This window comes from Pseudomonas sp. HMSC066A08, assembly GCF_001813025.1.
Classification (GTDB): Bacteria; Pseudomonadota; Gammaproteobacteria; order Pseudomonadales; family Pseudomonadaceae; genus Pseudomonas; species Pseudomonas aeruginosa.
The window spans coordinates 253,389-301,053 of the sequence record NZ_KV811281.1 but is presented as its reverse complement, the minus strand read 5'-3'; the positions used below and the strand labels follow the sequence as shown (position 1 = coordinate 301,053).

Here is a 47,665-nt window from a genome sequence, read left to right as displayed (position 1 = left end):
TCTCCGGCTGCATGAACGCCTGCGGCCATCACCATGTCGGCCACATCGGCATCCTCGGGGTCGACAAGAAAGGCGCGGAGTTCTACCAGGTCTCCCTCGGCGGCAGCTCGGCGCGCGACGCCAGCCTCGGGCAGATCCTCGGCCCGTCCTTCGCCCAGGAGCAGATGGCCGACGTGATCGACAAGATCATCCAGGTTTACGTGGAACGCCGGACCGAGGAAGAACCCTTCATCGACACCTTCCGCCGTATCGGTATCGACCCGTTCAAGGAGCGCGTATATGCAGCGAATCATTAAGGACCGCCAGGTGGTCGACGACCGCTGGCACTTGCTGCCCAAGGACGCGACCCTGGAAAGCGTGCCCAACAGCGACGACGTGATCATCCCGCTGGCCCTGTGGCTCGAGCATGGCCCGGCCCTGCGCGGCCGCGATGGCGGCCTGGGGGTCTGGCTGGACGCGGACGAGGAGCCGGAAAGCATCGCCGGCGACCTCGACAGGTTCCAGGTGATCGCGGTGAACTTCCCCGCCTTTACCGATGGCCGCGGCTTCAGCAGCGCGCGCCTGCTGCGCGAGCGCTACGGCTATAAGGGCGAGATCCGCGCGATCGGCGACGTGCTGCGCGACCAGTTGTTCTTCATGCGCCGCTGCGGCTTCGACGCCTATGCCATCCGTGCCGACCGCAGCCCGGAAGACGCCCTGGCCAGCCTGGACGACTTCAGCGAGGTCTACCAGACCTCGGTGGAGCAGCCGCTGCCGCTGTTCCGCCGCCGCGGCTGACCCCCGCCTTGACGAAAAAGCCCCGCAGCCGCGGGGCTTTTTCATTCCCGAGGTCACGGACCCTCAGACCGCCCGCACGCTGTCCCAGGCCACCTGCGCCAGCAGTTCGCGACAGTCGGCCAACGCCACCCGGGTTCGCCCGGCCAGCCACTGGCGGGCAAGGTCGTGGGCCGGGCCGATCACCACCGAAGCAAAGCAGTCGTCCGGCATCTCGCGGAACAGGCCCTCGGCCCGATATCCCGCCAGCGCCGCATGGATCCGCGCGAAGTGCGCCTGGTTGTCGGCCCGCAGGCGCTCGCCCAGCTCCCCCGCCTCCACCCGCCCGCGGCTGTGCAGGATGAAGCGTGCCCAGTCGGGATTCGTCACGACCCAGTCGATGTAGCTGGTGACCAGCAACCTGACCGTTTCCTCGGCGCTGCGCGCCCTGGCGAAGCCGGCCTCGAGCAACGCCGCGTACTGGCCGATGCCGGCCAGGTACAGTTCGCCATGGATGCGTTCCTTGTTGCCGAAATGGTGGTAGAGGCTGCCGATGCTCGCTCCGGAACGGTCGCGGATCATCTCGATGGTGGTGGCGTCTACGCCATGCTCGCTGAAGCAGGCCAGGGCGGCCTGGAGAATCTCGTCTTTGCGGGAAGAACGGCCCATGTCGGTCCTTGTCGTTAATCGTCGAAACGCTGACTAGAATATTTTTCTAGAATAAATTTCCAACCTTCGTATACTGCCCCGGTGCGCACACATCTTCAATCCTGAAACGCCCGGAGTTTTCCATGAGTCAGATGATGCAGATGTACCAGCAGGTCGGCCCGGCCCAGTTCAGCGCCATGATCGGCCAGTTCGCCCCCTATTTCGCCAGCATCGCCCCGCAGTTCGTCGAACTGCGTCCCGGCTATGCCGAAGTCACCTTCCCCAAGCGCCGCGAGGTGCTGAACCATATCGGCACGGTGCATGCCATCGCCCTGTGCAATGCCGCCGAACTGGCCGCCGGGACCATGACCGACGCCTCGATTCCCGCCGGCCATCGCTGGATTCCGCGCGGCATGACCGTCGAGTACCTGGCCAAGGCCACTGGCGACGTGCGCGCGGTGGCCGACGGCAGCCAGATCGACTGGCAAGCCACCGGCAACCTGGTGGTGCCGGTGGTCGCCTATGTCGACGACAAGCCGGTATTCCGCGCCGAGATCACCATGTACGTCAGCCAGGCCTGACCGCCAAGGCGCCCCGGCCGTGCTTTCGGCCGGCTGGAGGCGCCCTGGCGGCCAGCTCTATTCTCGAAGCCGCGAGCAGACCACGGAGACCGGCATGAACCCTCCGCAACCACGCCTCATCGATAACGGCAACGGCCATCCGCTGGCCAGCCATTGGTACCGGCCTGCCGGGGAGCCGCGCGGCTACCTCCTGATCGTCCCGGCGATGGGAGTGGAACAGCGGTTCTACGCGCCCTTCGCCGCCTGGCTGGCAGAGCGCGGCTACCTGGCCATCACCTTCGACTACCTGGGCATGGGGCAATCGCGCAACGGCTCGCTGCGCGGTCTCGAGGTCGATGTGCTGGGCTGGGCCCGTCATGACTGCAGCGCCATGCTCGCTGCCGCGCTCGCCGAGAGCGGGAGCAAGCCCCTGTACTGGATCGGCCATAGCCTGGGTGGCCAGATCCTGCCCTTCGTCGAAGGGCGCGAGCGTATCGAAAGGGTCTTCAGCATCGCCAGCGGCAGTGGCTACTGGAAGGAAAACAGCCCGCGGTTGCGCAACAAGGTCTGGTTGTTCTGGTACCTCGTCGCGCCCCTGCTGACGCCGCTGCTCGGCTATTTTCCCGGGCGCCGCCTGGGCATGGTCGGCGACCTGCCGCGCGGGGTGATCGAACAATGGCGACGCTGGTGCCTGCATCCGCAGTACGCCCTCGCGGATGGCGAGGCTATCCGCCGCGCCTTCTCCGCAGTACGCACGCCCATCGTGTCGCTGTCGTTCACCGACGATGAAATGATGTCCCGACGCAGCATCGAGTCTCTGCTGGGCTTCTACCGCGAAGCGCCGAAAACCGCCTGGCGCATCGCTCCCGAGGAAATCGGCGCCCGCCACATCGGCCATTTCGGCTTCTTCCGGCCGCAGTTCGCCGAATCGCTATGGGCGGGCTACCTGTTGCCGGAGCTGGGCTCCGGCAACGCCCTCAGCCGAGGTTGACCAGCACCCGGCCGACCAGCTTGCCGGCGAGGATCTGGTTGATCGCCCCCGGCAGCTCTTCGAGGGCGATCTCGCGCGCCACCTCTTCGAGGTTGTCGAGCTTCCATTGCAGCGACAGCTTGTCCCACATGGATGCCTTGACCACCAGCGGCAGCTCCACCGAATCCACCCCGAGCAGGTTGACCCCGCGCAGGATGAACGGTAGCACCGAGGCCTTGAAGCCGGCGCCGGCGGTCAGGCCGCAGCAGGCGACGCTGCCACCGTACTGCAACGACTTGACCACGTTGAAGAGGATGTCGCCGCCGACGGTGTCCACCGCGCCGGCCCACTGCTCCTTGAGCAACGGTTTGTCGACGCCATCGGCCACAGTGGCGCGATCGAGGATCTGCTTGGCCCCCAGGCGGTTGAGGAACTCGGCCTGTTCCAGCTTGCCGGTGGCGGCCGCCACGGTGTAGCCGAGCTTGGCCAGCAGCTCCACGGCGATACTGCCGACCCCGCCGCTGGCGCCGGTGACCAGCACCGAGCCATGGTCGGGGCGCAGGCCGCTGCGCTCCAGCTTTTCGACGCAGAGCGCCGCGGTCAGGCCGGCGGTGCCGAGGATCATCGCCTCGCGCAGGCTCAGGCCTTGCGGGCGCTTGATCACCCAGGCCGCGGGCACGCGGATGTACTGGCCGAAACCGCCGGCGGTGTTCATGCCCAGGTCGTAGCCGGTGACGATCACCTCGTCGCCGGCCGCGAACTCGGCCACCGAGGACTCGGCGACCACACCGGCGGCATCGATGCCAGGGGTATGCGGGTACTTGCGGGTCACCCCGCGGTTGCCGCTGGCGGACAGCGCATCCTTGTAGTTCAGCGAGGAATACTGCACGCGGATCAGTACGTCGCCCGCCGGCAGGTCGCCGGTATCGCGCTCGACCACCTGCGTTTCGTAAACGCCGTGGGGCGCTTCCGTCACCCACAACGCCTTGAATACAGCCATTTCGACCTCCTCTCGTGAAAACCCTGAAGACAGCGTGTTCGTCCCTGTCGGCGCCGGCCTATTGCCAGAACTTCTGCTGGTTGAGCCGCCCCCACCAGGTCACCAGCACGCGGTCGATAACCACGCTGGCGGCCAGGCCGACGCGTTCCTGCAGACTCTTGCGCTCGACGAATTGCACCTGGTAGACATCGCGCTCCCCGGCCTGCTCGGCCAGGTACTCGTCGCTGGTCTTGAGTTCGTCCACCAGCAGCTTGCCCAGTGCGGCCTGGCCCAGCCAGACCTCGCCGGTGGCGATCTCGTCCATGTTCAGTTGCGGCCGGTAGTGGGCCACGAAGTTCTTGAACAGTTCGTGGGTCACCTCCAGGTCTTCCTGGAACTTTTCCCGGCCCTTCTCGGTGTTCTCGCCGAATACCGTCAGCGTACGCTTGTATTCGCCGGCGGTAAGCACCTCGAAGTCAATATCGTGCTTCTTCAACAGCCGGTGGACGTTGGGCAACTGCGCCACCACGCCGATCGAGCCGAGGATGGCGAAGGGCGCGGAAAGGATCCGATCGCCGATGCAGGCCATCATGTAGCCGCCGCTGGCCGCCACCTTGTCGACGCACACGGTCAGCGGTACGCCGGCCTGGCGGATGCGCGCCAGCTGCGAGGCCGCCAGGCCGTAGCCATGGACCATGCCACCACCGCTTTCCAGGCGCAGCACCACCTCGTCGTCCTTGCCCGCCATGCTCAGCACCGCAGTCACTTCGTGGCGCAGCTGCTCGGTAGCGGAGGCCTTGATGTCACCGTCGAAATCGAGCACATAGACCCGCGACTTCTGTTCAGGATGTTTCTTCGCCTGCTTCGCCGCCTTGCTCTCCTCCTTGCGCAAGGCCTTGAGGCTGGCCTTGTCGAGGACGCTGTGGCGGACCCGCTCGCGCAGGTCCTTGTAGAAATCGTTGAGCTTCTGCACGTCGAGATGCCCGCCTGCGCCGCGCCGGCCGCGGCCGCGCAGGGCGACGATCACCACCAGCACCACGATGATCGCCGCCAGCACGGTCACGGTCCTGGCCAGAAAGCCCGCATATTCGGCAATGAACTCCACACAACCCCCTCTCTACTGTTGACGCACCCGTCTACGGGCGACACGATTGCGCAAGCATACCCAGGCCACCGACGGGCGGCCAGCGATGCCACTGCCTGGAGAGCCTTTGCAGGGCGCGCCCGGAGCAGCCGATAAAGGCAGCGAATGACATTCAAACAAGCGTATGTTTTTTCGTTGACAGCCCTGGGTGATCCTCATACCCTCGCGGAACTTTCACCCGCCGAGGTCCGCCCGTGGGCAGCATCTACCTGATTCGACATGGCCAGGCGTCGTTCGGTGCCGACGACTACGACGTGCTGTCGCCGACCGGCATCCGCCAGGCGGAAATCCTCGGCGACCACCTGCTGAACCTCGGCGTCCGTTTCGACCGCGTCCTCAGCGGCGGCTTGCGCCGCCAGCAGCACACCGCCCGCGCCGCCCTCGAACGCCTGGAGTCCTCCGGGCTGGCCACGCCGGAGCTGGAAGTCGATCCGGCGTTCAACGAATTCGAAGCCGACGCGGTGATCCGCGCGCACCTGCCGGACCTGCTCGAGGAGCAGCCGGAAGCCCTGCACATCCTTCGCCATGCGGCCGAGCATCGGGCCGAGTTCCAGCGCCTGTTCTCCACCATCATCGCGCGCTGGGTTTCCGGCAACCATGAGAAAGATGGGCTGGAAAGCTGGCAGGAATTCCTCGATAAGGTCCATGACGGTCTTCGTCGTCTACTGGCGCAGGCCAGCGGCAAGGACAGGGTCGCCGTGTTCACCTCCGGCGGCACCATCACCGCCCTGCTCCAGCTGATCGTCGGCGTTCCGCCGCTCAAGGCCTTCGAGCTGAACTGGCAGATCGTCAATACCTCGCTGACTCGCCTGAAATTCCGCGGCGAGGAAGTGTCCCTGGCTTCCTTCAACAGTCACGTGCACCTGGAACTGTTGAAGGCGCCGGAACTCATCACCTATCGATGAGCCGGCCTACCGCGACCGTTCCGGTCGCCGAAAAAACCCTAGAAGAAAGGAATAGAACCCATGACCACCGTTGCTGACATCGTCTCCACCATGAAAAGCAAGTTCAACGCCAGCGCGGCCGCCGGCCTGGATCTGGTGTTCCAGTTCAACATCGAAGACGGCGACAACCACTACCTGGTCGTCAAGGACGGTACCTGCGAAGTGGTACAGGGCGACGCCGAGAATCCCAACGTCACCCTGATCATGGACAGCGAAACCCTGAAGGGCATCACCAGCGGCGAGACCGACGGCATGCAGGCCTTCATGGCCGGCAAGCTGCGCGCCGAAGGCGACATGATGCTGGCGATGAAGCTGGGCGAACTGTTCCCGGTCTGACCGTTTCCGGCGCCATGCCAGAAGGAAAACCGGAGTCCCTCGCGGCTCCGGTTTTTTTTCGTCCGGCATTCCTCCAGGCCGACGATCAGGGACCGTGATGGAGCGGCAACACGCTTGCCCATAACGCCCGGCGGCGGCTTGTGAGGCCCGGGAGAGGGCATTAGATTAGCCAATGATCGCCGGTCACCATCATTGCGCAGCCTGATGCGCGCACCGGCTCCCGCGGCTCCGCCGTGGCACCACGAGAAGGGAACCCCATGTCGCTGACCGACCAATCCACTCGCATTCGCGCCGGCGAAGAACTCGACGCCGACGTCATCGACCCGTACCTGAAAGCCCATATCCCCGGCCTCGAAGGCACTCCGAAGATCAGCCAGTTCCCCGGTGGCGCGTCCAACCTGACCTACCTGATCGAGTATCCGCGCCAGGAGTTCGTCCTGCGTCGCCCGCCATTCGGCCACAAGGCCAAGTCGGCCCACGACATGGGCCGCGAATACCGCATCCTGAACCAGTTGAACGCAGGCTTCCCCTACTGCCCGAAAGCCTACCTCTACTGCACCGACGAGTCGGTGATCGGCGCCGAGTTCTACGTCATGGAACGGGTCAAGGGCATCATCCTGCGCGCCGAACTGCCGCCTGAGCTGAATCTCGACGAACAACAGACCCGCAGCCTGTGCAAGAGCTTCATCGACAAGTTCGTCGAGCTGCACAACGTCGACTACGCCGCCTGCGGACTGGCCGACCTGGGCCGCCCGGACGGCTACGTGCAGCGCCAGATCGCCGGCTGGACCGACCGCTACGAGAAGGCCCTGACCCCCGACGCACCGCTCTGGGAGCCGGTCAAGGCCTGGCTCAAGGACAAGCAGCCGGCCGATCACCACAAGCCGGGCATCGTGCACAACGACTACCGCTTCGACAACGTGATCCTCGACCCGGACAACCCGATGCAGATCATCGGCGTGCTGGACTGGGAACTGGCCACCCTCGGCGATCCGCTGATGGACCTCGGCAACACCCTCGCCTACTGGGTGGAAGCCGGCGACCCGGCTCCGGTGCAACTGACCCGCCGCCAGCCCAGCCACCTGCCGGGCATGCTGACCCGCCGGGAGTTCGCCGACTACTACGCCGAGCGGGCCGGGATCCCGCCGATCGACAACCTGGACTTCTACTACACCTATGGCCTGTTCCGTCTTGCCGGCATCGTCCAGCAGATCTACTACCGCTACTACCACGGGCAGACCCAGGACAAGCGTTTCGCCCAGTTCGTGCAGATGAACAAGCTGCTGGAGCAGATGAGCCTGCAAGCCATCGAGCGCTCCCGCCTGTAACCGACCACTACAAGGGGATAGCCCATGTCCAAGACCCACCTGTTCGACCTCGACGGCAAGATCGCCTTCGTTTCCGGCGCCAGCCGCGGCATCGGCGAGGCGATAGCCAAGCTGCTGGCCCAGCAAGGCGCCCACGTGATCGTCTCGAGCCGCAAGATCGAGGGCTGCCAGGCGGTCGCCGACGCGATCAGCGCGGAGGGCGGCAAGGCCACCGCGATCGCCTGCCACATCGGCGAGATGGAGCAGATCCAGAACGTCTTCGCACAGATCCGCGAGCAATTCGGCCGCCTCGACATCCTGGTCAACAACGCCGCCACCAACCCGCAGTTCTGCAACGTACTGGAAACCGACCTCGGCGCCTTCCAGAAGACCGTCGACGTCAACATCCGCGGCTACTACTTCATGTCCATCGAGGGCGGCAAGCTGATGAAGGAACACGGCGGCGGCAGCATCATCAACGTGGCCTCGATCAACGGCGTATCGCCCGGCGAGTTCCAGGGCATCTACTCGGTGACCAAGGCCGCCGTGATCAGCATGACCAAGGTCTTCGCCAAGGAATGCGCGCAGTTCGGCATCCGCTGCAACGCCCTCCTGCCCGGGTTGACCGACACCAAGTTCGCTTCGGCGCTGGTGAAGAACGACGCGATCCGCAACCTCGCCCTGCAGCGCATCCCGCTCAAGCGCGTGGCCGAGCCGAGCGAAATGGCAGGCGCCGTGCTCTACCTGGCAAGCGAAGCGTCCAGCTACACCACCGGCGTGGCGCTGAACGTCGACGGCGGCTTCCTTTCCTGACGGAACGGCGAACGCCCGAAGAGGGAGCCATGGCTCCCTCTTTTCATTTCAGAGCCAATGCCTCGCACCAGCGCGGGACAGGCGCCCTGCGGCTATTCACCTGTGTTCTCGGGTAGCCGGACGAGTACCCCCTTAGGCGTTACCCGTCGCTTCCGCTTCAATTGCCGACCCGCCAGCCACCGTTCACCGACACCACCGTTCCGGTGACGAACCCCGCCTCGGGCGAGGCCAGCCAGGCCACCGCCGCGGCGATGTCCTCGACCCGGCCGGTCCTGCCCAGCGGGGTCTCGCCGACGATGGCGGCGACCCGTTGCGGATCGAGGCCGCCGGCAAAGAACCGGGTCTCGGCGATATAACCCGGCGCCACGCTGTTCACCGTGATCCCGCGCGAACCGAGTTCCCGCGCCAGGGCCACGCCGAAGCCATGCAGGCCAGCCTTGGCCGCCGCGTAGCCCAGCGCACCGGGACTGCCGCTACCGGTCTGCGCGGCGATCGATCCGATATGGATGATCCGCCCGCCCTCTTCCGCGAAATGCGGCAGCACCGCCAGCGACATGAGGAACGCGCTTTTCAGGTTGCCGTCCAGCAGCGCATCCCATTCCCGCTCGGCCTCTGCCAGCGGAGTGGTGGCGGCGATCTTGCGGGTGAACCCGGCATTGTTCACCAGCACGTCGAGCCCTTGGAAGGTGTCGCCGACCCAGGCGGCCACCGCCTCGACAGCTTCGCGGCGGGAAAGATCGGCGGCCATCCAGGGCACGCCGCCCAACTCGGCGGCAGCGCGTTGCAGGCGCTGGGAATCACGGGCCACCAGGGCGATCCGATAACCCTGTTGCCGAAGGCGCCGGGCGATGGCCAGGCCGATGCCCGACGAGCCACCGGTGACCAGGGCGGTACGGTGGGTTGGAGAATGAGTGTGCATGACGGGCTTCCTCTGTGATGGATGGAACGCCTCGTCTGGCCAGAGCGAGCGTACGGATGGATTCTCGACGGATTCGCCGCGATATATCCAATACTGTCTTTCTTAACTCACCATATCCGGGAGATATCGCAATGGCCGACTTGCGCCAGTTCCGCCAGTTCGTCGCGGTTGCCGAGGAGCTGAGCTTCCGCCGCGCCGCTGAGCGCCTGCACATGGCCCAGCCACCGCTGACCACTGCGATCCGGCGGCTGGAAGAAGAAGTCGGCGCCAGCCTGCTGGAGCGTGACAACCGTATCCATCGCCTGACGCCGGCGGGCCGCGCGTTCCTCGACGAAGCCCGGCGCACCCTGGCCCAGGCCGAACGCACCCTGGCAGCCGCGCGCAGCGCCGCCAGCGGACGAAGAACGTTGCGCCTGGCGTTCGTCGACAGCACCATCAACATTCTGCTACCGCGCATACTCCAGGCGTTCCGCCAACAGCATGGCGCGCTGGACTTCCAGCTCCAGGAAGACACCACCGCGGGGCAACTGGAGGCGTTGCGCGAAGACCGCATCGATGCCGGCCTGATCGTCCTGCCGGTCGACCGCCAGCCCGGCCTGTACACGCATCTACTGGTGGACGGCGACATGCGCGTGGCATTGCCCGAAGGGCATCGGCTGGCACGCCATGCGCGCCTGCGCCTGGAACAACTGGCCGGAGAACCCTGGCTGCTGTTCCCACGGCACTATGGGCCGGGCATGCACGACCTGATCGTCGCCGCCTGCGCGGCAGCCGGCTTCGTCCCGGAGGTGGTGCAGGAGGCGCGGCAGATGCAGACCATCGCCGGGCTGGTGGCCGGCGGCATCGGCGTCGCGCTAGTGCCTTCGCTGCTACAGCCGTTGCGCCCACCGGGAGTCATCTTTCGTCCCCTGCAAGGGCGGCGGGCGCGAATTCCCTATCGGCTGGCGCTGGCCTACCGCACGCCGTCGGAACTCATCGAACGCTTTCGCGAAACCGCCCAGGCGATCGCCGCCGCCCCGGCTTTTCGCGTGGCCTAGCGCCAGTCCCTGAGTGCCTCCTCGGCCGCCAGGTTCATCGGCTCGGCAAGCAGCCCGGCGACACCGTAGTTCACCGCGAACACCGCCTTGTCCGCCATCGGCAGGAAGGTCACCCGTCCCGCCAGCGGCTCGAACAGGAACAGATCGTGCTCGCCGGCCCGCAGCCAGCGCCAGAGATCGACCCCCAGCGGACTCTGCGACAAGCCCAGGCGGCGGCCGCGGGACTGCTGCTCGAGGGCCAGGAAGCGGCCGCTGAGCGCGTCGAGGCGATAACCCGGCGCCAGGCCGATCAACGCGGCCAGCCCCTTCCAGCGGAAAATCCGCGCGTCCAGTTGCCAGAGTTCGCCGTCCAGCACCACGCTGCGCTCGTTGGCGCCCTCCTGGATCAGCACCCGGTAGCGCTGCGGCCCTTCGGCCTGGAAGCTCAGGGTGGCCATCGGCTGCTCGGACTTGAGCAGCGAGTAGCTGCGCAGGTCCCAGGCGAGCACCAGCAGCAGCGCCGCCACGGCGACGAAGGCCAGGCCGCAGGTACCGCGCAGCCAGCCGAGGAACCAGGTGCGTTCGAAGAGGATGCGCACCGCGACCAGGGCGGCCAGCAAGGCCAGTAACGCGAATGCCCAGGCCAGACCGTCGTACTGCATGCAAGCGATTCCTTCTGCGTGAAATTGCGGGCATTATGCGCACCCCTCCTCCCGACGGCCAGCGAGGCCGTTTCCCGATTGGAAGCAGGTCCGGTTTTTCATGCCCTTCGAACTCGCGATAGACCCCAGCACCCTGATCATCCTGGCCGTGGTGGCCTTTCTCGCCGGCTTCATCGACGCCATCGCCGGCGGCGGCGGCCTGTTGACCATCCCTGCGCTGCTCACCGCCGGGGTCCCGCCGCACCTGGCGCTGGGTACCAACAAGCTGAGCTCGACCTTCGGTGCGGCGACCGCCAGCTACACCTTCTACCGGCGCAAGCTGTTCCATCCCGGGAAGTGGCGCAACGGTCTGCTCGCCACCGCGATCGGCGCCGCCATAGGTGCCTGGGCGGCTCACCTGCTGCCCGCCGAGTGGCTGAACCGGATGCTCCCGGTGGTGGTATTCACCTGCGGCCTCTACATGCTCTTCGGCGGCACGCCGAAGGCGCCGCTGGACGCCAATGCGCCGGTCGGACGCAAGCGCCAGTGGCCGCAGGGCCTCGCCCTGGGCTTCTACGACGGTGTGGCGGGACCGGGCACCGGAGCGTTCTGGACCGTCAGCTCGCTACTCATGTACCCGCTGGACCTGGTCCGCGCCAGCGGTGTGGCGCGGAGCATGAACTTCGTCAGCAACATCGTGGCGCTGGCGGTGTTCGTCGCCTCCGGCCAGGTGATCTGGTTGCTCGGCCTGTGCATGGGTGCGTCACTGATGGTCGGCGCCTATTTCGGCGCGCGCACCGCCATCGGCGGCGGGGCGAAGTTCATTCGCCCGGTGTTCATCCTGGTGGTCCTGGCGCTGACCGCGCGGCTAGCCTGGCAGCACTGGTTCAGCGGCGCCTGAGCGGCGCGCCAGGTACAGGTCGATCAGGTGCCGGGCGATCGAGCGCTGCGCCGGTAGCGGCGGCAAGGCATCGAGGGAGAACCACTGGGCGTCCTCGATCTCGTCCTCCTGCGGGACGATCTCGCCGGATACGTACTCGGCGTGGAAACCGAGCATCAGCGAATGCGGGAACGGCCAGTTCTGGCTGCCGATGTATTGGAGATTGGCGACCTCCACCCCGACCTCTTCGCGCACCTCGCGGACCACGCACTGCTCCACCGACTCGCCGGCCTCGACGAAGCCGGCCAGGGTACTGTAGACCCCCGGCACGAAGCGCGGCGAACGCGCCAGCAACACCTCGTCGCCCCGGGTCACCAGGACGATCATGCTCGGCGACAAGCGCGGGTACTGGTGCAACCCGCACTGCGGACACTGCATCACCCGCTCGTGGTCCTGCGCCTGCATGCGTGTGCCGCAATTGCCGCAGAAACGGTTGTGGCGCGCCCAGATGCCGATCTGGCTGGCATAGCCGAGCATGCAGAACTGATCGAAATCGCCGTGCAGCATGAATTGCCGCAACGGCGCCCAGGCCATGCCCGGCAGCTCGATCGGCTCGTCCAGTTCCAGCACGTAGACCGGCTCGCCCTGCCAATGGCCGACCCCATGTTCGGCGAGCAGCGGGAGTTCCTGGCGCTTCAGCCATTCGCGGGGGAACAGCAGGCCGTTGTCGTCCTGGAGGAAGCGCTGCTGACAGTGCGCGAGCACCCAGCCGCCGACCTGGGCGGTAGCCGGCCGACCTGCCTGCCAGCGGAACTCGCCGGCCATCAGGCGGCCACCGGCAGTCCGAGCGCCTTGACGCTGGCGCTGGCGAGGTCGAGGACGTCCGGCTGGCCCTGCGGACGCAGCACGGCACCGCCCTCGAGATAGTATTCGAGACTGGTCAGGGCGTCGGCGAGGGTTTCCAGCATCTGTTCCGACGGCATCTGCGCGGTCTCGATCATGCGCTGCTGGATGTAGTCGGCGCAGCCGCCGACCAGCAGCGCGGCGCGCTCCTGACCGAGGAACCAGAGACCACCCCGGACCGCCTGCAGGCTGGCCGGGACGTTGGCCAGGTTGAGCTTGTCGCCATTGGATTCCAGGTACGCGGTGATCGCACGCTTGGCCAGGGCCAGGCCGGCCTTGGCCTCCTCGATCACCACGATGCGCGCCTCGGCCAACTGGTGCACGGCAAATGCATCGGCTTCCTGCCCGGGCTCCGCCGGAGTCGGCCGGATGATGCGGCGCTCGCCGCGCTCGAGGTTGCCGACCATGCTTTCCACGTAGAGCACCGCATCGGCCAGGCGCAGCAACGCCGGCGGCGAATCGGCGACGCCGCTGGCAGCCCAGGCGGCCACGGTGGGTAGCTGGGTCTGCAGGGCGGTGCCGGCCGAGTTCAGGCCGACCATGCCGAGGGTCTTGCTCAGCTTGCCCAGTTGCGCATGCAGGTTGGTCAGGCTGTCCGGCTGGGCCACGCCGCGCTCGATCAGGTCGAGCATGTCCTTGACGCCGGCGAGTTCCTCGCGGATCGCCGTGGACAGCGAACGCATCACCGACTGGCCGGGACCGGACAAGCGCTGCGATTCCTCTTCCAGCAAGTGGTCGGTGAACGGCAGCGGCGCCAGCCCATGCAGTTCGCGGACCTCGCGCGAACGCGGGCCCTGGCCATCGGACAGCGCCACCAGGTAAAGCAGTTCCTTGAGCAGATGGCGCGGCGCCTCGTAGGCAGGGCCGATCAGCAATTGCTTGAGCTCGCGGTCGATGCGCGAGAACAGTTGCTTACGCGACTTGCGTGGCAACAGTTGGCCATCGACGATCGACTCGATCGCCGCGGCGCCGATCCAGCACAGCCGCGAACGGGCCACCCCGCCGTGCAGGCTGTCGAGGCGCGCCAGCGCGCGGCCCATCAACTTGAGGCTGGGATAGAGGTTCTGTTCGCGGATCAGCCCGAGCAGGCCGATCTGGTACATGTGGCGCATCCGCCGGCTTTCCTCGCCCAGTTCGGCTTCGGAAGGCAGGTGGTCGATGGCGGTGCTCGGCGGCCGCGGGATATCCAGGCGGGCGCTGAAGAAGAAACTTTCCGGCAGCGCCGGCTGCCCTGCGGCACAGCGCACTTCGTTGATCGCCGGCAAGAGCAGTTCGGGGATCTCCTGGCGATTGGCCTCGACGTTCTCCAGGTAGCGGCGCAGCACGTACAGGGCGTTGCCCAGGGCTGCCAGCTGGCCGTCGCGCTCCTCGCTGACGCCGGTGGGAATGTCGGTCGCCAGCTGCAGGGCTTCCTGGGCCAGCAGCTCGGCGCCGGCCAGCTCGATCAGGTTGAGGGTGCCGCGGATCTGTTGCAGGCATTCGACGGCGTGCTGCAGCAGGCTGCCGTTCTGCCGCTCGGCAATGAACTGCTCAAGACCCTGTTCGGCCTGTTCCATGGTGGCGAACAACTCGTCGCGCACCAGACTGAGGGACGTGGCTCCTGTGACCATCGGCCTAGTGCGCCTCCCGCGCAAGAATATACAACGGCATCAATCAGCAAATTCCGGCTTCTGCTTGGCCATATGCGCGGCCATCGCCACCCGCAGGTCGGCGGACTGGAGCATGGCGGCGTTCCAGGTAGCGACGTACTCGAGGCCGTCGTCGACCCGGTGGTCGCGCATATAGCGGATCATTTCCTTGGTACCACGGATGGCGATCGGCGACTTCGCGGCGATCTGCCGCGCCAGTTCGAAGACCCCATCCATCAATGCGGCCTGGTCCGCGTAGGTACGATTGACCAGGCCGATGCTCCGTGCCTCTTCGCCGTCGACCATGCGCCCGGTGTAGGCCAGCTCGCGCATCATGCCATCGCCGATGATCCGCGGCAGGCGTTGCAGGGTGCCGACGTCGGCGGCCATGCCGATGTCGATCTCCTTGATCGAGAACTGCGCGTCGGCGGTCGAGTAGCGCATGTCGCAGGCCGAGACCAGGTCGATGGCACCGCCCAGGCAGTAGCCCTGGATCGCCGCGAGCACCGGCTTGCGGCAATTGTCGACCGCGTTGAACGAGGCCTGCAGCTCGAGGATCTTGCGACGCAGGGCGTCGGCGTTGCGGCCGACGTCCTTGCCCAGCTGGCTGCCGACCTGGGCCAGCAGCATCAGGTCGATCCCCGAGGAAAAATGCTTGCCCGCCCCGGACAGCACGACCACCCGCACTTCGTCGGTATCGTCGACCCAGCGGAAGATCTCGATGATCTCGCGCCAGAAGTCCTGGTTCATGGCATTGATCTTGTCCGGACGGTTGATCTGGACGTGGGCGATCTTGTCTGCCAGCTCCACACGGAATGCGTTGTACTCGGTCACGGCGATAGTCCTCGGCAGAGCAACTGCGCTGTCAGAACGCAGAGATTTTTGTTGTGCGGAAAATCCCGCAACTATAACAAGGGCGAGCCAAATGTCGATGCTGCACTATGTGATGCACGGCACGCCCATTGATACCGCAATCTCTTCGATGATTGCGCTAAACGCTTGATCCAACGAAAGTCCTGCTGGCATTTTCAGTCTTTTCCTTGCCGTGGAGTCCATCGTGAGCAGTCCCCTGAGCCAGGCTTTCGCACAGAACTTCCTCGGGCATTCGCCACGCTGGTACAAGCTGACGGTGCTCGCCTTCCTCTTGCTCAACCCCCTGCTGCTATGGCTGGCCGGGCCGGTGACAAGCGCCTGGGTGCTGGTCGGCGAGTTCATCTTCACCCTGGCCATGGCGCTGAAATGCTATCCGCTGCAGCCGGGCGGCCTGTTGGTGCTGGAGGCGCTGCTGCTCGGCCTGGCTACCCCCGAGGCGCTCTATGCGGAGTTGCAGCACAACTTCCCGGTGCTCCTGCTGTTGATGTTCATGGTCGCCGGCATCTACTTCATGAAGGACCTGCTGCTCCTGCTGTTTTCCCGCCTGCTGCTCGGCGTGCGCTCGAAGACCCTGCTATCGCTCCTGTTCTGCCTGCTGGCCGCCCTCCTCTCGGCCTTCCTCGACGCCCTCACCGTGACCGCCGTGGTGATCAGCGTGGCGGTGGCATTCTTCGCCGTGTACCACCGGGTCGCTTCGGGGCAGCGCGCCAGCGAGGACTACGATCCCGCCACCGACCGCCAGGTCCCCGAGCTGCACCGGGCGCATCTCGAGGAATTCCGCGCCTTCCTCCGCAGCCTGCTCATGCACGCGGCGGTCGGCACCGCGCTGGGCGGCGTCTGCACCCTGGTGGGAGAGCCGCAGAACCTGCTGATCGGCCACGAGGCCGGCTGGCATTTCGTCGAGTTCTTCCGCCAGGTCGCGCCGGTTTCCATGCCGGTGCTGGCGGCCGGCCTGCTGACCTGCGTGCTGCTTGAGAAGAGCCGCCGCTTCGGCTATGGCGCCCAGTTGCCGGCGGCAGTGCGCCAGGTGCTCGCCGAGTACGCCGCCAGCGAAAGCCGCAAACGCGGAGCGCAGCAGAAGGCCGCGCTGCTGGTGCAGGCCCTAGCGGCGCTGGTGCTGATCGTCGGGCTGGCCCTGCATGTCGCCGAGGTCGGCCTGATCGGCCTATTGGTGATCGTGCTGATCACTGCCTTCACCGGCATCACCGACGAACACCAGATCGGCCGCGCCTTCCAGGAAGCCCTGCCGTTCACCGCGCTGCTGGTGGTGTTCTTCGCGGTGGTCGCGGTGATCCACCAGCAGCACCTGTTCACCCCGATCATCCAGGCGGTGCTGGCGTTGCCGGCGGAACGCCAGCCGGGCATGCTGTTCATCGCCAACGGCCTGCTCTCGGCGATCAGCGACAACGTATTCGTCGCCACCATCTACATCACCGAGGTGAAACAGGCCCTGGATGCCGGCCACATGAGCCGCGAGCATTTCGACACCCTGGCGGTGGCGATCAATACCGGCACCAACCTGCCCAGCGTAGCGACGCCCAACGGCCAGGCGGCGTTCCTCTTCCTGCTGACCTCCTCCATCGCCCCGCTGGTGCGCCTGTCCTACGGCCGCATGGTCTGGATGGCGCTACCCTACACCCTGGTGATGGGCGGCCTGGGATGGTGGGCGGTCAGTCATTGGCTTTGAGCGTCGGCACTCCGTTGACCTGGTTGCGCCATTGCCGCCAGGTGTACATCGGGATACCGGCCATCAGCACCAGGAAGCCCCAGAAGATCGCCTGCTGGCCGGTGCCATACAGCGCCCATAGCGAGTAGGCGAAGCCCAGCGAGCCGATCACCAGCAATTGCCGGCGTGAACGCGGCGAGAACTCGTCCGGTCGCACCGCCAGCAGTTGCAACAGCGCGGCGGTGCAGAACGCGTAGGGGACCACCCCGGTCATGGTGCCGAGCAGAATGATCACGTTGAACACATCGACCAGATCGCCATGCCCGTCGACCATCACCAGCGCCGTCACCAGCAGCCCCGAGGCCAGCAGGCCATGGGCCGGCGCACCGTTCTTGTTGAGCTGGCCGAGCGACTCCGGGAACAGCCCGTCGCGCGCCGGAGCCACCGGGATCTGGCCCTGCAACAGGACCCAGCCATTGAGCGCGCCCAGGCAGGCGATCACCGCCCCGGCAGCCACCAGGTAGTAGCCCCAGTCGCCCATCAGGATCCGCGCCGCGTCGGCGAACGGCGAGGTGGAGCGGGCCAGCACCTCCGGCGGCATCAGGCCCTGCACCGCAGTGATCGAGAGGATGTAGAGGGCCGCTGCGGCCAGCGTGCCGAACAGGGTCGCACGGGGAATGGTGCGGCGCGGATCCTCGACGTCGTCGGCCGGCACGGTGGCCGACTCCAGGCCGATGAACGACCACAGGGTCAGCGCCGCAGTGGTGGCGATCGCCTGGGCATAGCCCATGTTCGGCAGCTCGCTGCGCGCCGGGATCGCCAGGTGCTCGGGATTGAAGTGGAACCAGCCGAGGATACCGACCAGCAACAACGGCAGCAGCTTGAGGATGGTCAGCAGGTTCTGCACCACGCTGAAGGTACCGATGCCCCGCAGGTTGATCAGGGTGCAGAGCCAGATCGCGGCGATGGCCACGCTGACCATCAGCAGCGGATCCGCCAGCGCCGGGATGAACACCCGCAGGTAGCCGACCAGGGTCACGGCGATCGCAGCGTTGCCGATCCAGGCGGCTTTCCAGTAGGTCCAGGCGCACAGGTAGCCGGCGAAGCTGCCGAAACCGTCGCGGGTATAGGCGTAGGGGCCGCCGGCGCCGGGGTTGACCCGCGCCAGGCGGGCGAAGGTCAGCGCCAGCAGCACCGCGCCGGTGCTCGACACCAGCCAGCCGAACAGACTGAGCCCGCCGAACGCCGCCAGGCTGGAGGGAAGCAGGAAGACTCCCGAACCGACCATGTTGCCGATCACCAGCGCGCTGCAGGTCCAGAACCCCATGCCGCGCTTGCCGGCCTTCTCTCCACCCGCCATCGACACCCCTTAGCCTGTCGGCCTCATTCCTTTATGCATTCAACGGTATAGCAGCGCCCGGACGGTCCGTCCTGATGCTGCAGGCCATGCACATCGGAGTCGAAACCAGGGAAGGCGCGCTCGAAGGTCCGCGCGAACTCGAGATAGTCGAGGATCGAGCGGGTCGCCTCGGTGAAGCGCTCACCCGGCATGATCAGCGGGATACCCGGCGGATAGGGTACCAGCATGACGGCCGCGATGCGCCCTTCCAAGCGAGCGATCGGTACCGCCTCGACCTCGCCGCGCACCAGCTTGTCGTAGGCCTCGGACGGCCGCATCGCGACCTCCGGCAGCACCGTGTACATGCGCTTCATGGCCTTCGCCGTGGCGTTGTCGCGGTAGCTGGCGTGCATGGCGTCGCTGAGGTCGCGCAGGCCCACGCCGTTGTAGCGCTTGCCGCCGGCCTGGGCCACGGACGGCAAGACATCGAGCAGCGGCAGGTTGGCGTCGTAACAGCGCTTGAATTCGAGCAGTTCGGTGACCAGGGTGCTCCACTTGCCCTTGGTGATGCCCATCGAGAACAGCACCAGGAAGGAGTAGAGACCGGTTTTCTCCACCACCAGGCCGCGCTCCCAGAGGAAGCGGCTGACGATGGCGGCCGGAATCCCCTGCTCGCTGAGCTTGCCGCCGGCGCTCAAGCCCGGGGTGGTGAGGGTGACCTTGATCGGATCGAGCAGCACGTAGTCTTCGGCGATATCGCCGAAGCCATGCCAGTCGGCGCTCGGCTCCAGCACCCAGTCATGGGTGCCGACCTGGTCGGTGCCCTCCACCTGCTCCGGCTGCCAGACGCCGAACCACCAGTCGTTCCGGTCCAGGTTCTGCCGTACGTTGGCCAGGGCCCGGCGGAAGCTGAGAGCCTCGTCGAAGGTCTCCTGGATCAGCGAACGCCCGGCGGGCCCTTCCATCATCGCCGAAGCCACGTCCAGCGAAGCGATGATGCCGTACTGCGGCGAGGTCGAGATGTGCATCATGAAGGCTTCGTTGAAGCGCGCCACGTCCAGCTTCCGGGTCCCGCCATCCTGCACGTGGATCATCGAGGCCTGGCTGAAGGCGGCGAGCATCTTGTGCGTGGAGTGGGTGGCGAACACCAGGGGGCCTTCCTCGCTGCGCGAAGTGCCCATGCCATAGCGACCGTCGTAGAACTCGTGGAACGCAGCATAGGCGTACCAGGCCTCGTCGAAGTGCAACACCTCGACGCTGTCGCCGAGGGTCTGCTTGATCAGCTCGGCGTTGTAGCACAGGCCGTCGTAGGTGGAGTTGGTCACCACCGCCAGCTTCACCTTCGGCTCGCGGCCGCGCGCCAGCGGGCTGGCGGCGATCTTCGCGGCGATCGACTCCCTGCTGAATTCGCTCAGCGGGATCGGCCCGATGATCCCCAGTTCGTTGCGTTCCGGAGTCAGGTACAGCGGTATCGCCCCGGTCATGATGATCGAGTGGAGGATCGACTTGTGGCAGTTGCGGTCCACCAGCACCAGGTCTTCGCGACCGACCATGGAGTGCCAGACGATCTTGTTCGCGGTGGAAGTGCCATTGATCACGAAGAACGTATGGTCGGCGCCGAAATTGCGCGCGGCACGGTCCTCGGCCTCGGCCAGGGGGCCGGTATGGTCGAGCAGCGAGCCCAGCTCGGGGACCGAGACCGACAGGTCGGAACGCAACGTGTTCTCCCCGAAGAACTGGTGGAAGGCCTGTCCCACCGGGCTCTTGCGATAGGCGACTCCGCCGCCGTGGCCCGGCGTATGCCAGGAATAGTTGGACTGCGCGGTGTGCTCGACCAGCGCACGGAAGAATGGCGGCAGCAGCCCGGCCAGGTAGTTGCGCGCCGCCCGGGCGACCTGGCGGGCGAGGAACGGCACGGTGTCTTCGAACAGGTAGAGGATGCCGCGCAACTGGTGCAAGTCGGCCATGGACTCGGCCGGCGCGTTCTCGATGGTCACCTGCTCGCCGAGGGCGAAGATCGGCAATTGCGGCGCCCGCACGCGGGCCACGCGGATCAGTTCGACCACATCCTGCAGCAGGCGCTGGTTTTCCCCGGCACCTTCGGCGGCGACCAGGATGCAGGCCAGCCCGTGGTGGGTGGAAGCGACGATGCGCCCCTCGGCGGAGCTGGCGGTGGAGAGAATGCTGAAGCCGTCCTGCTCCAGTTCGTGGGCGATGCCCCGCACGCGTTCGCCGGCAACGGTGTCGGCCTTGATGTCGCGATGGACGATGAGGACGGGAAATTTGAGGTCTTTATACATTGTTGATCCCGAGCAGCAGGCGGGCGAACCCCGCCGGTCGGCTCAGGGTAGAGACTTGCCGGCACGCGCGTAACCCCCGGCGGCTTGCCCTTGTAAGAAAAGGTCGCGGCAACACAAGTCGGCGCGCCGCGCTTGCCTCCGCTCCCGCCAGCGAGGAGCATGGACCTCTCCTGCCCTGCTACGGAGCGACAACGATGCGCAGCGCTTATCGGATCGTCAGCGATCACTATGCGGCCTCCAGCCGTGGGGACCTCGCCGGAATGCTGGCGGACATGGACGAACGCACCGAATGGACGGAAATGGCCGGTTTCCCGCTGGCCGGCACCTATGTCGGCGCGGCCGCCATCGGCGCCGGTGTGTTCCAGGCCTTGCAGCGGGACTGGGAGGGCTTCAGGGTCGAGATCGAGCGCCTGATCGACGGCGGCGACAGCGTGGTCGCCGTCGGTCGATATGCAGCGACCCACCGTCGCAGCGGCAAGTCGTTCGAAGCGCGCGTGGCACACGTATGGACGGTGGAGGACGGCAGGATCCGCCGTTTCGAGCAGTTCTGCGACACCTTGCTGGTGGACCGGGCAACGCGCTGAAGGCGTCGCCCGTGGTGCATGGGCAGGCTATTCGCCGACCGGCGCTTCCAGTTGCGCCCAGAGCGAAGGACCACCTGCCGACTTCTCGATCACCGCCAGCCGCGCCGCATGTGCAGCCAGTTCTTCGGCGTTGGCACGCAGCACCGGGGTGGCTACCCGCGCCGGATCGAGCCGACGGATCGGACTGACCATCGGCCGGCCGCTGCCGTCGCCTTCCGCGCCGCTGCCGGCCAGCGACAGGCTGGTCTGGCCGCCGGTCATCGCCAGGTAGACGTCGGCGAGAATCTCGGCGTCGAGCAACGCGCCGTGCAGGTCCCGACCGGAGTTGTCCACGCCATAGCGCTTGCACAACGCATCGAGGTTGTTGCGCTGGCCCGGATGGCGCTCGCGAGCCATCAGCAGGGTATCCAGCACCGAGCAGTACTCGGTCACGTCCGAGCGGTCCTGCTGGCCCAGCAGGGCGAACTCGTTGTTGATGAAGCCGATATCGAACGCCGCGTTGTGGATGATCAGCTGGGCGCCGCGGATGAATTCGAAGAAATCGTTGGCGACCTCGCGGAAGCGCGGCTTGTCCTTCAGGTATTCGTTGGTGATGCCGTGGACGGCGATCGCCCCTTCGTCGACCTCGCGATCGGGTTGCAGGTAGACATGGAAGTGGCGACCGGTCAGGCGGCGCCCCTCCAGCTCGACACAGCCGATCTCGATGATCCGGTGACCATCGGTCACCGGCATGCCGGTGGTTTCGGTATCCAGTACGACGCTACGCATCTATAGAGCCTTTCTCTGTTTCGCTGCAGCCGTGGCTGCTGAACGCTTGTTTCGGTGTGGCCGCTCAGCGCGGCAATTCGGCGACGCCGCGGTTGGCCAACTGATCGGCCCGTTCGTTGCCGGGGTCGCCGGTATGCCCGCGAACCCACTGCCACTCCACCTGGTGCCTGGCGACCTGTTCATCCAGGGCCTGCCAGAGGTCGGCATTCTTGACCGGCTGCTTGCTGGCGGTCTTCCAGCCGCGCTTCTTCCAGTTCGGCAACCATTCGGTGATGCCGCGCATCACGTATTCCGAGTCCGTTATCAGACGGATCGGACAGGAGCGCTTGAGTGCCGCCAACGCCTGGATCGCCGCCATCAGCTCCATGCGGTTGTTGGTGGTGTCCGGCTCGCCGCCCCAAAGCTCTCGCTCGGCGCCCTTGTAGAGGAGCAACGCCCCCCAGCCGCCGCGCCCGGGGTTGCCCTTGCAGGCGCCGTCGGTATAGATCACTACCTGTTCTTTATCTGCCATGCCTAAATTTCGGAATCTCGCCGGCTGACTTTCGCCACCGGCATGGGCACCAGCTGACCGCGCGGTTCGCGCTTGCTCTGGCGCAACGGGCGCAACCCCACGACCAGCTTGCGTGCCACCAATAGATAGAAGCCGGCGCCCGAAGACTGCCAGGCGTCGCCCCAGCGCTCCAGGCGAGCCAGGCGCGATTGCCAGGCTGCCGACGCAAGCGGCGGACGATAGCACCCGAAGCGCCGTTTCTCCAGCGCGAAGCCCAGCAGGTTGAGCCAGTCGCAGGCCCGCGACGGAGGAATGCAGCGGGCCTGGCGCAAGGCATCCCCGGCGAAATAATGACGGATGCCCCACAGGCTCCATGGGTTGATGCCGATCAGCAGCAGGTGGCCGCCCGGACGAACGGTACGCGCGGCTTCGCGCAGGAGACGGTGAGGCGACAGGCAGAAATCCAGGCCGTGTTGCAGCAGGACCACGTCCGCGGCATGTTCGCTGAGCGGCCAGGCGCCCTCTTCGCAGGCGATGTCCACGCCAGGCAGCGGCGGCCCCAGGCGCACGCCGCGCTGAATCTGCCCGGTGCTCGGCGGCAGTTCGGCATGCGGCCCGTAGTGCACCAGGTAGCCACCGAAGTAACGGGTCAGCTCGTCGCACAACAGGCGTCGCTCCTCGGCCAGCATCAGGCTGCCCAGCGGCCCCTGGAACCAGTCGCGCGCCCGGTTGATCGATGCCAGCCACTCGGCATCGGTCTGGGCGAAGGCTTGCGGTTCGTTCATGCGTACCTCCAGCGTCTTCCCTTTCGCGGCGACGAACGCCGGCACGACGGGAAAATAAGCAATACTATGCGCCAATGACTTCTGCTTAGCGACATCGGCCCATGATACAGATCGACGCCCTGCCCGCCTTCAACGACAACTACATCTGGCTGTTGCAAGATGCGACAAGCCGTCGCTGCGCGGTGGTCGACCCCGGCGACGCCAAACCGGTGGAAGCCTGGCTGGCCGCCCATCCCGACTGGCGGTTGAGCGATATCCTGGTGACCCACCACCATCACGACCACGTCGGTGGCGTCGCGGCCCTGAAGGAACTGACCGGCGCGCGGGTTCTCGGTCCGGCCAACGAGAAGATCCCGGCCCGCGACCTGGCGCTGGAGGACGGCGAACGGGTCGAGGTGCTCGGCCTGGTCTTCGAGATCTTCCACGTGCCCGGCCATACCCTCGGCCATATCGCCTACTACCACCCGGCGGGGACGCCGCTGCTGTTCTGCGGCGACACCCTGTTCGCCGCCGGCTGCGGCCGTCTCTTCGAAGGCACCGCGGCGCAGATGCACCATTCCCTGGCGCGACTGGCCGCGCTGCCGGCCAACACCCGGGTCTACTGCACCCACGAGTACACGCTGAGCAACCTGCGCTTCGCGCTGGCGGTGGAGCCCGACAACGCGGCGCTGCGGGAACGCTTCGAGGAAGCGACACGGCTGCGCGAACGGGATCGCATCACCCTGCCGTCGGAAATCTCGCTGGAATTGTCGACCAATCCATTTCTTCGCGTTTCGGAAAATTCTGTTAAGAAAAAAGCCGACCAGCGGAGCGGCCAGCAAAACCGCACCCCGGAGGAGGTTTTCGCCGTCCTGAGGGCCTGGAAGGACCAGTTCTGAAGGTTGGCGAAATCTTGACCACTCTTGAGGTCATTTCTAGAATCGGCTGAATTTTTGCCCGGAACAGCACTCAGCCGATGCCGCCACAGACACGTAAAACCCCCGATCTAGACGCCCTGGCTCGCGCCGTTCGGGTGTCCATCCTGCTCATCGCCGGCGCGCTCGCCGGCTGCCAGGGCAGCGGCCAGATCAAGGGGGAGGCCCAGGCCAAAGCAGCACGTCCCGGCGCCCGAGCCGTCGACGTCCAGTTCAATCCCTCCTGGCTGCATACCCAGCCCGGCCAGAACGCCGCCTACAACGATATCTGGGACCGCATGCGCGACGGTTTCCAGCTCCAGGATGCGATCAGCACCAACCCGCGCATCGAACGCCAGCGCCTCTGGTTCCTCAGCAACCAGTCGTTCCTCGAACAATCGAGCGAGCGCGGCAGCCTCTACATGCACTACGTGGTCGAGCGCCTGGAAGAACGCAACATGCCGCTCGAACTGGCGCTGCTGCCGGTCATCGAAAGCGCCTATAACCCCTTCGCCCTGTCGCGCAGCAACGCCGCCGGCCTCTGGCAGTTCATTCCCGCCACCGGCCAGCATTTCAACCTGCGCCAGACCAATTTCTACGACGGTCGCCGCGACATCACCGCCTCGACCAACGCCGCCCTGACCTATCTCGAGCGCCTGCACGACATGTTCAACGGCGACTGGATGCTCGCCCTGGCGGCCTACAACGCCGGCGAAGGCACTGTCAGCCGTGCCATCGAACGCAACGAGAAACTGGGCCTGCCGACCGACTACTGGAACCTGCCGCTGCCGCAGGAAACCCAGGACTACGTACCCAAGCTGCTCGCCCTCTCACAGATCGTCATGGCGCCGGATTCCTACGGCATCAGCCTGAACCCGATCAACAACGAGCCCTACTTCCAGGCCGTCCGGGTCAAGCGCGGGATCGACCTGTCCAGCGTCGCCGCACTGGCGAACCTGGACGAGGACGAGCTGTACCAGCTGAACCCGGCCTACAAGCGCCGCGTGACCATGGACGGCCCCCAGCAACTGTTGGTGCCAATGGAGAAAGCGGCGTTCCTGAGCGCCTCGCTGGACACCCTCAAACCGAAGGAAGTCACCGCCTGGCAGCAATACCGGGTGCGTAGCGGCGACAGCCTGCACAGCATCGCCAACCGCTATCGGATCACCGTGGCGGAGCTCAAGAGCGCCAACCGCCTGTCCAGCAACCACCTGCGCAAGGGCCAGCAACTGAGCATCCCCGGGCAGATCGCCGGCGGCGCCGTCAAGCCGGTCTACCAGCAACTCGCCCGACAGGCTTCCACCCCGGCCAGGACCCGCTCCTACAAGGTCAAGAACGGCGACAGCCTGTGGCAGATCGCCCGTAACAACGGCGTCGACGTCAACGACCTGAAACGCTGGAACGGCCTGGACAAGCACGCCCTGAAGGTCGGCCAGACCCTCAAGCTGCAAGGCGGCACCCAGGCCCTGGCGGCCCGCAAGGGAAACGCCGCCGGCAAACGCGACAGCGCCACCTACTACAAGGTCAAGCAAGGCGACTCGATGTACCTGATCGCCAAGCGCTTCAATGTCGAAATGAAGCACCTGCAGCGCTGGAACCCGCGCAGCAAGCAGGCGCTCAAGCCCGGCCAGACCCTGACCCTGTACCTGGACACCGCGAGCCGCTGACAGCCCATTGCAGACCGTGCCGAAACGCCACGCCCGCTCCTGCCGGCGTGGCGTTTTCACAAGCACGGCCAGAACCCCGGACCCTAGGCCGGCCAGGCCCGCACTCCCTCTTTTTTCCTGTGCGGGCAAGGTGTTACTGTTGCCTGACGATTCGTTGTCAAAAATAGCCAAGGACCCGGACACACGCCTGATGCGTCGCCTCTCCTTCCTGATCCTCGGCCTGGCCATGAGCCTGCCCAGCTTCGCCGCGATTACCCAGAGCCATGGTTATGCCCAATTCGGCACGCTCAAGTATCCGGCCAATTTCCAGCACTTCGACTGGACCAATCCCGACGCCCCGAAAGGCGGCACCTTGCGCTTGATGGCCTCGGGCAGCTTCGACACGCTCAACCCCTACACCCTGAAAGGCACCAGCCCGATCGGCACCGGCGATTTCCTCCAGTACGGCGTCAACGAATTGAACGAACCGTTGATGGTGGGCACCGGCCTGTACGACCCGTCCGGCGACGAACCAGCCTCCAGCTATGGCCTGATCGCGAAGAGCGTGGAATACGCGGAGAACCGCAGCTGGGTGGTATTCAACCTGCGGCCGGAAGCACGCTTCCACGACGGCAGGCCGATCACCGCCAGCGACGTGGCCTTTTCCTATCGCACCCTGGTCAAGCAGGGGCACCCGATGTACCGCACCTACCTGCAGGAGGTGAAGCGGGTCGATATCCTCACCCCCCACCGTGTGCGTTTCGTCCTGCGGCGCTCCGGCAACCCGCTGCTGATCCTGCGCCTGGGCGAGCTTCCGGTGCTGCCGCAGCATTACTGGAAGGATCGCGACTTCCGCGCCACCACCTTCACAGCGCCGCTGGGCAGCGGCCCCTACCGCATCGTCGAGGTCGATCCCGGGCGCCGCCTGGTGTTCGAACGCGTGAAGGGCTGGTGGGGCGAAAAACTGCCGGTGAACCGCGGCAAATACAATTTCGACCGGGTCGTGGTGGACTTCTACCGGGATAACGGCGTCGCCTTCGAAGCCTTCAAGGCCGGCGAGTTCGATTTCTACATCGAGCACCAGGCGAAGAACTGGCTGAACAACTATCGCTTCCCCGCGGTTCTGCGCGGCGATGTGATCCGCGCGGAAATCCCGCACCAGATCCCCAGCCAGACCCAGGCGTTGTTCATGAACACCCGCCGCGCCGTGTTCAAGGAGCGCGCGCTACGCCAGGCGCTGGGCGAGATGTTCGACTTCGAGTGGACCAATCGCGCCCTGTTCAGCAATTCCTACCTGCGCTCGCGCAGCTACTACCCGAACAGCGAATTCGCCGCCAGCGGCGTCCCGGAGGGCCAGGAATGGCTGTACCTGTCGCCGTACCGCAAGCAATTGCCGGCGCAGTTGTTCAAACAGCCGTTCAGCCTGCCGACCACCGAGGGGCGTGGCATTCCCCGTGAAACCCTCAGGCATGCGCTCGGTCTACTGGCCGACGCCGGCTGGAAGCTGTCCGGCGACCGACTGCTGAATAAAAAGGGCGAACCGCTGCGCTTCGAAATCCTGCTGGTCAATCCGAGCCTGGAGCGTATTCTCCAGCCCTATCGCGAAAATCTCGCCAGCATCGGCATCGACGCGCGCCTGCGCACCGTCGACCGCGCCCAATACAAGCAGCGCCTGGACCAGTTCGACTACGACATGATCCTCATGACCCTGCCGCAGACGCTCAGTCCCGGCCTGGAACAGTGGCAGTACTTCCACTCCAGCCAGGTGAAGGTCAAGGGCAGCAAGAATTACGCGGGCATCGCCAACCCGGTGGTCGACGCCATGCTCAACCGCCTGCTCGGCGCCCACAGCCGCGACGAACAGGTCGCCGCCGCGCGCGCCCTGGACCGGACCTTGCTCTGGCAGTACTACAGCATTCCCAACTGGTACCTCAATTCGCACCGTCTGGCGTACCGCAACCGCTTCGCCTTCGTCGCCACCCCGCCCTACACCCTGGGCCTGCGCGCGTGGTGGCAGAAAAACCTGGAGACGTCCCGATGATCCGTCCCCGCTTCACCCCTCTGCTGGCAGCCCTGCTGCTCGGCTGCTGCGGCCCGCTCCTCGCCGCCCCGAAACATGCACTGACGCTCTACGATGAGCCTCCGAAGTATCCCGCCGATTTCAAGCATTTCGACTACGTGAATCCGGATGCGCCGAAAGGCGGCATCCTCCGCCAGGCCGACTTCGGCGGCTTCGACAGCCTCAACCCGTTCATCGGCAAGGGCGTCTCGGCCCCTTCGCTGGGCCTGATCTACGACACCCTGGCCTTCCAGTCGCAGGACGAGCCGTTCACCGAGTACGGCCTGCTCGCGGAGAAGATCGAGAAGGCACCGGACAACAGCTACGTGCGCTTCTACCTGCGCCCCCAGGCCCGTTTCAGCGATGGCACGCCGGTCACCGCCGAAGACGTGGTGTTCACCTTCGAGACGCTGGTGAGCAAGGGCGACCCGATGTACCGCAACTACTATGCGGACGTCGACAAGGTGGTCGCCGAGGACAAGCTTCGCGTGCGCTTCGACTTCAAGCACGCCGGCAACCGCGAACTGCCGCTGATCCTCGGCCAGATCGCGATCCTGCCGAAACACTGGTGGGCCGACCGCGACTTTTCCAAGACCGGCATGGAAATCCCGGTAGGCAGCGGCCCCTACCGCATCGCCAAGGTCGATCCGGGACGCTCCATCAGCTACGAGCGAGTCAAGGACTGGTGGGCCAGGGACCTTCCGGTCTCCCGCGGACTCTATAACTTCGACACCATCACCATCGACTCCTATCGCGACATGTCGGTCGCCCTGGAAGCCTTCAAGGCCGGCCAGTACGACGTCAACCTCGAATATTCGGCGAAGGACTGGGCCACCGGCTACGAGTCGCCGGCATTGCGCGACGGGCGCTTCATCAAGGCCAGCATCCACAACCACAACCCGGTGGGGATGCAGGGCTTCGCCTTCAATATCCGCCGCCCGGTGTTCCAGGACCGCCGGGTACGCCAGGCGATCAGCCTGCTGTTCGACTTCGAATGGTCGAACAAGCAGTTGTTCTTCAGCTCCTACAAGCGCACCAACAGCTATTTCGAGAACTCGGAGATGGCCGCCCACCAGTTGCCCAGCGAAGCCGAGCTGAAGATCCTCGAACCGCTGCGCGGCAAGATTCCCGACGAGGCCTTCGACCAGGTCTTCCAGAATCCGGTCAACGACGGCAGCGGGGTGATCCGCGAGCAGCGGCGCAAGGCCTACCAGTTGCTCACCGAGGCCGGCTACAGGATCGAGAACAACCGCATGGTAGGTCCCGACGGCCAGCCACTGAGCTTCGAGTTCATGCTGTTCCAGGCCAACATGGAACGGGTCATCCTGCCGTTCAAGCGCAACCTGGCCGAACTTGGCATCGACATGCAGATCCGTCGCGTCGACGTCTCGCAGTTCGTCAACCGCCTGCGCTCGCGGGATTTCGACATGACCTCGGCGACCTGGCCGCAATCCAACTCGCCAGGCAACGAACAGCGAGAGTTCTGGCATTCCAGCAGCGCCGACAAGGCCGGCAGCCGCAACTTCATCGGCCTCAAGGACCCGGCCATCGACAGCCTGGTGGAAAGCCTGATCCAGTCCGACTCGCGGCAGAGCCTGATCGACCATACCCGCGCCCTCGACCGCGTCCTGTCGTGGGGCTACTACGTGGTTCCCAACTACTACGTCGATACCTGGCGGGTCGCCTACTGGAACCGTTTCGGCCGGCCGAAGGTGACGCCACTCTACGACTGGGGCCTGATGACCTGGTGGCAGACCAGCGACAAGGCGCTGCCGAGCAAGGCGCAAGCCGAAGCCGCGCAAGACGCCGCGCCGGAACGGGAGTAACGCCGCATGCTCTCCTATATCCTGCGGCGCCTGCTGCTGATCGTCCCTACCCTGTTCGGCATCCTGCTGATCAACTTCATCATCATCCAGGCCGCTCCCGGCGGCCCGGTGGAGCAGATGATCGCCAAGCTGGAAGGCTTCGACGCCGCTTCCGGCGGCGCCACCGGGCGCATCTCCGGCGGCGGCGGCGAAGTCGCCGTGGCCGGCTCGCAATACCGCGGCGCGCAGGGCCTGGACCCGGAGCTGGTGAAAGAGATCGAGCGCATGTACGGCTTCGACAAGTCGGCCCCCGAGCGCTTCATGATCATGCTGAAGAACTACCTGCACCTGGACTTCGGGCAGAGCTTCTTCCGCGACGCCAAGGTCACCGACCTGATCATCGAGAAATTGCCGGTGTCGATCTCGCTCGGGCTCTGGAGCACGCTGATCATGTACCTGGTGTCGATCCCGCTGGGGATCGCCAAGGCGGTCCGCCATGGCAGCGTCTTCGACATCTGGACCAGCTCGGCGATCATCGTCGGCTACGCCATTCCCGCCTTCCTCTTCGCCATCCTGCTGGTGGTGCTGTTCGCCGGCGGCAGCTACTGGGACTGGTTCCCCTTGCGCGGCCTGACCTCGAACAACTTCGACCAGCTCAGCCTCGGCGGCAAGGTGCTCGACTATTTCTGGCACCTGGCCTTGCCGGTAACCGCCCTGGTGATCGGCAACTTCGCCACCATCACGCTGCTGACCAAGAACAGCTTCCTCGACGAGATCGGCAAGCAATACGTGGTCACCGCCCGCGCCAAGGGCCTGACCGAACGCCGCGTCCTCTACGGGCACGTATTCCGCAACGCCATGCTGCTGGTGATTGCCGGCCTGCCGGCTGCGCTGCTGGGGATCTTCTTCACCGGTTCGCTGTTGATCGAGGTGATCTTCTCCCTCGACGGACTCGGCCTGCTCAGCTTCGAAGCGGCGATGAACCGCGACTACCCGGTGGTCTTCGGCACGCTGTTCATCTTCACCCTGTTCGGGCTGGTCATGAAACTGATCAGCGATATCGTCTATACCCTGGTCGATCCGCGCATCGACTTCGAGAACCGGGAGTAATCCGATGCGCCTGTCTCCCATCAACCAGCGCCGCTGGGCCCGCTTCAAGAGCAACAAGCGTGGCTGGTGGTCGCTCTGGCTGTTCCTCATCCTGTTCGTCGGCAGCCTCGGCGCCGAACTGATCGCCAACGACAAACCGCTGGTCGTGCATTACGACGGCGGCTGGTACTTCCCGGTCTTCAAACGCTACCCGGAAACCACCTTCGGCGGCGAATTCCCCCTGGAAGCCAACTACAAGAGCCCCTACATCAGCCAACTGATCGCCGAGAAGGACGGCTGGGTGCTTTGGCCGCCGATCCCCTACAGCTACGACACCATCAACTACGAGCTGAAGGTTCCCGCCCCCGCCCCGCCGTCGGCGGAAAACTGGCTGGGCACCGACGACCAGGCCCGCGACGTGCTCGCCCGGGTGATCTACGGTTTCCGCGTGTCGATCCTCTTCGCCCTGACCCTGACCGTGCTCAGTTCTCTGATCGGCGTCACCGTCGGCGCCCTGCAAGGCTACTACGGCGGCTGGGTCGACCTGCTCGGCCAGCGGTTCCTGGAAGTCTGGTCGGGGCTGCCGGTGCTCTACCTGCTGATCATCCTGGCCAGCTTCGTCCAGCCGAACTTCTGGTGGCTGCTGGGCATCATGCTGCTGTTTTCCTGGATGAGCCTGGTGGACGTGGTCCGCGCCGAGTTCCTCCGCGGGCGCAACCTGGAATACGTCCGCGCCGCCCGGGCCCTCGGCATGCGCAACAGCGCCATCATGTTCCGTCACATCCTGCCGAACGCGATGATCTCGACCCTGACCTTCATGCCGTTCATCCTCACCGGCGCCATCGGCACCCTCACCTCCCTGGACTTCCTCGGCTTCGGCCTGCCGCCCGGCGCGCCATCGCTGGGCGAGCTGGTCGCCCAGGGCAAGTCCAACCTCCAGGCGCCCTGGCTGGGCATTTCCGCTTTCGTGGTGCTGGCGGTCATGCTGAGCCTGCTGGTATTCATCGGCGAAGCCGCCCGTGACGCTTTCGACCCGAGGAAATGAGATGAGCGAGAACATTCTGGAAATCCGCGACCTCGCCGTCGAATTCCTCTCCGGCGAGCAACGCCAGCGGGTGGTCGAAGGCGTCAGCTTCGACATCCGCCAGGGCGAGACCCTGGCCCTGGTCGGCGAAAGCGGCTCGGGCAAGTCGGTTACCGCCCACTCGATCCTGCGCCTGCTGCCCTACTCCGTCGCCAGACACCCAACAGGCAGCATCCACTACCAGGGCGAGGATCTGCTCAAGCTCCCGGAACGGCGCCTGCGCGGGATCCGCGGCAACCGCATTGCCATGGTCTTCCAGGAACCCATGACCTCGCTCAATCCGCTGCATACCATCGAGAAGCAGCTCGCCGAGGTCCTCGCCCTGCACAAGGGTCTGGGTGGCGCCAAGGCCAGCGCGAGAATTCTCGAACTGCTCGAGCTGGTCGGCATCCCCGAGCCGGCCAAGCGCCTGAAAGCCTATCCACACGAACTCTCCGGCGGCCAGCGGCAGCGGGTGATGATCGCCATGGCCCTGGCCTGCGAGCCGCAACTGCTGATCGCCGACGAACCGACCACCGCACTCGATGTCACCGTCCAGTTGAAGATCCTCGATCTGCTCAAGGACCTGCAGGCACGCCTGGGCATGTCCCTGCTGCTGATCACCCACGACCTCAACCTGGTCCGACGCATCGCCCACCGCGTCTGCGTCATGCAACAAGGGCGGATCGTCGAGCAGGCTTCCTGCCAGGAACTCTTCGCAACCCCGCGACACCCCTATACCCGCGAACTGCTCAACGCCGAGCCCAGCGGTGCGCCGGCAAGCAACCCGCCGGGTGAAACCCTGTTGGCGGTGGACGACCTGCGGGTCTGGTTCCCGATCCGCAAAGGCGTGTTCCGCCGCACCGTGGACCACGTCAAGGCGGTCGACGGGGTCAATTTCGAACTACCCCGCGGGCAGACGCTGGGCATCGTTGGCGAAAGCGGCTCGGGCAAGTCGACCCTTGGCCTGGCGATCCTGCGGCTGCTGGAAAGCCAGGGCGGCATCCGCTTCGAAGGCACCCGGCTGGACGGTCTCGCGCAACATGACGTGCGCCCGCTGCGCCGCGAGATGCAGGTGGTATTCCAGGACCCGTATGGCAGCCTGAGCCCACGCATGTGTGTCGGCGAGATCGTCGGCGAAGGCCTGCGCATCCATAGGATCGGCAGCGAGGCCGAACAGGAGCAGGCGATCATCGACGCGCTGGTGGAGGTCGGGCTCGATCCGCAGACCCGCTACCGTTACCCCCACGAATTCTCCGGCGGCCAGCGCCAGCGCATCGCCATCGCCCGGGCACTGGTGCTGAAACCGGCGCTGATCCTGCTCGACGAACCAACCTCGGCGCTCGACCGCACCGTGCAGCGCCAGGTCGTGGAATTGCTGCGGCAACTGCAGGGCAAGTACAACCTCACCTACCTGTTCATCAGCCACGACCTGGCGGTGGTCAAGGCGCTCAGCCACCAGCTGATGGTGGTTCGACATGGCAAGGTGGTGGAACAGGGCAGCGCCGAAGCGGTTTTCGCCTCGCCGCAACATCCCTATACGCAGCAATTGCTGGAGGCTGCCTTCATGGCCCCGGCAAGCGCGGAAAACTGAGTAGCAGACAAGGAACGGACAATGGGATTTCTCACAGGAAAACGCGCCCTGATCGTCGGAGTCGCCAGCAAGCTCTCCATCGCTTCCGGCATCGCCGCCGCCATGCACCGGGAAGGCGCCGAACTGGCCTTCACCTACCAGAACGACAAGCTCAGGGGCCGGGTGGAGGAATTCGCCAGCGGCTGGGGCTCGCGGCCGGAGCTGTGCTTCCCCTGTGACGTGGCCGACGACAGCCAGATCGAAGCGGTGTTCGCCGCCCTGGGCAAGCACTGGGACGGCCTGGACATCATCGTCCACTCCGTCGGATTCGCTCCAGGCGATCAGCTCGACGGCGACTTCACCGCGGTGACCACCCGCGAGGGCTTCCGCATCGCACACGACATCAGCGCCTACAGCTTCATCGCCCTGGCCAAGGCCGGACGGGAAATGATGAAGGGCCGCAACGGCAGCCTGCTGACCCTCTCCTACCTGGGCGCCGAACGGACCATGCCGAACTACAACGTAATGGGCATGGCCAAAGCCAGCCTGGAGGCCGGGGTCCGCTACCTGGCCGGTAGCCTGGGCGCGGAAGGCACCCGGGTCAATGCGGTTTCCGCCGGACCGATCCGAACGCTCGCCGCCTCCGGGATCAAGAGCTTCCGCAAGATGCTGGCCGCCAACGAGCGGCAGACGCCGCTGCGGCGCAACGTCACCATCGAGGAAGTCGGCAATGCCGGTGCCTTCCTCTGTTCGGACCTGGCCAGCGGTATCAGTGGCGAGATCCTCTATGTCGATGGCGGCTTCAACACTACCGCCATGGGCCCGCTGGACGACGACTGAACACCCCATACAAGGAAAAGGCCGCTCGAAGCGGCCTTTTTCATGGGCGGGATAAAGAAAAGGCCGCTTAAGCGACCTTCTCTCTGCATCTCGTCTCAGTATTTCTCGACTTCCGCCTTGTCCTGCAACTGACGGCGGAAAGCGGCGAAGTCTTCCTGTCCGCTGCGCGAAGCCAGGAAACGGCGGTACATGGCCTTTTCGTCGTCGGAGATAGCCTCCTCCGGCTCGCTGACGCCATTCAGGCGGATCACCACGTAATCGCCATTGGCCAGGGTCACGCCAGAGAACGAAGGCTTGTCCTTGGCCTCCGGACGCTGCATGCGGAACACCGCCTGGAGCAGTTTCGGATCGACGCCTTCGTGGCCCCGGGAGGCCGCCTCGACCACTTTCCACGACTCACCCGCTGCGGAAGAGGTACGGCCTTCACGCAGCTCTGCGATCAGGGACTCGCCACGCTTCTGCGCCTCCTCGGCGGCCTTTTCGGCGGCCAGGCGCTCGCGGATGTTCGCCGCGACCTGCTCCAGCGGTTGCTCCTTCGGCTTGTTGTGTTCCTTGACCCGCAGCACCACCACGGTGTCCGGATCCAGCTCGATGGCACCACTGTTGGCCGCTTCTTCCAGCACCTCGGCGCTGAACGCGGTCTGCACGATCTGGCGGTTGGCAGCGATGCCGTCGCCCCCCGAACGTCCGAACGGCTGGCTGGTCTGGACCTTCAGGCCCATTTCCTGCGCCGGCTGGCTCAGGTCGGCGGCTTCGTAGGCGGAGCTTTCCAGGTCCTTGGTAGCCTCGACGAAGCGCTGCTCGACCATCTGTTTCTTCAGTTCGTCCTCGAGCTTCGGCTTGAGGCTTTCCAGGCTCGGTACTTCCGGCGCCTGCACGCCCAGCAGCTTGATCAGGTGGTAGCCGTACGGAGTCTTCACCGGGGCGGATACCTCCCCTTGCTTCAGCGCATACAGCGCCTCCTCGAACGCGGGGTCGTACACGCCGCGGCCGGCGTAGCCCAGGTCGCCGCCGGTGGCGGCCGAGCCGATATCCTGGGAGAACTCCTTGGCCAGCGTGGCGAAATCCTCACCCTTGGCCAGGCGAGCCTTGATCTCGTCGATCTTCGCCTTGGCCTGCTCGTCGCCGACCTTGTCGTTCACCTCGATCAGGATGTGTGCGGCATCGCGTTGCTCGGAAAGGTTGGCGATTTCCTTCTGGTACAGCGCCTCGAGGTCTTCCTGCTTCACCTTGACCTGGTCGAAGAAGGAGGACTTCTTCAGCTCCACGTATTCGACGACCACCTGCTCGGGAGTCATGAACTCGCTCTTGTGGCCTTCGTAGAAGGCCTTCACCTCGTCGTCGCTCACGCTGTTCTTGGACGCGTCGGCCTTGATCGCCAGGGTGGCGAAGTCGCGGGTCTGCTTCTCGAGGCGAGCGAAGGACTGCAATTCGTTGTCGGTGACGAAACCGGTGCCCGCAAGGCCGGCGCGAAGCTGGCCGATGAGCATTTCCTGGCCGAGCATCTGGCGGAACTGCATGCGGCTGTAGTTCATCTGGCGGATGACCTGGTCGAAGCGATCCGCGTTGAACTTGCCGTCGACCTGGAACTCGGGAGTTTGCAGAATCAACTGGTCCAGCGCCTGGTCGGAGAAGGCGAACTTGTCGTCCTTGGCGGCCTGGAGCAGCAGGGTACGCTCGATCAGCCCCTTCAGGGCCGCTTCCTTGAGCAGCTTGTCATCCAGCATGGACGGATCGAAATCCTTGCCCAGGCGCTGCAGCAGCTGGCGACGCTGCATGTCCACGGCCTGTTGGACTTCATTGAGACTGATATCGTCGCCGTTGACCTTGGCGGCCACGTTGGAGTGGTCGGTGGCCCGGATGATCGCGTCGAAGCCGGTCAGCGACAGGAGAACGATGATCACGCCAATGATGGTCTTGGCGATCCAGCCCTGGGAATTATCCCTGATGTTCTGCAGCATGCAGCCCCCAAAAACTGCCACGACCAGCCGTCTTGGGCGGCGCGGCGTGGGTAAGAGATGCGGATATAAGAAAGGCGCATCCGAGGATGCGCCTTCTCGTAACTGGCGGAGCGGACGGGACTCGAACCCGCGACCCCCGGCGTGACAGGCCGGTATTCTAACCGACTGAACTACCGCTCCGCAGCCAGGCCAGCCTTGGCCGACCTGGGTAGAACAAGTCCAAAAAGACGCTTAGTTGACAGCATCCTTCAGGGCTTTACCGGCTTTGAAGCCCGGGATCTTGGCAGCGGCGATCTTGATCGGCTTGCCAGTTTGCGGGTTGCGACCGGTGCGAGCAGCGCGCTCTTTGACAGCGAAGGTGCCGAAACCAACCAGCACGACGGAGTCACCAGCCTTCAGGGCGCCAGTGACGGACTCGATCACTGCGTCCAGTGCGCGACCGGCAACAGCTTTCGGGATATCAGCAGATGCGGCAATTGCATCGATCAGTTCCGACTTGTTCACTCTAAGTCCCCTTATTTCTGTTGAGTATGTTTCTATGTGTTAGGTGTAAGGAAATTCTGTGCTGGTAGGCCAACTGACTCAGCAAGTGCCGCTTTATAACAAGGGCCCAAAAACAGTGTCAAGAATACCTACCGACTAATGCGTGCTAATTCGCTCCTTGGAATCAGGCTCGCGTTTTTCATCCTTTGCAACCATCTCCGGAGCCGCATCGGGCAAGGGCTCCGGGGCGTATTGCAGCGCAATTTGCAGGACTTCGTCAATCCATTTAACCGGTTTAATAACCAGATCACTCTTAATATTGTCCGGAATTTCCTTCAGGTCGCGAACATTTTCCTCGGGAATGATCACCGTCTTGATCCCGCCGCGGTGCGCCGCCAAAAGTTTTTCTTTCAGCCCGCCGATCGCCAGCACCTGCCCACGCAGGGTGATCTCCCCGGTCATTGCCACGTCGGCGCGCACCGGGATCTGCGTGATCGCCGAAACCAGCGCCGTGCACATGCCGATGCCTGCGCTCGGACCATCCTTCGGCGTAGCGCCTTCCGGAACGTGGATATGGATGTCGCGCTTCTCGTGGAAGTCCGCCGCGATTCCTAGACTCTGGGCGCGGCTGCGCACCACGGTCAACGCCGCGGTGATCGATTCCGCCATCACGTCGCCCAGCGATCCGGTCTTGGTCAACTGGCCCTTGCCGGGTACCACGGCCGCCTCGATGGTGAGCAACTCGCCGCCGACCTGGGTCCAGGCCAGCCCGGTCACCTGGCCGATCTGGTCCTGCTGTTCGGCTAGGCCATAACGGAACTTGCGCACGCCGAGGTAGTTCTCCAGCGTCTCGCTGGACACCACCGCCTGGATACGCTTGAGCTTGGCATGCTCCTTCACCGCCTTGCGGCAGACCTTGGCGATCTGTCGCTCGAGACTGCGCACCCCGGCTTCGCGGGTGTAGTAACGAATGATGTCGCGCAGGGCGCCTTCCTCGAAGGTCAGCTCGCCCTTCTTCAGGCCGTTGGCCTGGACCTGCTTCGGAATCAGGTACTTGGAGGCGATATTGACCTTCTCGTCCTCGGTGTAGCCCGGCAGGCGGATGACTTCCATCCGATCCAGCAGGGGCGCCGGGATGTTCATCGAGTTCGCGGTGCAGAGGAACATCACGTCGGACAGGTCGTAGTCGACTTCCAGGTAATGATCGTTGAAGTTGTGGTTCTGCTCCGGGTCGAGCACCTCGAGCAGCGCCGAGGCGGGGTCCCCGCGCATGTCGCTGCCCATCTTGTCGATTTCGTCGAGGAGGAACAGCGGGTTGCGCACGCCGACCTTGGTCATTTTCTGGATCAGGCGGCCCGGCATGGAGCCGATATAGGTACGACGGTGACCACGGATCTCGGCCTCGTCACGCACGCCGCCGAGCGCCATGCGCACGAACTTGCGATTGGTGGCGCGGGCGATGGATTCGGCCAGGGAGGTCTTGCCCACGCCGGGCGGCCCCACCAGGCAAAGAACCGGGCCCTTGAGCTTCTTCACCCGCTTTTGCACGGCGAGATACTCGAGAATGCGCTCCTTGACCTCTTCCAGGCCGTAATGGTCGGCATCGAGGATGTCTTCCGCCTTGGCGAGATCATGGCGCACCTTGCTCTCGGCCTTCCACGGCACGTTCAGCAGCCAGTCTATGTAGGAACGCACCACGGTGGCTTCCGCCGACATCGGCGACATCTGCTTGAGCTTGTTCAGCTCGGCAGTGGCCTTGGCGTGCGCCTCCTTGGTCAGGCCGGCGGCGTCGATGCGCTTCTTCAGCTCCTCGACTTCGTTGTGCCCTTCGTCGATATCGCCGAGTTCCTTCTGAATGGCCTTCATCTGCTCATTCAGGTAGTACTCGCGCTGGCTGCGCTCCATCTGCTTCTTGACCCGGCCGCGGATACGCTTTTCCACCTGCAGCAGGTCGATCTCGGCATCCAGCAGCGCCAGGACATGCTCGACCCGCGACGACAGGTCGGTGATTTCCAGGATGTCCTGTTTCTGCTCGATCTTCAGCGCCATGTGCGCGGCCATGGTATCGACCAGCCTGCTAGGCTCGTCGATGCTGTTCAGCGAGGAAAGCACCTCGGCGGGGACTTTCTTGCCCAACTGGACGTATTGCTCGAACTGGCTCAGCAGGCTGCGAGTGAAGACCTCGGCCTCGCGCTCGCCGACATTGGCATCGTCGATGGCCTGGACCGCGGCACGAATGTGCCCTTCCTCCTCGATGAAGCGCTCGACCTGGCCGCGCTGCTCGCCTTCGACCAACACCTTGACGGTGCCATCCGGCAGCTTGAGCAACTGCAGCACGGTGGCGACCGTACCCATGCGGTACAGGCCATCTTCGCCCGGATCGTCGTCCGCAGGGTTTTTCTGCGCCAGCAGAAGGATTTGCTTGTCGCCGGTCATCGCTGCCTCCAGGGCCTCGATGGACTTTTCCCGACCGACGAACAACGGGATGACCATGTGCGGGTACACCACCACGTCACGTAGCGGCAGCAAGGGCAATTCGACGAGTGTTTTCATAATGTCGGCTCTACAGCGGCACTTGGCCACGAAACAGATAGGAAGACCTTTCAGCCTAAGATGGGGTTAGGCCCGGGAAAAAACAAGCGTGCCAGTCGGAAAAGAAAAGGGGCCCGAAGGCCCCTGCTCTTTCATGCCTCAGGCGCAGCCTTGGCTGGCTTTTCGCTGTTCTCGTAGATCATCAGGGGTTGCGACGAGCCATCGATGACACTCTCATCGATGACCACCTTGCTGACATCCTGCTGGGAGGGAATCTCGTACATGGTATCGAGAAGGATACCTTCGAGAATTGAACGCAAGCCACGTGCACCGGTCTTGCGTTCGAGCGCCTTGCGGGCAACCGCCTTGAGTGCGTCCGGACGGAATTCGAGATCGACACCTTCCATCTCGAACAGCTTGGCGTACTGCTTGGTGAGAGCGTTCTTCGGCTCGGTCAGGATCTGCATGAGCGCAGCCTCGTCGAGCTCATCAAGAGTCGCGATCACCGGCAGACGCCCTACAAATTCGGGAATAAGACCGAACTTGACGAGATCTTCCGGCTCGACTTCCTTGAACGCCTCGCCGACCTTCTTGCCCATCTCCTGACTGCGCACTTCGGCATTGAAACCGATGCCGCCGCGCGCGGAACGGTTCTGGATGACCCGCTCCAGACCGGCGAAAGCGCCGCCGCAGATGAACAGGATGTTGCGCGTATCGACCTGCAGGAACTCCTGCTGCGGATGCTTGCGACCGCCCTGCGGCGGTACCGAGGCAACGGTGCCCTCGATGAGCTTCAGCAGGGCCTGCTGCACACCCTCGCCGGAGACGTCGCGAGTGATGGAGGGGTTGTCCGATTTCCGGGAAATCTTGTCGATCTCGTCGATGTAGACGATGCCCATCTGGGCCTTCTCTACATCGTAATCGCACTTCTGCAAGAGTTTCTGGATGATGTTCTCGACATCCTCGCCCACGTAGCCCGCTTCCGTCAGCGTGGTCGCATCGGCGATGGTGAACGGCACGTTCAGCAGACGTGCGAGGGTCTCGGCCAGCAGGGTCTTGCCCGAGCCGGTTGGGCCGATCATCAGAATGTTGCTCTTGCCGAGCTCGATATCGTCCTTCTTGTCACGCTGGTTGAGGCGCTTGTAGTGGTTGTATACCGCTACCGCCAGAACCTTCTTGGCCCGCTCCTGCCCGATCACGTACTGATCGAGGATGGTGCGGATCTCTTTCGGCGCCGGAAGTTTGTGCCCACTACTTTCCGCCTGCGCTTCCTGCACCTCCTCGCGGATGATGTCATTGCACAGGTCGACACACTCGTCGCAGATAAAGACCGAGGGGCCGGCAATCAACTTGCGCACTTCGTGCTGGCTCTTGCCGCAGAAGGAGCAATACAGCAGCTTGCCGTTGTCCTCGCCGTTGCGGGTATCAGTCATTCGATCGATCCAATGGGTAGCTTCAAACACAAGATGAAGGCAATTGTGGGCATTTTCAAGCCCACGAGGCGGCCGAATGTCTCGACCGCCAGTATTGCGGAGCCTTAGACGGCCAGGTCGCGCTGGGTCATGACCTTGTCGATCAGGCCATACTTGACGGCTTCGTCACCGCTCATGAAGCGGTCACGATCGGTATCGCGGGCAATGACGTCCAGGGGCTGGCCGGTGTGGTGCGCCAGGATCTGGTTCAGACGCTCCTTGATGAAGAGGATTTCCTTGGCATGGATCTCGATATCCGAGGCCTGGCCCTGGAAACCGCCCAGCGGCTGGTGGATCATCATCCGCGAATGCGGCAGGCAGTAGCGCTTGCCGGCGGCACCACCCGCGAGCAGCAGGGCACCCATGCTGCACGCCTGGCCGATACAGGTGGTCGAGACGTTGGGCTTGATGAACTGCATGGTGTCGTAGATGGACATCCCGGCAGTCACCGAACCGCCCGGCGAGTTGATGTAGAGATGAATGTCCTTCTCGGGATTTTCAGCCTCCAGGAACAGCAACTGGGCAACCACCAGGTTGGCCATGTAGTCCTCGACCTGGCCGACCAGGAAGATGATCCGCTCCTTCAGCAGGCGCGAATAGATGTCGTAGGCGCGCTCGCCGCGGGCGGACTGCTCCACCACCATGGGCACCAGGCCACCGGCGGCCTGGATATCGGGAACGTGCGGAATAAAAGAGTTGCGAGACATGTCTTGCGATCACTCCCTAACAGATAGTGAAGCCTCAAAGACGCACAAGCCAGCACTAAGGCTGGCTTGTGGGATTCGAACGAGAGGAACGAATCAGGCCGCTTGCGGAGCTTCGGCCGGCTTGACCGCTTCTTCGTAGGATACCTGCTTATCGGTCACAGTGGCCTTTTGCAGGACAGTATCTACGACTTGTTCTTCCAGTACAACAGAACGGACTTCGTTCAGCTGGGGCTCGTTCTTGAAGTACCAGGCGACGACCTGCTCGGGCTCCTGGTAGGCCGAGGCCATTTCCTCGATCATTTCGCGAACGCGACCTTCGTCGGCCTTCAGCTCGTGCTGCTTGACCACTTCGGCGACTATCAGGCCCAGCACCACACGGCGCTTGGCCTGCTCTTCGAACAGCTCGGCCGGCAGTTGGTCAGGCTTGATATTGCCACCGAACTGCTGGACGGCCTGCACACGCAGACGGTTCACTTCGTTGCCGATCAGGGCCTTGGGCACTTCGATCGGGTTGGCCTGCAGCAGACCTTCCATGACCTGGTTCTTGACCTTGGACTTGATCGCCTGGCGCAGCTCGCGCTCCATGTTCTTCTGCACTTCGGCACGGAAGCCATCGAGGCCGGTTTCCTTCACGCCGAACAGAGCGAAGAACTCTTCGTTCAGCTCCGGCAGCTTGGGCTCGGCAACGCTATTGACGGTAACGGTGAACTCGGCAGCCTTGTTGGCCAGGTCCAGGTTCTGGTAGTCCTCGGGGAAGGTCAGGTTGAGCACGCGCTCTTCACCGGCCTTCGCCCCCACCAGCCCTTCTTCGAAGCCGGCGATCATGCGACCGGAGCCCAGTACCAGCAGGGTGCCCTTGGCGGAACCGCCGGCGAAGGCTTCGCCGTCGATCTTGCCGACGAAGTCGATGTTCAACTGGTCATCGTTCTGGGCGGCACGCTCGACCACTTCGAAACGGGTGTTCTGCTTGCGCAGGACGTCGAGCATGTTGTCGACATCAGCATCGGAAACTTCGGCCTGCAGGCGCTCGACCTTGATGTCTTCCAGGCCGGAAACGGTGAATTCCGGGAAGACTTCGAAGGTTGCGATGTATTCCAGGTCCTTGCCTTTCTCGAAGGATTTGGGCTCTACCGACGGCGAGCCGGCCGGATTCAGCTTCTGCTCGACCACGGCTTCGTAGAAGGTTTCCTGGATCAGATCGCCCATGGCTTCCTGGCGCGCGGAAGCTTCGTAGCGCTGACGAATGACACTCATCGGCACCTTGCCGGGGCGGAAACCTGGAATCTTGGCACGACGGGCGGTCTGCTGCAGACGCTTGTTGACTTCGGTCTCGATACGCTCGGCAGGCACACCAACGGTCATGCGGCGCTCAAGAGCGGAAGTGCTTTCAACAGAAACTTGCATGGATATTCCTCGTTGCACAGACGTAAGCCGGTCCTTCCGGCTCCCAGAATCAAGGGCATGCATTCTAGTAGAGGGAAAAGCAGAAGTCACCCCGCCAGGGTGCAGGCGGATCCCCGGGGTGTTTCCGGCCGCTTCCACCGATCGCAGCCTGGTCTCGAACGCGTCGCTGGAGCTTCGCCGGAAGCGGGTGCATATAATGCCTGCCGATTCCGCTCCGACCAATGAAACCCTATGGACTGCCCAACCCTCAGCAAGGTATTGCTCGTCGAAGACGACCAGAAGCTCGCCCGCCTGATCGCCAGCTTCCTTTCCCAGCATGGTTTCGAAGTGCGCCAGGTGCATCGCGGCGATGCCGCGTTCGCCGCCTTCCTCGACTTCAAGCCGCAAGTGGTGGTTCTCGACCTCATGCTCCCCGGACAGAATGGCCTGCAGGTGTGCCGGGAGATCCGCCGGGTCGCGAACCTGCCGATCCTCATACTCACCGCCCAGGAGGACGATCTCGATCACATCCTCGGCCTGGAGTCCGGCGCAGACGACTACGTGATCAAGCCGATCGAGCCACCGGTGCTGCTCGCCCGCCTGCGCGCCCTGATGCGCCGGCACGCACCCCTTCCCGCCTCTCCGGAAAGCCTGGCATTCGGCAAGCTGAACATCGACCGGCGCCGGCGCGAAGCGGAACTCGAAGGCCGCGGCATCGAGCTGACCACGATGGAGTTCGAACTGCTCTGGCTGCTGGCCAGCCAGGCAGGGGAAATACTTTCCCGCGACGAGATCCTCAACCAGATCCGCGGCATCGGCTTCGACGGCCTGAACCGTAGCGTCGACGTCTGCATCAGCAAGCTGCGCAATAAACTGAAGGACAATCCGCGCGAGCCGGTCCGGATCAAGACCGTCTGGGGCAAGGGCTACCTGTTCAACCCGCTGGGCTGGGAGCTCTGAATGCTGCGCCTGTTCCTGCGCCTCTACCTGCTGCTGGCCCTGGGGTTCGCCGCCGCGATCTTCGTGGTCGACCATGTCATCGACGCGTTCTATGACAGCATCGTCGAGAACTATCACCGCGACGCCGTTCGCGGCCAGGCCTATTCGCTGGTGGAAAAGCTGGCCCCGCTGGACCAGGCCGGGCGCCAGCGACAGCTTGAAGACTGGCGCCCCCACTACGGGCTCGAGCTGAGCCTGACGGATGCCAGGCAGGCGAAGCTGACGCAGGAGGAGCAGGCACTCCTCGACAAGAACCTGCTGGTGGTACGCGAGGACTTCACGGAATTCATCAGCCGCATCGACGAGGGCCCGCAACTGCTCGACATCAAGCTACCGCCGGAACCCTCACTGACTCCGCTGTTCACCGTGCTGGCCTACATCCTGCTCGGCGTGCTGGTCGGCATCGCCCTGCTGGTATGGGTCCGCCCGCACTGGCGCGACCTCGAGACCCTGCGCCTGGCCGCACAACGCTTCGGCGACGGCGACCTGTCATCGCGCACGCGCATTTTCCGACGTTCCGACATCCGCACCCTGGCCCAGCACTTCAACCAGATGGCCGACCGCATCGAAAGCCTGATCAGCAACCAACGCGAACTGACCAACGCGGTATCCCACGAATTGCGCACGCCGATCTCCCGCCTGTCCTTCGAGCTCGAGCAATTGAACAAACAGGTCGACGCCGAAGTCCGTCACGACCTGATAGAGGACATGCGCGCCGATCTCGGCGAACTGGAGGAAATGGTCTCCGAACTGCTGACCTACGCCCGCCTGGAGCACGGCAACGTCGGGAGCCATCGGGAAATCGTCGACGCCGCGAGCTGGCTGGATAGCGTCGTCGCCGACGTCGCCCTGGAAGCCGAAGCCGCCGGAATCACCTGCGAGATCAGTGCCTGCCAGGTCGAACAGATCCGCATCGAGCCTCGTTTCATGGCGCGCGCAGTGATCAACCTGCTGCGCAACGCCATCCGCCACGCACACTCACGCGTCGACATCGCCCTCCTCGATCAAGGCGACAGCTGTCAGATACGGGTCAACGACGACGGCCCCGGGATACCGGCGGATGCCCGGCAGAAGATTTTCGAACCCTTTTCGCGCCTGGACGACAGCCGCGATCGCAGCACCGGCGGCTTCGGCCTGGGCCTGGCGATCGTCCGCCGGGTCGCGCAATGGCATGGCGGCCATGCGGAAGCGCTGGAAACGCCACAAGGAGGCGCCTCCTTCCGCCTGACCTGGGAGCGGCCGCGCTGACAGCGGAGGCTTAACAATCTTTCACAGATTGCTGACAAAGCCGTAAGGATTGCCAGTCAGGCCCGCCCTAGCATGGGACACCTCGCCTTTCCGCCAGGTGTTCCATGTTTCGTGCAATGCATCTTTCCCTTCTCGGCTGCCTGCTCGGCACCAGCGGCTGCCACGGACTGCCGCCCGCCCCGCCAGCGCCGAGCGCCGCCGTGGGCAACTACGGCGAGGTCATCGACTATCTGCAACGCCACATCCGCCGGGAAATGGAAAGGCAGGACGTGCCCGGCCTCGCCCTGGCACTGGTCGATGACCAGCAACTGGTCTGGGCCCGCGGTTTCGGCTACGCCGACCGACAGCACAGGATCAACGCCAGCGAGCACACCGCATTCCACGCCGGCGACCTGTCCAAGCTACTGATCGCCAGCGCGACCCTGCAACTGGCCGAACGCGGCCAATTCTCTCTCGACGCCCCGCTCCAGGACACCTTGCGCGAGTTCTACGTACGTTCACGCTTCCATGCCGACCAGAGCGAGGCGGATCGCGCGATCACTTTCCGCCGGCTGCTCAGCCACCAGTCCGGCCTTCCTGGCGAACACCTGCCGCCCCTGTTCGGCGAACGCCCGAGCTCACTCGGCCAACTGCCGGCGAAAGTATCCGGCGTCTGGCTGAGCAATCCGCCGGGAACCCAGGTCGCCTATTCCAACCTTGGCTACGAACTGGTCGGCGCGGCTATCGAGCGCAACACCGGAAAGCACTTCGAGCAGCACATGCGGGAGCACCTGCTGGACCCTTTGCAGATGACTCGCTCCAGCTTCGCCAGGAACGCCCTGCCCCAGGCGCAACGCGCCCACGGCTACAGCAGCGGAGGTCGCCCCGGCTCCGCCACCAGCGACCTCCCGACCAACGACCTATGGAGTAGCCCGGTCGACCTCAGCCGCTTCGTCCGCATGCTGTTCGCCAACGGGCGCCACAAAGAGCGCCAGCTTCTCCGGAAACACTCCGTCGAGGAGATGTTCCGCCAGCAGAACGCCGGCAATACCCTGGACTTCGACTGCTAGGTGGGCCTGGCCTGGTTCCTGAGCCCGTGCGGCTCCGCGCCGCTGGAAGGGGGCATCCGTCACTATGAGTACGCCAGCACCACCCCAGGATTCAGCGCCCACCTGGTCCTGCTGCCGGAACAGCGCCTCGCCGCCATTGTCATGAGCAACGCCGATGACAGCGGGCCGCTCACTGCGTCCCTGGCCCGGCAAGCGGCGTCGCTCATGCTGCAGGTCAGGCAGGGCGCCCGTCGCCCCACCGTACAGCCCACTCCCGCGCCCACCCCCGCACTGAAGGTGCCCAGCCCGGAGGAGCGGCGACAGCTATACGGTCGCTACGCAACCCGCCAAGGCCAGGTTCGCCTGTACGAGCGCAGGGGTCGCCTGTACGCAGATATCGGCGAACAACGCGTGGAACTGTTGCGCGACACCTCGGGCTGGCTGCAGGCGAGAAAAAGACTGCTGGGGTTCTGGCCCGTCGGCGTGGACAGCGCCGGACAGTTGCAACTGGACGTGGTCAGCTACGGCCAACGCCGAATCCTGGTATCCCGCCGCCACGGCCAGGTCGCCTACCTCGGCGAGCGCATCGAGCCGACACCCCTGCCCCAGGCCTGGACCGAAGCCGTCGGCACCTACCGCGTAGCCAGCACGGGCCGGCACAGCTACCTGAACGGCCTGAGCATCAGGATCGAAGACGGCTTTCTGCTGGTACGCGGGCAAGCCGGAGAAGCCCGCTCCGGCGAGTTCATCCTGCAACCCATCGACAGCGCACACGCCATCCTGGCTGGCAGCGGCCAGGGCCTGGGGGACACCTTCAGTCGCGACTTCGACGGTCTGAACGCGCTCGGCTACCGCTTCGCCCACCAAGACACCAAGGCACGCCACTGACTGCAACGAAAGGAATCCCCATGAGAAGCCCCTCCCTGCGCCTCGCCGGCACGCTCGCCTGCCTCTGCTCCGCCGCTGTCGCCGAAGAGCGGCATGACAGCTTCGGCCTGGGCGCCCTCGTGGAACACCGTTTCTGAAACGCACCGAGAGAGAATACGAACATGTTCACCGCCTTCGCCTTCCGCGGCCGCCAACCCTATACCGTTCACCGGAACACAGCCCAGGGTGCGAACTTGCGTCCGAAACTGGCGAACCGGCCGGATGAGCCCGCTTCCGCCGGAAAGCCCTGAACCACGGAACGCCTACGGCCTCACTGGCAACGGATCACGCCGCTGGCGATTTCGTCGTCGATGGAGCGCAGCGCATCGGCATCCTGGTGCATCTGCTCGATCACCTCGAGCAGGCGCTGCGCCAGCTTCGGATCGTTCGCCCGCTCGACGGCGCGCATGACCTCGACCGCCGCCGATTCATGATTGTTCGCCATCTGCTTGAGAGCCTTGCGCAAGCGCTGCTCGGTCCATTTCATCGACATGTCGCTTCACCCAGACTGCATATACGGACCCGCCAGGAACGACGGGCTCGCTTAAGAGCGCCGGACCCGGAACAAGTTCAACCTGCCGTCGCGCCACGAGGGCGGGATGGGAGCCGGAAAGGCAAGCGGAGAAGAGATCGTGAAGCGCAAACGAAAACGCCAGGCACAAGGCCTGGCGCTTCGAAATATGGGGTGGACGATGGGAATCGAACCCACGA

The 47,665-nt window shown here is 64.7% G+C and carries 41 protein-coding genes, 1 tRNA gene and 2 pseudogenes; 23 read left to right on the top strand and 21 right to left on the bottom strand.

Annotated features, from left to right (window positions below; genetic code table 11):
* Together HMPREF2886_RS08270 and HMPREF2886_RS08265 are read left to right on the top strand one after the other, a co-directional pair.
* Nucleotides 1–296: pseudogene (locus HMPREF2886_RS08270) on the top strand (nitrite/sulfite reductase); the annotation flags it as partial.
* A complete protein-coding gene (locus HMPREF2886_RS08265; protein WP_003088003.1) occupies nt 280–777 on the top strand; it encodes a DUF934 domain-containing protein in 498 nt (165 codons plus the stop codon). The pseudogene HMPREF2886_RS08270 and the gene HMPREF2886_RS08265, both read left to right, overlap by 17 nt.
* Nucleotides 778–840: 63 nt before the next feature.
* Here HMPREF2886_RS08265 and HMPREF2886_RS08260 read toward each other — a convergent pair whose 3' ends face one another.
* A complete protein-coding gene (locus tag HMPREF2886_RS08260) occupies nt 841–1,422 on the bottom strand; it encodes a TetR/AcrR family transcriptional regulator (RefSeq protein ID WP_033971735.1) in 582 nt (193 codons plus the stop codon).
* Nucleotides 1,423–1,544: 122 nt separating this feature from the next.
* Between HMPREF2886_RS08260 and HMPREF2886_RS08255 the strand changes: the two genes are divergently transcribed.
* Together HMPREF2886_RS08255 and HMPREF2886_RS08250 are read left to right on the top strand one after the other, a co-directional pair.
* Nucleotides 1,545–1,982, top strand: a complete 438-nt coding sequence (locus HMPREF2886_RS08255; RefSeq protein ID WP_003098177.1) for a hotdog fold domain-containing protein — start codon at nt 1,545–1,547, stop codon at nt 1,980–1,982.
* A 94-nt stretch (nt 1,983–2,076) separates the two neighbouring features.
* Entirely contained in the window at nt 2,077–2,952 is an 876-nt protein-coding gene (locus HMPREF2886_RS08250; RefSeq protein ID WP_003087999.1) for an alpha/beta hydrolase family protein, read from the top strand.
* On the opposite strand, the gene HMPREF2886_RS08245 is transcribed toward HMPREF2886_RS08250, so the two are convergent.
* Both HMPREF2886_RS08245 and sohB read right to left on the bottom strand, forming a co-directional pair.
* On the bottom strand, nt 2,939–3,931 hold the full coding sequence (locus HMPREF2886_RS08245) for a YhdH/YhfP family quinone oxidoreductase (protein WP_003087998.1): 993 nt from the start codon (nt 3,929–3,931) through the stop codon (nt 2,939–2,941). The genes HMPREF2886_RS08250 and HMPREF2886_RS08245 overlap by 14 nt on opposite strands.
* Before the next feature lie 58 nt (nt 3,932–3,989).
* A complete protein-coding gene (sohB, locus tag HMPREF2886_RS08240) occupies nt 3,990–5,015 on the bottom strand; it encodes a protease SohB (RefSeq protein ID WP_033971734.1) in 1,026 nt (341 codons plus the stop codon).
* A gap of 233 nt (nt 5,016–5,248) precedes the next feature.
* On the opposite strand from sohB, the gene HMPREF2886_RS08235 reads away from it, so the two are divergent.
* The 4 genes from HMPREF2886_RS08235 (at nt 5,249) to HMPREF2886_RS08220 (ending at nt 8,454) form a co-directional block, all read left to right on the top strand.
* Entirely contained in the window at nt 5,249–5,959 is a 711-nt protein-coding gene (locus HMPREF2886_RS08235; RefSeq protein WP_003087996.1) for a histidine phosphatase family protein, read from the top strand.
* Nucleotides 5,960–6,019: 60 nt separating this feature from the next.
* Entirely contained in the window at nt 6,020–6,334 is a 315-nt protein-coding gene (locus HMPREF2886_RS08230) for an SCP2 sterol-binding domain-containing protein (RefSeq protein ID WP_003087993.1), read from the top strand.
* A gap of 257 nt (nt 6,335–6,591) precedes the next feature.
* Entirely contained in the window at nt 6,592–7,662 is a 1,071-nt protein-coding gene (locus HMPREF2886_RS08225; protein WP_033971733.1) for a phosphotransferase family protein, read from the top strand.
* A gap of 24 nt (nt 7,663–7,686) precedes the next feature.
* Complete coding sequence (locus HMPREF2886_RS08220) at nt 7,687–8,454, top strand: SDR family oxidoreductase (RefSeq protein WP_070747095.1); 768 nt, start codon at nt 7,687–7,689, stop codon at nt 8,452–8,454.
* A gap of 157 nt (nt 8,455–8,611) precedes the next feature.
* Here the strand turns inward: HMPREF2886_RS08220 and HMPREF2886_RS08215 are convergent, their stop codons facing one another.
* Entirely contained in the window at nt 8,612–9,373 is a 762-nt protein-coding gene (locus tag HMPREF2886_RS08215) for an SDR family NAD(P)-dependent oxidoreductase (protein ID WP_057389130.1), read from the bottom strand.
* Between the two features lie 131 nt (nt 9,374–9,504).
* On the opposite strand from HMPREF2886_RS08215, the gene HMPREF2886_RS08210 reads away from it, so the two are divergent.
* Nucleotides 9,505–10,410: a LysR family transcriptional regulator gene (locus HMPREF2886_RS08210; protein WP_033971730.1), complete on the top strand. Its 906-nt coding sequence runs from the start codon at nt 9,505–9,507 to the stop codon at nt 10,408–10,410.
* On the opposite strand, the gene HMPREF2886_RS08205 is transcribed toward HMPREF2886_RS08210, so the two are convergent.
* Nucleotides 10,407–11,051: a hypothetical protein gene (locus HMPREF2886_RS08205; protein WP_042167218.1), complete on the bottom strand. Its 645-nt coding sequence runs from the start codon at nt 11,049–11,051 to the stop codon at nt 10,407–10,409. The genes HMPREF2886_RS08210 and HMPREF2886_RS08205 overlap by 4 nt on opposite strands.
* Nucleotides 11,052–11,151: 100 nt before the next feature.
* Between HMPREF2886_RS08205 and HMPREF2886_RS08200 the strand changes: the two genes are divergently transcribed.
* A complete protein-coding gene (locus tag HMPREF2886_RS08200; RefSeq protein WP_070747093.1) occupies nt 11,152–11,931 on the top strand; it encodes a TSUP family transporter in 780 nt (259 codons plus the stop codon).
* On the opposite strand, the gene nudC is transcribed toward HMPREF2886_RS08200, so the two are convergent.
* The 3 genes from nudC to HMPREF2886_RS08185 are packed head-to-tail and all read right to left on the bottom strand — an operon-like array spanning nt 11,899 to nt 15,275.
* On the bottom strand, nt 11,899–12,735 hold the full coding sequence (nudC, locus tag HMPREF2886_RS08195) for an NAD(+) diphosphatase (RefSeq protein ID WP_033971729.1): 837 nt from the start codon (nt 12,733–12,735) through the stop codon (nt 11,899–11,901). The genes HMPREF2886_RS08200 and nudC overlap by 33 nt on opposite strands.
* Complete coding sequence (fimL, locus tag HMPREF2886_RS08190) at nt 12,735–14,423, bottom strand: type IV pilus/biofilm regulator FimL (protein WP_003098159.1); 1,689 nt, start codon at nt 14,421–14,423, stop codon at nt 12,735–12,737. The genes nudC and fimL overlap by 1 nt, the downstream gene beginning before the upstream one ends.
* 39 nt (nt 14,424–14,462) lie before the next feature.
* Nucleotides 14,463–15,275, bottom strand: coding sequence for a crotonase/enoyl-CoA hydratase family protein (locus tag HMPREF2886_RS08185; RefSeq protein ID WP_003087972.1), 813 nt, complete (start codon nt 15,273–15,275; stop codon nt 14,463–14,465).
* A gap of 223 nt (nt 15,276–15,498) precedes the next feature.
* On the opposite strand from HMPREF2886_RS08185, the gene nhaB reads away from it, so the two are divergent.
* Nucleotides 15,499–17,001, top strand: coding sequence for a sodium/proton antiporter NhaB (gene nhaB, locus HMPREF2886_RS08180; RefSeq protein WP_033977335.1), 1,503 nt, complete (start codon nt 15,499–15,501; stop codon nt 16,999–17,001).
* Here nhaB and HMPREF2886_RS08175 read toward each other — a convergent pair.
* Both HMPREF2886_RS08175 and ldcA read right to left on the bottom strand, forming a co-directional pair.
* Entirely contained in the window at nt 16,985–18,340 is a 1,356-nt protein-coding gene (locus HMPREF2886_RS08175) for an amino acid permease (protein ID WP_003117687.1), read from the bottom strand. The two genes, nhaB and HMPREF2886_RS08175, sit on opposite strands and share 17 nt — an antisense overlap.
* A gap of 23 nt (nt 18,341–18,363) precedes the next feature.
* Complete coding sequence (gene ldcA / locus HMPREF2886_RS08170) at nt 18,364–20,619, bottom strand: lysine-specific pyridoxal 5'-phosphate-dependent carboxylase LdcA (protein ID WP_033977240.1); 2,256 nt, start codon at nt 20,617–20,619, stop codon at nt 18,364–18,366.
* A 194-nt stretch (nt 20,620–20,813) separates the two neighbouring features.
* Here ldcA and HMPREF2886_RS08165 point away from each other — a divergent pair, with 194 nt between their 5' ends.
* Nucleotides 20,814–21,203 carry a nuclear transport factor 2 family protein gene (locus tag HMPREF2886_RS08165; protein WP_003098144.1) on the top strand — a complete coding sequence of 130 codons (390 nt, stop codon included), beginning with the start codon at nt 20,814–20,816 and terminating at the stop codon, nt 21,201–21,203.
* A gap of 27 nt (nt 21,204–21,230) precedes the next feature.
* On the opposite strand, the gene dnaQ is transcribed toward HMPREF2886_RS08165, so the two are convergent.
* The 3 genes from dnaQ to HMPREF2886_RS08150 form a co-directional block, all read right to left on the bottom strand.
* The gene (gene dnaQ, locus HMPREF2886_RS08160; protein WP_003087958.1) at nt 21,231–21,971 is read right to left on the bottom strand and encodes a DNA polymerase III subunit epsilon; all 741 of its coding nucleotides are present in this window, start codon (nt 21,969–21,971) and stop codon (nt 21,231–21,233) included.
* A gap of 64 nt (nt 21,972–22,035) precedes the next feature.
* Nucleotides 22,036–22,482: a ribonuclease HI gene (gene rnhA, locus HMPREF2886_RS08155; RefSeq protein WP_033971725.1), complete on the bottom strand. Its 447-nt coding sequence runs from the start codon at nt 22,480–22,482 to the stop codon at nt 22,036–22,038.
* A 2-nt stretch (nt 22,483–22,484) separates the two neighbouring features.
* Entirely contained in the window at nt 22,485–23,246 is a 762-nt protein-coding gene (locus HMPREF2886_RS08150) for a methyltransferase domain-containing protein (protein WP_003087952.1), read from the bottom strand.
* A 101-nt stretch (nt 23,247–23,347) separates the two neighbouring features.
* Between HMPREF2886_RS08150 and gloB the strand changes: the two genes are divergently transcribed.
* The 8 genes from gloB (at nt 23,348) to fabI (ending at nt 34,214) form a co-directional block, all read left to right on the top strand.
* Entirely contained in the window at nt 23,348–24,124 is a 777-nt protein-coding gene (gene gloB / locus HMPREF2886_RS08145) for a hydroxyacylglutathione hydrolase (protein ID WP_033971724.1), read from the top strand.
* 77 nt (nt 24,125–24,201) lie between these two features.
* Entirely contained in the window at nt 24,202–25,806 is a 1,605-nt protein-coding gene (locus HMPREF2886_RS08140; RefSeq protein ID WP_033971723.1) for a LysM peptidoglycan-binding domain-containing protein, read from the top strand.
* Nucleotides 25,807–25,996: 190 nt separating this feature from the next.
* Entirely contained in the window at nt 25,997–27,826 is a 1,830-nt protein-coding gene (locus HMPREF2886_RS08135; protein ID WP_033971722.1) for an extracellular solute-binding protein, read from the top strand.
* Nucleotides 27,823–29,670 (top strand): extracellular solute-binding protein, encoded by a 1,848-nt coding sequence (locus tag HMPREF2886_RS08130; RefSeq protein ID WP_033977244.1) that lies wholly within the window; start codon nt 27,823–27,825, stop codon nt 29,668–29,670. Before HMPREF2886_RS08135 ends, HMPREF2886_RS08130 begins: the two co-directional genes overlap by 4 nt.
* 6 nt (nt 29,671–29,676) lie before the next feature.
* Nucleotides 29,677–30,759, top strand: a complete 1,083-nt coding sequence (locus tag HMPREF2886_RS08125; RefSeq protein ID WP_003098134.1) for a microcin C ABC transporter permease YejB — start codon at nt 29,677–29,679, stop codon at nt 30,757–30,759.
* Between the two features lie 4 nt (nt 30,760–30,763).
* The gene (locus HMPREF2886_RS08120; protein WP_003087942.1) at nt 30,764–31,783 is read left to right on the top strand and encodes an ABC transporter permease; all 1,020 of its coding nucleotides are present in this window, start codon (nt 30,764–30,766) and stop codon (nt 31,781–31,783) included.
* Between the two features lies 1 nt (nt 31,784).
* Entirely contained in the window at nt 31,785–33,395 is a 1,611-nt protein-coding gene (locus HMPREF2886_RS08115; RefSeq protein WP_070747091.1) for an ABC transporter ATP-binding protein, read from the top strand.
* 21 nt (nt 33,396–33,416) lie between these two features.
* Nucleotides 33,417–34,214: an enoyl-ACP reductase FabI gene (fabI, locus tag HMPREF2886_RS08110; RefSeq protein WP_003087936.1), complete on the top strand. Its 798-nt coding sequence runs from the start codon at nt 33,417–33,419 to the stop codon at nt 34,212–34,214.
* A 95-nt stretch (nt 34,215–34,309) separates the two neighbouring features.
* Here the strand turns inward: fabI and HMPREF2886_RS08105 are convergent, their stop codons facing one another.
* From HMPREF2886_RS08105 to tig, 7 genes are all read right to left on the bottom strand, one after another.
* Nucleotides 34,310–36,175 (bottom strand): SurA N-terminal domain-containing protein, encoded by a 1,866-nt coding sequence (locus tag HMPREF2886_RS08105; RefSeq protein WP_033977246.1) that lies wholly within the window; start codon nt 36,173–36,175, stop codon nt 34,310–34,312.
* Between the two features lie 103 nt (nt 36,176–36,278).
* Nucleotides 36,279–36,355, bottom strand: a tRNA-Asp gene (locus HMPREF2886_RS08100).
* 51 nt (nt 36,356–36,406) lie between these two features.
* Entirely contained in the window at nt 36,407–36,679 is a 273-nt protein-coding gene (hupB, locus tag HMPREF2886_RS08095; protein WP_003087931.1) for a nucleoid-associated protein HU-beta, read from the bottom strand.
* A gap of 135 nt (nt 36,680–36,814) precedes the next feature.
* Nucleotides 36,815–39,211 (bottom strand): endopeptidase La, encoded by a 2,397-nt coding sequence (gene lon, locus HMPREF2886_RS08090; protein ID WP_033971717.1) that lies wholly within the window; start codon nt 39,209–39,211, stop codon nt 36,815–36,817.
* Between the two features lie 131 nt (nt 39,212–39,342).
* Entirely contained in the window at nt 39,343–40,623 is a 1,281-nt protein-coding gene (gene clpX, locus HMPREF2886_RS08085; RefSeq protein WP_003087924.1) for an ATP-dependent Clp protease ATP-binding subunit ClpX, read from the bottom strand.
* Nucleotides 40,624–40,727: 104 nt separating this feature from the next.
* The gene (gene clpP, locus HMPREF2886_RS08080) at nt 40,728–41,369 is read right to left on the bottom strand and encodes an ATP-dependent Clp endopeptidase proteolytic subunit ClpP (RefSeq protein WP_003098129.1); all 642 of its coding nucleotides are present in this window, start codon (nt 41,367–41,369) and stop codon (nt 40,728–40,730) included.
* A 93-nt stretch (nt 41,370–41,462) separates the two neighbouring features.
* Nucleotides 41,463–42,773 (bottom strand): trigger factor, encoded by a 1,311-nt coding sequence (gene tig, locus HMPREF2886_RS08075; RefSeq protein ID WP_003087920.1) that lies wholly within the window; start codon nt 42,771–42,773, stop codon nt 41,463–41,465.
* Nucleotides 42,774–43,004: 231 nt separating this feature from the next.
* Between tig and parR the strand changes: the two genes are divergently transcribed.
* The 3 genes and pseudogenes from parR (at nt 43,005) to HMPREF2886_RS08060 (ending at nt 46,915) form a co-directional block, all read left to right on the top strand.
* Complete coding sequence (parR, locus tag HMPREF2886_RS08070; protein ID WP_024917105.1) at nt 43,005–43,712, top strand: response regulator transcription factor ParR; 708 nt, start codon at nt 43,005–43,007, stop codon at nt 43,710–43,712.
* Entirely contained in the window at nt 43,713–44,999 is a 1,287-nt protein-coding gene (gene parS / locus HMPREF2886_RS08065) for a sensor histidine kinase ParS (RefSeq protein ID WP_033971716.1), read from the top strand.
* Nucleotides 45,000–45,103: 104 nt separating this feature from the next.
* Nucleotides 45,104–46,915 (top strand): annotated as a pseudogene (locus tag HMPREF2886_RS08060) (serine hydrolase domain-containing protein).
* A 310-nt stretch (nt 46,916–47,225) separates the two neighbouring features.
* Here HMPREF2886_RS08060 and HMPREF2886_RS08055 read toward each other — a convergent pair.
* Complete coding sequence (locus HMPREF2886_RS08055) at nt 47,226–47,447, bottom strand: hypothetical protein (RefSeq protein ID WP_003087901.1); 222 nt, start codon at nt 47,445–47,447, stop codon at nt 47,226–47,228.
* Nucleotides 47,448–47,665: the final 218 nt, after the last annotated feature.

Excerpts from the sequence above, each read along its gene's own strand:
- HMPREF2886_RS08265 (WP_003088003.1), top strand. The coding sequence starts at position 280 with ATGCAGCGAATCATTAAGGACCGCCAGGTGGTCGACGACCGCTGGCAC.
- HMPREF2886_RS08260 (WP_033971735.1), bottom strand. The coding sequence starts at position 1,422 with ATGGGCCGTTCTTCCCGCAAAGACGAGATTCTCCAGGCCGCCCTGGCC.
- HMPREF2886_RS08255 (WP_003098177.1), top strand. The coding sequence starts at position 1,545 with ATGAGTCAGATGATGCAGATGTACCAGCAGGTCGGCCCGGCCCAGTTC.
- HMPREF2886_RS08250 (WP_003087999.1), top strand. The coding sequence starts at position 2,077 with ATGAACCCTCCGCAACCACGCCTCATCGATAACGGCAACGGCCATCCG.
- HMPREF2886_RS08245 (WP_003087998.1), bottom strand. The coding sequence starts at position 3,931 with ATGGCTGTATTCAAGGCGTTGTGGGTGACGGAAGCGCCCCACGGCGTT.
- HMPREF2886_RS08230 (WP_003087993.1), top strand. The coding sequence starts at position 6,020 with ATGACCACCGTTGCTGACATCGTCTCCACCATGAAAAGCAAGTTCAAC.
- HMPREF2886_RS08225 (WP_033971733.1), top strand. The coding sequence starts at position 6,592 with ATGTCGCTGACCGACCAATCCACTCGCATTCGCGCCGGCGAAGAACTC.
- HMPREF2886_RS08220 (WP_070747095.1), top strand. The coding sequence starts at position 7,687 with ATGTCCAAGACCCACCTGTTCGACCTCGACGGCAAGATCGCCTTCGTT.
- HMPREF2886_RS08215 (WP_057389130.1), bottom strand. The coding sequence starts at position 9,373 with ATGCACACTCATTCTCCAACCCACCGTACCGCCCTGGTCACCGGTGGC.
- HMPREF2886_RS08210 (WP_033971730.1), top strand. The coding sequence starts at position 9,505 with ATGGCCGACTTGCGCCAGTTCCGCCAGTTCGTCGCGGTTGCCGAGGAG.
- HMPREF2886_RS08205 (WP_042167218.1), bottom strand. The coding sequence starts at position 11,051 with ATGCAGTACGACGGTCTGGCCTGGGCATTCGCGTTACTGGCCTTGCTG.
- HMPREF2886_RS08200 (WP_070747093.1), top strand. The coding sequence starts at position 11,152 with ATGCCCTTCGAACTCGCGATAGACCCCAGCACCCTGATCATCCTGGCC.
- nudC (WP_033971729.1), bottom strand. The coding sequence starts at position 12,735 with ATGGCCGGCGAGTTCCGCTGGCAGGCAGGTCGGCCGGCTACCGCCCAG.
- fimL (WP_003098159.1), bottom strand. The coding sequence starts at position 14,423 with ATGGTCACAGGAGCCACGTCCCTCAGTCTGGTGCGCGACGAGTTGTTC.
- HMPREF2886_RS08175 (WP_003117687.1), bottom strand. The coding sequence starts at position 18,340 with ATGGCGGGTGGAGAGAAGGCCGGCAAGCGCGGCATGGGGTTCTGGACC.
- ldcA (WP_033977240.1), bottom strand. The coding sequence starts at position 20,619 with ATGTATAAAGACCTCAAATTTCCCGTCCTCATCGTCCATCGCGACATC.
- HMPREF2886_RS08165 (WP_003098144.1), top strand. The coding sequence starts at position 20,814 with ATGCGCAGCGCTTATCGGATCGTCAGCGATCACTATGCGGCCTCCAGC.
- dnaQ (WP_003087958.1), bottom strand. The coding sequence starts at position 21,971 with ATGCGTAGCGTCGTACTGGATACCGAAACCACCGGCATGCCGGTGACC.
- rnhA (WP_033971725.1), bottom strand. The coding sequence starts at position 22,482 with ATGGCAGATAAAGAACAGGTAGTGATCTATACCGACGGCGCCTGCAAG.
- HMPREF2886_RS08150 (WP_003087952.1), bottom strand. The coding sequence starts at position 23,246 with ATGAACGAACCGCAAGCCTTCGCCCAGACCGATGCCGAGTGGCTGGCA.
- gloB (WP_033971724.1), top strand. The coding sequence starts at position 23,348 with ATGATACAGATCGACGCCCTGCCCGCCTTCAACGACAACTACATCTGG.
- HMPREF2886_RS08140 (WP_033971723.1), top strand. The coding sequence starts at position 24,202 with ATGCCGCCACAGACACGTAAAACCCCCGATCTAGACGCCCTGGCTCGC.
- HMPREF2886_RS08135 (WP_033971722.1), top strand. The coding sequence starts at position 25,997 with ATGCGTCGCCTCTCCTTCCTGATCCTCGGCCTGGCCATGAGCCTGCCC.
- HMPREF2886_RS08130 (WP_033977244.1), top strand. The coding sequence starts at position 27,823 with ATGATCCGTCCCCGCTTCACCCCTCTGCTGGCAGCCCTGCTGCTCGGC.
- HMPREF2886_RS08125 (WP_003098134.1), top strand. The coding sequence starts at position 29,677 with ATGCTCTCCTATATCCTGCGGCGCCTGCTGCTGATCGTCCCTACCCTG.
- HMPREF2886_RS08120 (WP_003087942.1), top strand. The coding sequence starts at position 30,764 with ATGCGCCTGTCTCCCATCAACCAGCGCCGCTGGGCCCGCTTCAAGAGC.
- HMPREF2886_RS08115 (WP_070747091.1), top strand. The coding sequence starts at position 31,785 with ATGAGCGAGAACATTCTGGAAATCCGCGACCTCGCCGTCGAATTCCTC.
- fabI (WP_003087936.1), top strand. The coding sequence starts at position 33,417 with ATGGGATTTCTCACAGGAAAACGCGCCCTGATCGTCGGAGTCGCCAGC.
- HMPREF2886_RS08105 (WP_033977246.1), bottom strand. The coding sequence starts at position 36,175 with ATGCTGCAGAACATCAGGGATAATTCCCAGGGCTGGATCGCCAAGACC.
- lon (WP_033971717.1), bottom strand. The coding sequence starts at position 39,211 with ATGAAAACACTCGTCGAATTGCCCTTGCTGCCGCTACGTGACGTGGTG.
- clpX (WP_003087924.1), bottom strand. The coding sequence starts at position 40,623 with ATGACTGATACCCGCAACGGCGAGGACAACGGCAAGCTGCTGTATTGC.
- clpP (WP_003098129.1), bottom strand. The coding sequence starts at position 41,369 with ATGTCTCGCAACTCTTTTATTCCGCACGTTCCCGATATCCAGGCCGCC.
- tig (WP_003087920.1), bottom strand. The coding sequence starts at position 42,773 with ATGCAAGTTTCTGTTGAAAGCACTTCCGCTCTTGAGCGCCGCATGACC.
- parR (WP_024917105.1), top strand. The coding sequence starts at position 43,005 with ATGGACTGCCCAACCCTCAGCAAGGTATTGCTCGTCGAAGACGACCAG.
- parS (WP_033971716.1), top strand. The coding sequence starts at position 43,713 with ATGCTGCGCCTGTTCCTGCGCCTCTACCTGCTGCTGGCCCTGGGGTTC.
- HMPREF2886_RS08055 (WP_003087901.1), bottom strand. The coding sequence starts at position 47,447 with ATGTCGATGAAATGGACCGAGCAGCGCTTGCGCAAGGCTCTCAAGCAG.